This window comes from Candidatus Pristimantibacillus lignocellulolyticus, from assembly GCA_023639215.1.
Lineage (GTDB): Bacteria > Bacillota > Bacilli > Paenibacillales > Paenibacillaceae > Pristimantibacillus > Pristimantibacillus lignocellulolyticus.
Map to the genome: position 1 here is coordinate 3,717,403 of CP097899.1, position 57,671 is coordinate 3,775,073.

Consider the following 57,671-nt stretch of genomic DNA (forward strand, 5'->3'; position numbering starts at 1 on the left):
TTGTTAACGCAAGTTGCAGGTAGAGCAGGTAGACATCATCTAAGTGGAGAGGTTATTATTCAAACATATAACCCTGATCATTATGCGATTACTGCAGCACAATCTCATAATTATGAACAATTTATTGAAGAGGAAATGTCATTGCGTGCTATAATGGCATATCCGCCATATTGTAGATTAATTCTAATTACAATGTCACATGAACAACTTCTATTGCTTTCAGATGTAAGTCAGCGCTTTGTGAAAGAGTTACGAGAATTAGCAGAATACGAAGGTGTACTCGTCCCATTACGTAGTCGTATGATGCGTGCGCTTGAAATATTAGGACCTGTTGCCTCACCTCTTGCTAGAATCAAAGATCGCTACAGATATCAATGTGTGATAAAATATCGTGGTAGTATCGACGCGGGAAGTCTTGTACAACGAGCTATAAGTCCATTTCTAGAAGGAAATTCGAAGAGTAAGGTGACATTCAGCGTAGACGTTGATCCACAAGTAATCCTTTAAAGAGGAAGTTCAAATAGTGGACTTTGATAACGATGTAATGCGCTGAAGGTTATTCGACATCGAATATGAAGCGAACTTGGGAAGTCCGGGCCGCGTGTACCAATAACGTACACTGGCGCTTCCTCCTTCCACAAGTAGCGCCTCATCTTCTCGGTTCTGAAAGCCCACTTTTTGAACCTTTATAAAAGTGTCGTGCATATGACCGCTCGTGTACTCTTACCGTACACATTGCTCAGTTTCGTTCCATTGCTTTATCCCAGCAAAAGTTATTTTATGAATCTTCATTGAAAGTTTTGTAAATATGACCGCTCGTGTACTCATACCGTACACATTGCTCGGTCTTGGAATTGTATTAATGTTTGCCCCTATTGAAAGCAAATATAAGCTTTCGATGTTTGTTTCTTATAGAAACATTTTAAGTCCGTGTGTACGAATAACGTACACTAAAGACAGTTTAAGTTTATGAAAAGTTTTGGAGGTATATATTATGAGTATTCGTCTAATCGTTAAAGAACCAGATCAGGTGTTGCGTGACATCGCAAAACCTGTTACTAAATTCAATTCCAACTTAAAAAAATTATTAAAAGATATGGCTGAAACAATGTATGATGCAGATGGAGTAGGTCTTGCTGCACCACAAATCGGAATATCTAAACGAGTTATAGTTGTAGATGTCGGTGATGAGAATGGTCTTGTAGAAATGGTTAACCCTGTCATTATTGAACGTGATGGTGAACAGCTAGGTCCAGAAGGTTGCTTAAGTATTCCTAATATTAACGGTGAAGTGCTTCGTGCTGATCGTATTGTCGTTCAAGGTCAGAATAGTGATGGTGAAATTTTTACTGTTGAGGCAACTGGTTATTTTTCGCGTGCTTTTCAACATGAAGTTGATCATTTGAATGGAGTATTGTTCACAGATATTGCACTTAATACGTACGATATTTCTGATCAGGTACGAAAAGGTGGCGAAAGATAATATGCGTATCGTATTCATGGGGACACCGACATTCGCTGTCCCTTCTCTACGTGCTTTAATTGAAGAAGGATATAACGTAGTGGCAGTGGTATCACAGCCAGATCGTCCGAAAGGTCGTAAGAAAGTGCTAACACCGCCACCTGTGAAGGAAGTTGCTCTAGAACTTGGGCTACCGGTCCTTCAACCTGAACGTATGCGCAGCGAAGAGGCAGTAGCTGAAGTTGCTAGCTATAGTCCTGATCTAATTATTACAGCTGCCTACGGACAAATTTTACCTAAAGCTGTGCTTGATTTGCCTAAGTTCGGTTGTATTAATGTACATGGTTCTTTGCTTCCTCGTTATCGTGGAGGTGCTCCTATTCAGCGTTCTATTATTAATGGCGAAGCTGAGACCGGAGTTACGATTATGTATATGGCAGTTGGACTTGATACCGGAGATATGCTTAGTCGTGTTGCGCTTCCTATTACCGATGAGGATAATTCAGGCACGATGTTTGATAAACTTAGCATTGCTGGAGCACAATTGCTCAAGGAAACTTTACCGCCGCTTCTTGCGGGTGAGCTTCCTGCAGTTGCTCAGAATGAAGCTGAGGCTACGTATGCATCTAACTTAACTCGTGAAGATGAACGTATCGATTGGTCGAAATCAGCAAGATCGATTTTCAATCAAGTTCGTGGATTGTCACCAATGGCGGGAGCCTTCACATATTTGAATAATGAACCTTTCAAGATTTGGGCATGTAAACCATTGTCTTCTCAGTCTGATGCAGCAGTTGGTACAATCATTGCTGCCAGTCCAGAAGGAATTACTGTGCAGACAGGTGCTGGTCAATTATTACTTACACATGTTCAGCCTGCAGGCAAGCGAATGATGGATGTTGCAGATTGGTTGCAAGGCGCAAGAGCAATTATAGGTGTTGAACTCGTTTCAGCAGTACAGGAGTAGACTATGAATAAGAAACCTTCAACACATAGACAAGCCTCATTTACTAACAAAGCTAAATCTAGTAATGGTGCCGGGGGAAACAGTCAGGGACAAGCTTTGCAACCAAAACCGAAATCTGCACGTCTAATTGCTTTAGAAGTGCTTGTTAAAGTCGAGGAGGCAGGAGCTTATAGTAATCTGCAATTGAATAAGACGTTACAAGAACAACAGTTATCCAGACAAGATGCTGCATTAGCAACTGAAATCGTATACGGTACAATTAGTCGCAAGCTAACAATTGACTATTGGCTGGCAAAGTTTGTTGCTAAAGGCTTGCATAAATTGCAACCGTGGGTACATCAATTGCTTAGACTTAGTATTTATCAATTGGTGTGGTTGGATCGAATTCCTCCACATGCTGTTGTGAATGAAGCGGTAAATATTGCAAAGCGTAAAGGGCATCAAGGTATTTCTAGTATGGTTAATGGTGTACTACGCAGTGCTATACGTGGGCAAGAAGATCTTGTCATTAGTCGGATTCATTTGCCAAGTAAAGTAGAGATGCTATCAGTTCGCTATTCATTTCCTGAATGGCTTGTGAAGCGTTGGTTAGATGAGTATGGCTATGAGACAACAGAGCGAATCTTGAGTAGTAGCAATGATGTACCGCATAGCTCCATACGTGTCAACACGATGAAAGCTACAGTAGCTGATGTATTGCAAGCATTTGAAGCAGAAGGTTTGAATGCATCATTATCACCACTTGCACCAGCTGGTATTAATGTACATCGTGGAGGTCATCTTGCTGGATTACCTGGTTTTACTAGTGGTCAATGGTCTCTGCAAGATGAAAGCTCGATGCTCGTAGCAGAAGTGCTACAACCTAAGCCAGGGATGCTTGTTTTGGATGCTTGTGCTGCACCAGGTGGAAAGAGCATGCATATTGGAGAACTGATGCAAGGCAAAGGGAAGTTAATTTCTAATGATTTGCATGAGCATAAGCGTCAATTAATTGAAGATCAAGCAAAGCGCCTTGGGTTGTCACATATTGAGACTATGAGCGGAGATGCGATCGCACTTGCTGATCGTCTAAAGAAACAGAGTTTTGATGCAATACTGCTTGATGCCCCATGTACTGGTTTCGGAGTTATTCGCAGAAAACCTGAGATTAAGTGGACCAAAGAGAATAGTGATATTGCAGCTATTGCGGCAATTCAAAGTAAGCTATTAGATGCAATGAGTGATCTTGTGAAGCCAGGCGGTACATTAGTATATAGTACATGTACAATTGCTAAGGAAGAGAACGAATTGCAGATTGCACAGTTTCTTGCAAGAAATCCTCAGTATAAGTTAGATGCTGGGTGGCCACAATCAATACTTGATTCTCTCCGTGCACAAGGCATTATCGACGATTCATTTGAAGGTCAACTACAGTTATTACCGCAATATGCGAATAGTGACGGGTTTTTCATAGCACGTTTAGTTCGCCACAATTAACGTAATACTAGCTTGTCATAATGGGCTCAAAGTTGACATAACATTGACAGATAGCTCGAGAGCGGCGTTTATGCTAAAATATATTGAAACATGCTTTATTTTCGTTCTTTGAAAATGAAGCACCTATAAACTATACAGGTGTGATGAGATGAAACCATTTATTTATGACTATAGACACGAAGAATTGCAAGAATGGATGAAAGAGATCGGTGAGCCAGCTTTCCGCGCTGATCAAGTGTTTGATTGGATTTATGTGAAACGTGTAACAAGCTTTGAACAAATGACAAACTTATCAAAAAGTCTTCGTCAGGCATTAGCGGACAAATTCGAATTTTTAACGTTATCAGAAATTACGAAATTCGAATCACGAGACGGTACCGTGAAATTCTTGTTTGGATTACAAGATAATCATGCGATTGAAACGGTTGTTATGCGACATAGCTATGGAAATAGCGTTTGTGTAACGACTCAAGTTGGTTGCCGAATTGGTTGTACCTTCTGTGCGTCAACACTTGGCGGCTTGAAACGTAACTTAACAGCTGGAGAAATTGTTGCACAAGTTGTCACTTCACAAATGATGCTTGATGCTACAGGAGAACGTGTATCTAGCATTGTTATTATGGGTTCTGGTGAACCTTTTGAAAACTATGATGCTACAATGACGTTTTTACGTAATATGATTCACGAAAAGGGCTTGAATATTGGTCAACGCCATATTACTGTTTCTACAAGCGGAATTGTTCCAAGTATTTATAAATTCGCTGACGAGAACACGCAAATTAATTTGGCTCTATCTATTCATGCTCCAAATGATAAGTTACGTTCTAAGCTTATGCCAGTTAACCGTCGCTTCCCGTTTGATGATGTTATTGAATCGATCCGTTACTACCAAGCGAAAACAGGACGTCGTATTTCTTTCGAATATGCGCTTATCGGCGGTGTAAACGATCAGGTGGAACATGCAGAAGAGTTAGCGAGTGTTATCAAAGATATGTTATGTCATGTTAACTTAATTCCAGTTAACCATGTACCAGAGCGAGACTACGTACGTACTCCACGTAATGATATTTTTGAATTTGCAAGAGTGTTAGAAAAGAATAACATCAATGTAACGATACGAAGAGAGCAAGGTCATGATATTGCAGCTGCTTGCGGGCAATTAAGAGCCAAACATATGGAATCTAACGCGAGGTGATTACGTTTGTTAATGGTTAGTCGCAGTGATATTGGAAGAATTCGTCAAGTGAATGAGGATTCTGCTTTAACTGGAAATATTAATGACCAGCTTTCGTTTGCTATTGTAGCAGACGGAATGGGTGGGCATCAGGCTGGAGATGTTGCGAGTCAAATCGCAGTTAAAGCTTTTCAGCGTATTCTGCAGCAACATGAAGAAATTACGAATTGGAGTGCAGAAGACGGTAAGCGTCTGATGCGAATTGCTATTCGTCAAGCAAATGATGAGATATATCAATTAGCCAAACATATGGAACAATATCATAATATGGGCACGACGATTGTTGCTGCCCTATTATGGGATAAATTGATCATTGTTGGACATGTCGGTGATAGCCGAGCATATCGTATTAATGAACAAGGCATCCAGCAGCTAACGGAAGACCATTCTTTAGTGAATGCGTTGGTACAATCGGGACAATTAACAGCAGAAGAGGCTGAACACCATCCTCGTAAAAATGTATTAACCCGTGCGATTGGCACCGATGATGATGTCGAAGTTGATGTTCGTATTATTGAATGGGATAGCACTGATATTTTACTTCTTTGCAGCGATGGCTTATCTAATCGCGTTAGCGAGTCTCAACTTCATGACATTGTAATGAGTCAGCAACCACTAGACACAAGTGCAGATCAATTAATTGCACTAGCCAATGAGGCCGGTGGTGAAGACAACATTACACTTGTGCTTTATGATCAACATGGTCATGTACAAGGAAAGGAGCAGACATAATGATTGGACACGATCTTGCTGGTCGCTATGAGATTATATCTCGTATTGGCGGTGGCGGCATGGCTTTAGTATATAAAGCGCATGATGTACTGCTTAATCGGAAAGTAGCGGTCAAAGTATTGCGACAACAATTTGTTCATGATGAAGAGTTTATTCGTCGGTTTCGTCGTGAAGGTCAATCAGCAGCGGCACTTTCTCATCCTAATGTTGTTAGTATATATGATGTTGGTCAAGAAGAAGATATTCATTATATCGTTATGGAGTATGTAGAAGGCCATAACTTGAATGAAATTATTGTAGAACGAGCTCCACTTCAGATTGAAGAAGCTGTTCATATCGCACAACAAATATGTGAGGCGCTTGATCACGCACATATGAATCATATTATCCATCGTGATATTAAGCCACATAACATCCTTATCGGTAATAATGGTCGAGTGAAAGTGACTGACTTCGGTATTGCTAGAGCAGTAACTTCCTCAACGATTACTCATACCGGATCTGTTGTGGGCTCAGTACATTATTTTTCACCTGAACATGCCAAAGGTGTGAATACAGGTGAGAAATCGGACTTATACTCTTTAGGTATTGTGTTATATCAAATGTTAACAGCTCAACTCCCATTTTTTGGAGAGAGTCCTATTAGCATTGCCTTGAAACATTTACAAGATGATTTTGAAGAGCCTAGAGTGTCAAATTCGCATATTCCTCAATCGGTAGAAAATATCATTCTGAAATCAATGCGAAAAAATCCGAATGAACGCTATCATTCAGCAAAAGCAATGATGGAAGATTTGGAGACATGTCTTCAACCTCATCGTCTGTATGAACCGAAAATTGTATTCAGCCAAGTAGATGAATTGCAGGAAACAAAAATTATGCCTGCGATTCGTTCATCACAAATACAAGATATGAATACTACCCGAACGCAGCAAGTAACGGGACCAGTGAGTAATACAGAAAAGTTAGAAAACACTACGACAATGAATACTACACAAGTGAAAGAATCTGAGTTAACTAAGAAAGAAAACAATTGGAAGAAACCGATGATTGTTGTTCTTGTCACATTAGTTTTCTTGGCAGCGTTAATATGGGGATTTTTTAAGTTATTAGATACATTGCAAACAGATGATGCGGAAGTGCCTTATGTTGTAAGCAAGACAGAGGCAGAAGCGCGTCAAATGATCGAGGATAAAGGTTTGAAAGTTCAAGAACCGGTAACGCGTGAAACAAGTAAGGTTGTTCCGGCAGGTGTAGTTATGGAGCAATCGAAAATGAATATGAAGGTTAAGGTCGGCTCATTTATCGAATTAACGATAAGTAGCGGACCAGAGCTGAAAGAACTGCCCAACTATGTGGGTTCGATGAAAGTTCAAGCAATTAATGCCCTTGTAGAACTTGGTATTAAGGAGTCTCAACTTGAATTTACCGAAGTAAACGATGATTCAGAGGTAGGTACTATTCTTGAGCAAACACCAAATGCAGGTTCAGAAATTAATCCTGATGATGTGAAAATCACATTTACAGTAAGCGCTGGACCAGAGACATTTGAAATGCCAACTTTAGAAGGCAAAAAATTAGCTGATGTTAAAGATATTTTGAAAGCTTATGGTTTAATACTTGAAGAAGGTAATATTAAGTATGAGGCTAGTTATTTGTTTGATAAAGACGAAGTTATTAGTCAAGATGTATTGCCTAATGCAGAAGTTACCAAAGGTAGCAAGATCTCGATTGTTGTAAGTACAGGGCAACCAGCGGATGCTAAAACTTATCAGTTTAATGTCCGTATCTCACCTGCAAACAGTGATTCTGCAAGTGAAGTTGAAATTCACTATTCGGATGCTCGTGGTGAAAATATGGCAATTGATCCTCGTACAATTACGAGTACAGTCGATATCCCAGTGACACTTGTCCTTGATAAGGATACGGTAGCAAGAGTTTCTGTTTACCGAGATGGTATCTTCATGGATATTAAAGAAATTAGATATAAAGATATTTCAAAAGGTTCAACTACTGGATTGGAAATTCCAGGAAATGTGATTGAGCCTACTCCACCACCTATATCGCCAGAAACTAACGGTAATGGAAATGGAAACGGTAATGGTAATGGAAATAAACATGGCAAGCCAGACGAAAATATGGAGGGTTTTGAACATAATGAGCAAAGCGAGCAATCCAAGGAAACATCAGCAGAAGAATAATGAGACAACTAGAGATTCTTCCGCTGTTCTCCAGGGAGTTATCGTTAAAGCACTGAGTGGTTACTATTACGTTCAACCCCAATATGATCGAACTCCCTCTAGCACGGTTCAATGCCGTGCTAGAGGAGTATTTAAGAACAAAGGTCTTACTCCTTTAGTAGGTGACGATGTACACTATGTCCTTACAGAAAATGGAGAAGGAACTGTTGTTGAATTACTTCCTCGACGTTCCGAATTAATTCGTCCGGCAGTAGCAAATGTTGATCTGGCTATTCTCGTCTTTTCTGTGCATGAACCTGCCCTTAATTTACAATTATTAGATAAGTTTTTGCTTCATATTGAGCATGCTGGAATAGAGCCTGTTCTTTGCTTAAGCAAGCAAGACTTATCTCATGATGCAGGGAGTAACGAATCTTTACAAGAAGCGGCGCTCAAAAGTATTGAGGAAGTTACCCGTATTTACGGTGATTTAGGCTATGAAATTTATGGGACGAGTTCTTTGGAACATGAAGGCATATCTCCATTACATGAAAGATTGAAAGGGCATGTATCTGTATTTGCTGGGCAATCTGGTGTGGGGAAATCTTCGCTATTGAATGCGATTGTTCCAGGATTAACACTAGAAACCAATGAAATAAGTAATCGGCTTGGACGAGGTAAGCATACGACTCGTCATGTAGAACTTATTGATATTGGTGGGGGCTATGTTGCAGACACACCTGGTTTCAGCCAACTTGATTTTACTGAACTCGGCATTTCGGATCTAGCATATGGTTTTATAGAAATGCGTGAGCTTGCCCCTGAGTGTAAGTTCAGAGGATGTTCACATGTTCAGGAGCCGGGGTGTGCTGTACTTGAACAACTTGCAGCAGGAAAGATTGCATCAAGCAGACACGATAATTATCTAACTTTCCTAGCAGAACTCAAAGATCAAAAACGGAGGTACTAACACTCATGACTATTATTGCTCCATCTATTCTATCCGCTGATTTTTCTCAATTAGGTCAAGAAATTCAATCGATCGAAGCCGCAGGTGCTGATTGGGTACATGTCGATGTAATGGACGGTCACTTCGTACCTAACCTTACATTTGGCCCACCGGTTATTTCTGCAGTTCGCTCTAAGACGAAACTTCCTTTTGATGTTCATCTTATGATTGAACGTCCAGAGCAATACATTGCTGATTACATTGCTGCTGGTGCTGATCGTATTACGATTCATCTAGAAGCATGTGCTCATCTTCATAGAACAATATATTCTATCAAGGAAAAGAGTCTTCCTGTAGGTGTAGCTCTAAATCCAGCTACGCCTGTTTCTTCGTTGATACCAATACTTAATGATATTGATATGGTGCTTATTATGACGGTTAACCCTGGTTTCGGTGGACAATCATTTATTCCATATTCAGTAACTAAGCTTCGTGAATTACGCTCGCTCTTACAAGAACGTGAGTTGTCTCATATTGATGTGCAAGTAGATGGTGGTGTTAATGCGCAAACAGCCCAGCTTGTTCGCGATGCTGGCGCTAATGTCCTTGTCGCGGGTAATGCTGTGTTTAATGCTCCTAATCGTGCGGAAGCTATTGCCTCGTTACGATAATATGAGGGGGTTGTTCGGTTGAAATTTAACATTAAGACGTTCTTTTGGGTCATTCTATATGCGATGATGGCTGGTGGAACATTAGTAGTATTTACATCACTAAATTCTTTTGTTAAGTATCTTTTTTCTTTGTTAACCGTTTATATTGGTATTCGCTTTTTTAGACGATTTGAAACGATTGGCTTAAGAATTACATTTGTATTATTATCAATCTTTATGTACTTTTTAGGGGTCATTATTTATACGATGATTCTAGTTTATAATAATCCTGAATTATTATCAGGACAGTAATCTAAATTTGGGCTCGAAATTATCTTTCTTTGAAGCATGTGGTGGCATACGTTGCGCTCTTTTTGCATATTATGATTACAAGAGTGGAGCTCACACGGAAAATGTAACCGCGTGTTTCGAGGAGGGGTGTACATGAAGTTCTATACCATTAAATTACCTAAATTTCTGGGTGGATTTGTTAAAGCAGTGCTGAATACATTCCAAAAAAGCTAACAACATAATGCTGGCTGTCACAATCCTAGCTTCATGGAGGCGTACAACCTTACAACAAAAAAAGCACCTGAAGATTCAGGTGCTTTTGTCTATGGCAAATTACACACGAGTAATTTTACCAGACTTCAGCGCGCGAGCGCTGATGTATACACGTTTTGGTTTACCATCCACAAGGATACGAACCTTTTGAACGTTAACTCCCCAAGTACGACGAGTTGTGTTGTTCGCGTGAGATTTGTTGTTACCACTTCCAGGCGCTTTGCCAGTTACGAAACATTTGCGGGACATAAGTACACCTCCTTCACCAAATATCAAGTGTTCTTGCTTTTAACAGCTCATTGCCTCTACAGCTATGTAAAGACTATGCTACTTGAATAATTAATCATGCATATTACTTCTAATATAAACAGACCTAAATATCGTAACATAAAGTTGAGTCCTGTTCAACCTAATTCTAATTGAAAAGTTGCGAAATTTAACTATACTCTTCAATAAAATCAATGTTTATAGTACAATATAAATTAGTCTATAATATATGGCAAGGGAGTGGATCGTAATGCCGATACAATTAGATAATGATTATGGTCAGATTAATGTATCTGATAGTTGTATTGCAACAATTGCTGGTTCTGCCGCTATGGAATGTTATGGACTAGTAGGAATGGCTTCACGAAATGGACTTAAAGATGGACTCGCAGTGCTTCTAGGTCGAGACAATTGGACTAAGGGTGTTGAAATAAGACAAGATCAACATGGTGTATATATTGATTTGTATATTATTGTGAGTTATGGAACGAAAATTTCTGAAGTTGCTAGTAATATTCGTTCTAAAGTAACCTATGTGTTAAATGATGTAATAGGCCTTGCAGTTAACGAAGTAAACATTTTCGTTCAAGATGTAAGGGTATCTACCTAGCAGGAAGGGGAATTTCATTGGGTAAGCGAGCTATTAACGGTTCTGATTTTGCTGGAATGGCATTATTAGGAGCTGACTTACTAAAGCGAAATGCTGAACAAGTCAATGCACTTAACGTGTTTCCAGTGCCGGATGGCGATACTGGAACAAATATGAATCTAACAATGACTTCAGGAATAACTGAATTGAAAAACAAACAATCTGCTCATCTGGGGAAAACAGCTGAAGCATTATCTAAAGGACTATTGATGGGGGCGCGTGGTAATTCTGGCGTTATTCTTTCCCAACTATTTAGAGGATTCTCTAAGTCATTAGCGAATGTCGAAGAAGCGACGGCTGTAGATATTGCTGTTGCCCTACAACATGGTGTGGATATGGCATATAAGGCTGTTGTAAAGCCAGTAGAGGGTACAATACTTACTGTAGCCAAAGAAGCAGCGCGTCATGCTGTACAATTTGCTCGTCGTAATACAGAAGTACTTGAATTAATGCAAGAAGTTCATAATAGAGCTTACGAAGCTTTGCAAAAAACGCCTGATCTATTACCGATATTAAAGCAAGTAGGCGTTGTTGATTCTGGTGGTCAAGGACTAGTCTATATTTATGAAGGATTTGTACAATCATTATCCGGTAATTCAGAAATATTAGACGATCTAACTTCTGAAGCTGCACCTGCAGATGTATATGTTCCACAGCCTATACGTAATACTGCTCCAATCTCCGCTCAAGCAAAACTAGAGACTTTAGATATTGAGTTCTTCTATGACATGGAGTTTTTCATCAAGCGTAATGTATCGGGAACATCCTTACCCGCATTTGATGAATCCGCTTACAAGAAAGCATTATCTAAAGACGGGGACTCAATTCTAGTAATTACAGAAGATGACATTATTAAAGTACATGTTCATTCTCGTAAACCAGGTGATGTGTTCAATTTGTCTGTTCCATACGGTGAACTTACAGATATGCATATTCTTAATATGCGTGAACAACATCGTGAATTGCTTGAAGAAGATATTCATCAATCGCATGTGAATTTATCAGCAGCTGAGCTGTTAGCAGGACAGGCCATTGATAATCGCCCTACTGAGCAAGCTTTCGAGCGTGCGCCTTATGGTATGATTACCGTTGCGCTTGGTGATGGGGTAGCGGAATTGTTCCGTAGTAGTGACGTGGATATCGTATTATCTGGTGGACAGACCATGAATCCAAGTACAGAAGATTTTGTGAAGGCAATTGAAGCACTATCTGCTGATCATATTTTTATATTCCCTAATAATAGCAACATCATATTAGCTGCTGAACAAGCAGTTGAACTAACAGAGCGCTCTGTTACCGTTATACCTACGAAAACAATTCCGCAAGGGATTGCAGCGGTACTTGCTTTTAAAGAAGATGAAACGCCAGAACGTAACAAAGAGTGGATGAATGCTGCTACTAGTTCGGTCGTATCTGGTCAAATTACGAAAGCAGTTCGTGATACAAGCATTGATGGTGTAGAAATTACTGAAGGACATTATATAGGTATTAAGGAAAAATCCATTGTAACTTCTGAGGCGGAACTTCTAGATGCGTGTAAAGCACTACTAACAAGCATGCTTGAAGAAGAAGGAGACATCGTTACCATTCTTACTGGTGAGGGTTCTACCGATGAGATTTCAGCTTCGATTAGCGAGTGGATTGGCGAGCATTATAGCGATCTAGAGATTGAAGTTCAGTATGGTGGTCAACCGCTATATCCATATGTGTTTGCAGTCGAGTAATACAATTAAGCGATAAGGTAATTCAAAACATTCACTTGTGATCACGATGGTTAGCTTCGGAGTGGATTCGGCGTCGAAGATGCCATTCATCGGAAGCCTGCGTGTGCTCATGTACCAAATACGTACATTCCGCTACTCGTTTCCTAGCTTCATGGCATCTTCTTGGTACTGACAAGCAAATGTTTGAACTTTTATTGGATAAGGAAAGGGGAATATCGTAAGATGGGGAATATTCGAATTGTAACGGACAGTACAGCAGACATTCCAGCTGAGGCACTTGAGAAGTACGGTATTACTATGGTTTCACTGAAAGTATTATTCGGTGAGGAAACGTTTCGAGATGCAATCGACATGACAACCGATGATTTCTATGCTCGTCTTAAAACATCATCAGTTGTGCCTACAACATCGCAGCCATCACCTGCTGAATTCAGTGAGGTATATGAGCGTCTTTTAGCTGAAGACCCTACGGGTCCCATTATTTCAATTCATCTTGCATCTGTGCTAAGTGGAACGTATCAATCGGCAACGATTGCCCAGTCTATGATTGAAGCAGAAGATGCTAATATTACAGTTGTTGATTCTAAGTCAGCCTCTTACGGTAATGGCATGCAAGTTATTCTTGCGGCAAAAATGGCTGAAGCTGGCGCTTCTGTTGAAGAAATCTTAGCTGCAATTGAGGAAAGACAGAAAAGTGCAGAGATCTTCTTCTTAGTAGATACGCTTGAATATTTACAAAAAGGCGGACGTATCGGTAGAGCAGCAGCCCTTATCGGATCTTTACTTAATATTAAGCCGATTCTTTCGCTTGATGAAGTAGGTGCAGTATTCTCTGCTGATAAAGCAAGAGGCAGCAAAAAAGCGATGGCTAAAATTGTTGAGTTATTGAAAGAAGCATATGGTGATGCTGAAGTTGGTCTTGTTGTTGCTAAGACAGATGATGTAACGGTTGCACAAGAGCTTGAAGCACGCGTTACTGCTGAACTTAATGTGAAGGAAATCCATTATACAGCTGTCGGTACTGTTATCGGTACTCATACTGGACCTGGTACTTCCGCTGTATTCTTATATAAGGTGTGAGCTAGGAATGATCAAACTTGATCAAATTCCAGTTAAACAGTTGAAAGGCGTGAGTGCTCTTAAGGAACAGGAGCTTCACGCCTTTGGCTTATATACTGCGAATGATATTATATTATACTTTCCGTTTCGATATGAAGATTATCGTGTACGTGATTTGACTGAAATAAAAAGTGGTGAAAAAGCTACCGTCATTGGAACTGTACGTGGTGTTCCTGTGTTACAACGTTATGGCAAGTCAAAATCTCGTCTAACGTGTAAAATACAAGTCGGTATTCAATTAATTACGGCAACGTGGTTTAACCGTCATTTTCTGCGTGAAGGATTAATTCCCGATCGAGAAATTATGTTAACTGGTAAATGGGAACAGTCTCGCATGCAGCTGACAGTGTCAGAATCTGAGTTTCTTGATGCGGTCAAACCATCTGCGAAGATGGATACATTGCAGCCTGTCTATTCGGTAGGTGGAAAGATTACACAGCCATGGATTCGCAAATTAATCGTAGCGACACTGGAACAATATGTCAGTATGATAGAAGAAATTCTTCCTTATGAAATTGTCCAGAAATATAATTTGATGAATCGAGCAGAAGCGATTACACATATCCATCATCCTGGTGATTTTGCTGCTGGTCAAGAAGCACGAAGACGAATGGTGTATGAGGAACTGTTTCTATTCCAGCTTCGTTTGCAGGCATATCGTGCACTATCTCATCGTAGACAAGCAGGTATCGCTATGCCGATTGATAGTCAATGGATTCGTGAATTTGCTGCAACGCTCCCATTTGAACTTACAGATGGTCAGAAGAAGGCAATTAACGAAATTTCTGTTGATATGCGTCGTAATTATGGAATGAATCGACTGTTACAAGGTGACGTTGGTTCAGGTAAAACGGTAGTTGCTGCGATCGCACTCTATAGTGCAGTAAAAGCTGGTTATCAAGGAGCATTAATGGTTCCTACTGAAATATTAGCTGAGCAACATTTGAAGAGCTTTACGCGTTTATTTGATAATACGAACATTCAAGTAGGGCTATTAACAGGAAGTTTAGGAGAACGCAAACGTCGTGATATGCTTGCTTCGTTGCAGATGGGTCTAGTTGATATTGTCGTTGGTACGCATGCGCTTATACAAGAGGATGTGTTCTTTAGCAAGTTAGGTCTTGTCGTAGTCGATGAGCAGCATCGCTTTGGTGTTAATCAGCGTAGTATATTACGTCAGAAGGGGATTCATCCAGATGTATTAACGATGACAGCGACTCCGATTCCGCGGACGCTTGCTATAACTGCGTTTGGTGATATGGATGTATCGACGATTCGCGAGCGTCCACAAGGGCGTAAACCGATCGAGACGTTTTGGGTTAAGCATAGTGCTTTAGATCGTGCGTATGGCTTTATTCGCAAGCAAGTGGCGCTTGGACGCCAAGCTTATGTCATCTGCCCACTGATTGAAGAATCTGAGAAACTTGAAGTGCAAAATGTTATCGATGTTCATATTACAATGCAACAGGCATTTCCAGATTTACAAGTAGGTTTGTTACATGGTCGCATGAGTGCGGCTGAGAAAGAAGCGTCGATGGGTGCCTTTGCCAGTAATGAATCACAAGTATTAGTCGCGACAACGGTCGTTGAGGTAGGCGTCGATGTTCCTAATGCAACGATAATTATGATTATGGATGCTGAGCGATTCGGACTTTCACAATTGCATCAGCTTCGTGGTCGAGTAGGTCGTGGCGAGCATCAATCCTACTGTATTCTACTCGCTGATCCCAAATCAGAAGTAGGTCGTGAACGAATGAAGGTTATGACCGACACGAATGATGGCTTTGAGGTAGCACGCCGCGATCTTGAACTTCGTGGTCCAGGTGACTTCTTCGGAACAAAGCAAAGCGGTCTACCAGAATTCAAGCTAGCTGATATGGTTGCTGATTATGAATTACTTGAGCAAGCTAGAGAAGATGCTTCTGATCTCGTAGCTCGCGACAGTTTTTGGCATGATTCATCGTACGCTAGATTAATAGAATGGCTTCGAAATGATCCTTTATTTCAAGGAGAACAAATAGATTAGGCAATTATTAGCGATCGCCTGCATATAGTTAATTCATTAGAGCTAGTTGCCTATACGGAGGTGTCTGATCAATGAGTTATCAAAAATTCGGTATTAGTCCGCAGTTAGTGGAGCGAGTAAAGTTTAAGTCGAAAAATCCAGCTACAAAAGAACGTCTTCGCAAATTACTTGGTGATGCTACCAAATACGATTTGCAAGATCGAGTAAAGGTTCGTAAGCTTACGAAGTCAGCCGCAACGATCTTGCAAGAAAAACTAACCGATACACAAGAAGAACAAATCGTTTCGTTCGTGTTAGCGCAAAAAATAGATCCAAACAATACGCTTCATTTATTAAAACTATGGAGTATGTTCCGCTAAATTAGTGTAACAGTGCAAGTTCGCTTCATGTTCGATGCCGAATAAGCTACGATAGCATACTCATCGAAAACATAAGCCCGCTTTTTGAACTAACCAATTAAAATGAAGGTTCAAAAAGCGGGCTTTCGCAAGCCAAGAAGATGACGCGCTACATGAGGAAGGCGGAAGCGCAAGTGTACATGTTTAGTACACGCGAACCGTACTTTCCAAGTTCGCTTCATATTCGATGTCGAATAAGCTACGTTAGCACAACATCGAAAACATAAGTCCGCTTTTTGAATTACCCCTTGGAAAAAGCATTCATTGCTTGTTACATGTTCGCATGTAACAGCCGATGAATGCTTTTTTGTTATCTGATGGATGAACTGTCATAAATTTCAGTTGCATAACAAATAGAATAAGAGTATATAATAAATAAGAACATATGTTCTGTTGTTCGCGTAAAATAGAAGAACATATAATTGTGAAATGATTTGTGGGGCGAATGCGATGGGGGATAAGAAACAAGAGCGCATCATTATGTTAGCAGACTGTCAGTCTTTCTATGCAACGGTAGAAAAAGTTGCTCATCCAGAATTAGAGGGTCAACCACTTGTTGTAGCGGGTGATCCAGAAAGGCGTTCAGGTATTATATTAGCTGCTTGCCCAATTGCAAAGCAGTATGGCATTAAAACTGCCGAGAAGTTAGGTGAGGCGATTGCCAAATGCCCTAATGTAGCTATTATTACGCCCCGTATGGAGGAGTACATTAAAGTATCTTTGCAAATTACAGCGATCTATCAAAGCTATACAGATCTTGTGGAACCATACAGTATCGATGAACAGCATCTTGATGTGACAGGTAGTGTGCAAAATTATCATTCTACGGAACAAATGGCATACGCGATTCAGCGCCAAGTGATGCGAGAGACAGGAGTCCGTATTCGAATTGGCATAAGTAGCAATAAAGTGCTTAGTAAAATGGCTTGTGATCACTTTGCCAAACAAAATGCATCAGGACTATTTCATTTACCTATATCACATATTGCACAGGTGCTATGGCCACTTCCAATCGGCAATATGTTTATGGTTGGTAGAAAGATGAAGCATCATCTTCAAGTGATGGGTATTCATACTATAGGGGAGCTAGCTCGCACGCCACTTGCTACATTACGTCGTCGCTGGGGAGTTAACGGTGAGGTGTTATGGCGAATTGCTAATGGCATCGATGATTCACCGGTTTCTCCGATGACGCACATTGCACAGAAAGGCATCGGGCATCATATGACGCTACCTGTTGATTATGAAACGTTGGAAGCAATCAAGGTGCCGCTTTTAGAGTTAACAGAACTTGTATGTCAACGTGCTCGGATGAAAGGTTATATGGGCTCTGTTGTGTCAGTAGGTTGTCGGGGGGCTGACTTTGATCATCCTACAGGATTCCATCGTCAGAAGAAGCTGGATGATCCAACCTATTTAACAGATGAAGTGTATAGTGTCGCACTTGAATTACTCGAGAAACATTGGGATGGCTTACCAGTTCGAAGTATTGGGGTGACGCTTAATCAATTTGTTAGTGATGAACAATATCAGATGACGTTATTTGATAATCGTGAGGAACGACTTGCCCTCGCCCGTACGACAGATTCGATTAAAGCCCGTTATGGCAACACAGCAATTATGCGGGCATCATCGTTAACGGCGGCAGGTCAAGCAATTGATCGTGCAGGTAAGATTGGAGGTCATTATAAATGAGTTTGAAATTAACAGGGAATGGTCTATTCGAGTCATCGCGAATGATGCTCCCAGAACATAAGGAAGCCTATAATGAATTTCGCAAAAATCTGGATCGGAAAGAACGTCCGCACGTTGACGAACAACGATTAGCTGAGCTTTCTTATCAGTTTGCCGAAGCGATGAATGAAGAGGCTACTGTTCGTATTCGCATCTATGATTTGTTCCAAGATCGATGGATAACGGGCAAAGTAGAACGGATTGATCCGTTGCAAGCTCGGATGAAATTGGTCCAGGAAGACGAGTCGCGTTGGATTAAGCTTGCGGAAATTATTGATCTTGTGGTGGAATAATTGTCATTGTATGTAGTTGACTGGGGAGCTATAATACTCGGGTATGGTTTTTACAGTCAACTTGCATAATTTAATGACAATTAATGAGGTGGAACTATTTGTAGTAAATTATTAAAAATTCATCAAGATGACATTCCTAGAGCGGCCAGTGTTCTAGCAGAAGAATTCGCACAGGACGACCCGCTCTATCAACATATCCTACCTGATGAAACAACAAGACTTCGCGTGCTGAAAATATTTTTTCATCGCTATATTGAAATGCTATATCCTTATTCCGATTTGCTAACGACGTCGAATAATTATGAAGCTGTCGCATTGGTGTTCCACTCAGAGCGCCAGACAGGAACGTTGCGCTCTAACATGAATTATATGAAGAGAATCGGACTAGCAATTATTAAGTCTTTACCGATTTGTCGAGTCATTGGTATAAGAGGGTATATTAGAGGATTGTCTATTTTATTGAATATGAGTTCTGCATGGTTATCAATGCTTGGGAATCAGAAGTATATGCATTTGGATATGCTTGTTGTGCAGCAACGTTATCGTGGACAAGGTTTTGTCTCAAAGATTATTAAACCGCTACTGGACGAATGCAAAGCCAACAATTATTTATGTTCGTTAGAAACACAGACTCCGAGTAATATACCTATGTATGAACATTATAAGTTCCGTAAGGTAAAAGTTATTCCGCTACAGAATAGTTCACTTGAGCAGTATTGCATGGTGTATACACCGGATGGTACTGAGTAGGGCAATATGAGGTACACTTAAATTGATAATGTGTAATCAATAATGATGCATAAATGATACACTCCCTAGTCTAAAGACTAGGCACAAACACTTCCTAAGTCGGTTATATCATGCAAATCATGAAGTTATAATTGATTTATAACTTAGAGCGTGAGCTTGTGAAACCGAAGGAAGTGTACGAATATGAAGGCAATTGAAGTGACTGACAAAACGTCTACAGGTAAAGTGAACTGGGTGCTTTTTAATCCGAAAACCTATGCAACAATTCTCTATTTTTTGTTGTCTCTCCCTTTAGGAATTATCTATTTTACAATAGCGATAACAGGAATTGTTTTATCGATCGGACTAGCTCCAATATTTATCGGAATTCCGCTGTTTTTTGGGGTAGCTAAGCTATTGAATGGGATAGTGAATTTTGAACAAAATATGATAAGACAAATTTTAGGTTTACCGACTCCTGCTGTTCCGCATTCTTATAATGGACAGTCCGAGACTAGACAGAATTGGTTTATGCAAATGGTGAGAGGTTTTGATGGTAAGTTATTCATTAGAAATCTGCTGCTTGTGTTGCTTAGATTTGTAACAAGCATCGTATTTTTTGTTATTATGATAACGGTGATATCACTAGCACTTGGATTTATTACTTTGCCAGCCTTGCACATCATTTTAATGAATGAAATCCAACTTGATATATTGGAGCATAGCTTGTTCAGTTATTTTCATATCGATTGGACGTTAAATCAACAATATATGCTGTACGTAGGTTTTGGTCTTGTGCTTTTCTGGATCGCGCTTCGTATTGTGAATGGACTTATGCAGATTCAGCGTAGAATTATGTATGTAGATGAGCCATATGAGCAAACAAACACGCCAGTGCAAGCAGAATCTCAGATGCAGACGTCATATTATGATTTTCCTGAAGATCATTCGACTCAAGTGATGATGCAGCCAGCCTACAAAGAAATTTAGAATCTCGCTCTTTTGAAATATAGATTTGAGCAGAACACTCATTATTTTTTGCGGAGTGTTCTTTTTGTTTCTAGATTTTGAATCCTTTTCTTTAAAAATAATGTAGTATATAAATATATTGGCTTAAGCAATGAGGAGGGCAATCATTATGGGGATTTTGTCTAGATTTAACGATATTATGAAGGCTAATATCCATTCATTAATGGATCGAGCAGAGGATCCGATGAAGGTTATCGAAGAATATATGCGAAAGCTGAATCAGGATTTAGGGGCAGTGAAGGCAGAAACGGCTGCGATAGTTTTGAATGAGCGAAGATCTAAGACGCTACTTGATGAATGCAGTGCAGATATTAAAAAACTGCAACGATATGCAGAAAAATCTGTAGAAGCGGGTAATGATGGTGATGCGTTAAAGTTTTTAGGAAAAAAAGCAAAGCAGACCGAGCGGCTACATGAGCTACAATCGGCATACGAGCAGGCAGCGAAAAACGCGGAATGTATGGAGCAAATGCAGCATAAGCTTGTATCTGATATCGGTCAGCTAGAGGCAAGCTACTATGAGTTGAAGGGAAAGCTAGCCGTTGCTGCTCGATCCAAATATGATTCTTCAATAGAAGCAATGGAGGAAAAGGTGAATTTTGCATTGGATAAAGCGGCGGCCCTTGCTGAGCTGCAAGCAGATCATCATGATAACGATGATTTGGACCGACGATTCGCGCAATTAAAGAATAAGCAATAAAATTTTTTAGTTATTGAGGTGAGCAGATGCAAGTAGTTGATTATAAATGCCCAAGCTGTGGTAGCGGGATGACCTTTGATAGCGCAACTGGATCGTTGTCTTGCAGCAGCTGTGGAAGAAAAGAAGATATTGAACAAATTCCTGAACCGCTTATAAAGCAAGCATATTCTGAGAATGAAGCTAGTGAGTATCATTGTAATAGCTGTGGAGCTGTTATTATGACTCAATTAGAAACTGCTGCTACCGTATGTAGCTTTTGTGGCTCCGCTGTCGTTCTCGGGGATAGGTTGGCAGGAAAGCTGGCCCCTGCAATGGTCATTCCGTTCTCAATTAGTAAAGAGCAAGCAATGAAGGCTTTTCAGAAATGGTGCAAAAGGGGCTTGCTTACGCCTAAAGGATTTGTTACTGCGGATCGTATTAAAGGAATTACCGGATTATATGTTCCTTTCTGGCTCTATGAGCTACATAATATTGTCGAGGCTCAAGGCCATGGAACCAAAGTAAGAACCTATGTAAGTGGTGATTATCGCTATACGGAAACGCAACACTTTGATATTTACCGCAAGCTTCGCTTAAATTATAAAATGGTGCCCGTCGATGCATCAGAGAAAATGAATGATCAGTTGATGGATAAGCTAGAGCCATTTCCTTACCAGCAGCTGAAGGACTTCAAAACGCCATATCTCGCTGGTTATATTGCAGAAAAGTACAGCTATGATGACGGTCAGCTACTTCCTAGGGCCAAAGATAAAATTAAGCAATATATCGAAGCTTCCATTTCATCATCGGTGTCAGGATATGCTTCTTATAATTTTAGTAATAAAAACATTAAAAATATATTTACGAATGCGGACTATTGTTTGCTGCCTGTGTGGGTTGTTCATTACGACTTCAATAAACTAGAATATACATTTGCAATGAATGGTCAGACGGGAAAAGTAGTAGGTAAGCCTCCGATTAGCAAGGCAAAGGTTTTAGCGTGGTTCGCGGGTATTTTTGGCATCTCTTTACTGTCATTAAAATGCATTTCATGGATGATGGGGGGAGGATTTCTATGAAGAAGCAGCAACTAATTTTTATCCTTCCGTTTTTCATAGTTATGCTTCTTGTAGGTCCTGTCATTACAGTGATGGCGGAATCAGCGGACGGTAAAGTTTTAATCTATGATGAGGCCGAGCTACTCAATCAAGAACAATATAATAGGCTAAATAAGCTTGCGAATGAATTAGGAGCTGAGCGAGAAACAGATATCATTATTTTAACGTCTACCAATTCAGACAACATGGATGTCGTAAAAATGACAGAGAATTTTTATGACAATTATGGACCAGGGTACGATAAACCCCATGGTAACGCTGTAATACTGACGATGGATATGAGGAATCGGGATGTATACTTAGCTGGCTTTTATAAAGCAGAGCAATATTTGGATGATGATAGATTGGATAAAATACGTAATAAGATTACTCCTTATTTATCTGATGGAGCTTATGCGGACGGATTTGAAAAGTATATAGCGACAGTACATCGATATATGAGCTTCAAGCCTGGAGTGAACCCAGATAATATTTTATTTAATATTTGGTTCCAGTTAGGGGCAGCTGCAGTAATTGGAGCGATTGTCGTTAGTATTATGGCATACAACTCTGGTGGTCGTGTAACGGTAAATCGGAACACCTATGAGGATGCAAGCACCTCAGGAATGCTAGATCATAAGGATCAATACATTCGGACGACTGTAACTAAAACTAAAATCCAGAAGAATAACAATAGTGGTGGTGGAGGCGGTGGTGGTGGCTTTACGGGTGGCGGCCATTCACATAGTGGAAGCAGAGGGAAATTTTAATTATTAGGTTTATGTTAATGCTTTGGAAATGAATTTTCAAATCTGAGAAGTTAAATTGAAAGTATATGAAAAGTTTAGGGAGGAATATTAGTATGGTATTTTTCAAAAATCAATTTTCAAATGTGGTGGAATGGGAAGAGTTTAGAGATGATATGATTTTTTGGAAGTGGAGCAATCGTGAGATTAAGAAAGGCAGTAAGCTCATTATTCGCTCTGGTCAAGATGCAATATTTATTAATAACGGCAAGATAGAGGGCTTGTTTGAGGATGAGGGAGAGTATAATATTGATTCCGATATTATTCCTTTTTTATCTACTCTGAAAGGCTTTAAGTTTGGCTTTAATAGTGGAATGCGTGTGGAAGTGTTGTTCGTTAATACAAAGGAATTTACCATCAAATGGGGAACTCAAAATCCGGTTCTTATTCCGACACCGCAGCTACCAGGAGGAATGCCGATTCGTGCCAATGGTACGTTTAACTTTAAGGTCAATGACTATGTGACACTTATTGATAAAATTGCAGGCATTAAAAACAGCTATCTTGTAGAGGATGTAAAACTTCGTATTACTTCAGTGCTGGATCAACTACTTATGAAATGGATTAGCAGAGAAGGGAAGGATATGTTCAATCTGCAGGCAAATGCTTCTGAAATTGCTAGAGGTATTCGCGAGGACTTGGACATGGAAGTGATGGATAATGGGATGACAATTACAGGCTTCCAAGTGATGAGCTTCAATTATCCGAAAGAAATTCAAGATATGATTACGAAAACAGCTTCTCATGAAATGATCGGCAATTTGCAGAAATATCAGCAGGTTAGTATGACGGACGGGATCGCTTCTGGCAATATTAAAGGTGGTGGTGCGGCATCGGATATGGCAGGTATGATGATGGGAATGAATATGGCCAATGAAATGATGAAAAATATGAACTCGAATCAAAGCCAAAGTCCCATTCAGAATCAGCAGACTTCAGCTCCGAAATCTTCAGAATCAGCACAAGGGAAACCTGATGCTCCTCAAGGCAGTATGAAACATAACTTCTGTCCGAACTGCGGTACAAAGAACGAGGGCGCTAATTTCTGCCCTAATTGTGGTCAAAAGCTGAACTAGCTGACGGCTTGAGTGGAATGAATAGAGTGAGAGCTAATATACTTGTAAGAGCAGCCGAGCAAACTAGGCTGTTCTTTTTTCTATTTTGAAAAGCTATATAATTGAGTAGTAGCGGTTGTTCTTTTTGAAGATAATATTGGGTTATATCATCGGTATTGCGATTAAATATTATATTATAATATACCTATTAGGTATATTTCATAGTCTGATATGTAGTTATACAATGAGCAGATTTAGTCATATCGATCTAAGAGTGAATTGTTAGCAATAAGTATGAAATGGTGCATAGATTAAATTAATGCAAGAGTAAAGAACAGAAATAACTACTAACAATTAAGCTTACAGTAGTAAAAGTAAGCAGGGGGAACAATGGATAACATTCATTACTTATCACAATTTAATTTGCTTCATGCGCTAGATACGGATGATTTAATTGAGATGGAACAATTGACTGTAATAACAGTTGTCCCGAAAAACACTTTTATCCAAACGCCAGAAACGTTTTCTGAGCGGTTATTTTTTGTGAAAAAGGGAAAGGTTCGCTTATACAAAGTGAACGAGGAAGGGAAGCAATTTACATCGGATATTATTAATGAAGGAAATGTATTTGGTGAACTAGACATGATCTCATTTGGAACAAGGGAACATTATATTGAAACGATAGAAGAGAGTCATATTTGTCAAATTGATTCTAAGAGATTTGAAGATTTCATTTGTAACCGACCGCGATTTATGTTGTCACTAATGAAAGTGTTGAGCGAGCGAATTACAAGTATGAGTCAGTTAGCAGAAAATTTAGTGCTTGGTAATCTGCATAACAAAATTTTATTCGTTCTTATGAAGTTAGCTGATGAATATGGGGAAAAGAGTGATGATTGTTATTACAAAATCAGCGTTCCACTATCTCATCAAGAAATTGCTAATTTAATAGGAGTAAGTAGAGAAGCTGTTACGATGGCGTTGCAGGAACTTGTTAAAGAAGGGTTAGTTAGGACAGGTTTTAGGACAATACATATAGATCGAGAAAAGATTATAGCGAGACATATAACTTCAAGTCATTAAAAAGAACTATTGGTCTGAGTTGTGAAGTGCATTACATCTTATTAATCGAGAGTACAGTAACATATCAGGAAAAGGGACGAAATAATCCCTTCAACTTGTATGTGAAAGGAAGATTTCGATGAATAATGAGCGGATAGTTGTACTGACCGATGAATTGTTAGATAGGAAAGGTGCTCGAAAGATGAGTGAGATTCCGCATGAAGTGATAGAACTGTTACAAAAAGGACAATTACAAACCGTAAATTTGACGGAATGGCTTGCTGTTGATCATGTAACTCTACTGCAACATGTTCTAGATGAATTAGGTTTAGCAGAGGAGTCTTCACCGATTATTCGAAGAGTGAGTAATCTAGCTGACAAGAAAGTTATGAAAATAATACCGGCAATTGCTCTTGAATGGAAGGTACTATTAGATAGTAGATCGGTGGGAGATAGTAGTACAGAGCTATATAAATCCGAGCTTTACGTTACATTAGCGCAGCACCATTCAGATAGTGTTCGCTGTTGGGCTGCGTACATTATTGGTCAGGATCAACGAATGAGTGTACACGACAAATTAGTAAATATTCGTCCGTTTGCTGCCGATTCGCATTTTGGAGTCCGTGAAATTGCTTGGATGGCTTTACGAGAGGATATTATCAACAATTTAATAGAGTTTATACATTATTTAAGTGATTGGGTGCATGATGAAGATGCTAATATACGGAGATATGCTATTGAATTGACACGTCCGCAAGGTGTGTGGGCCAAACATATTATTGCTCTAAAAGAGAATCCACAGTTAGCTCTGCCACTTATCGAATCGGTATTGTCTGATCCAGCTAAATATGTTCAAGATTCAGTAAGTAATTGGTTGAATGATGCTAGTAAAACCAATCCAGAGTGGGTAAAGCAAATCTGTCAGCAATGGTTGAAGATCTCAGATACAAAGGAGACAAAGCGGATCGTTACTCGGGGGCAAAGAAGCTTAGCGAAGTAATACTTTCAGTCTATTTGCGAACAGATGTTGTAAATGATACATTACCAAGTGCTAGTACAAGTGCTCCATAAACTGCATATGAGCGACTTTATGGCATTATGGAGCGTCAAAGGGCAAGTAAGTATGACTAACGATCTAAGGTCGTTAGCCATACTCATTATGTTCATTTAAGTAAATAACGGATTATGATTGGTGATTTTCAGGATCTTCCATATAAAAGACTTCCCATATGTGTCCGTTAATATCTTGAAAGCTCCAACTGTACATAAAACCATAGTCCTTCGGGTCATTTGAATGTGTTCCCCCGGCTGCAAGTGCTTTGTTCACAATCTCATCCACTTGGGCACGGTTATCAACCGATAAGGCTATGAGCATCTCTGTCGATTTCGTTGCATCGACAAGTTCCTTATTGGTGAATGATTGGAAATATGGCTCTACAAGCAGCATTGCAAAGGTATTGTCATTAATAATCATGCTTGTAGCATTCTCGTCTGTGAACTGCATATTGAATTCGAAACCAACTTGCTTGAAGAAATCCATCGTGTTCTTCAAATCTTTAACGGGCATGTTAATAAAGGTTTTACTTGGTTGAAATGCCATTTCAAATCACCTCATCGATTGATTTAACTTAATAAATGTAAAATACAGTTATTGGATTGAGCATATTATTTAACTTACCTTATGTCAAATAGTCTATGAAATCATTTTTAATCTAAAAGACTAAGAGTGGGAAGACTCGGTCTTTTAGCTCTTCAGGAACAAGGCCATCTTCTTTTTTTTCTCTAATAACAAAAAACGCCAATCATTGATTTCTAATGCTGGCGTTTTTTGTTGCTTGTTAACGTGAGCTAAGTATAATCAACTCACTTAACCAAGAAGGGAATAATTTTTAACACAGTAACCCACTTAAAAAGTGCGTAATAACAAACATAATTCACGTAGTGATACATGTTTGTTATACAATTACTGGATTTTATAATGGATCTATGATCGGAATTATACAGCATAGGAATTCGAGTAGTTAGCATCTAGAAGTGCGTAATGCCATAAAAACTATTTCTGGGAGGTTGTCATAGTGAAGCGTGGGCTTATTTACATTGTTACAATTATACTTATCGTGCTAGGTTGCTTGCTGCTAATGAATAATCGAGACAATGAGAGCAATTCTGAAAATCAAGAGAAAGAAGTAGTGGTCGAAGATACAGTTACTACTAATGCAGCAAATATCAATACTACTGTCAGTAACGGACGAGATCGGGTCGATTATTTGACTCCAACCTTTGAAGTTAAATTAAAAAGCGATATTGTGTATGCGAGTAAGAGAAACGAAACAGATGTTGAAGAAGCTCTAAAACTCGATCTGTATGAGCCAGTCGGAGACGATAATGAGCAAAGACCGATATTTATGTTCATTCATGGTGGCGGTTATACGGGAGGGGATAAGTATGACGCAGCCGAGTTTTCGTCGGAATTGGCGAAACGGGGATATGTTGTAGTATCAGTCAATTATAGATTGAAGAAGGATCCATTCCTGAATTTCTCCAGCACGCTTAGTGACGCTTATGAAGATATAAGTGATGTAATAGAGTGGATTAAAGATAACGCAGAGATTTATGGCATGGACGCCAGTCAGATTGTTATTGGCGGCGATTCGGCAGGAGGTCATCTTTCGATAAACTATATCAATGAGTATCTTACAAAGGATTCATCAATCGCTAAGTCTATCATAGCCATAGTAGATATATATGGAGGTGATCTGAGGATAAGTGCAAACAGCAAGCTTCCACCGATACTTATTATTCATGGGACAATAGACCAATTAATACCCTATGTGCAAAGTGTTAGGTTGGCTGGACAATTAAATGGAATAGGTGTGTATAATAATCTTCTCACGATGGAGGATGTCGGGCACGATTACAAAAATGCGAAATATTTCAATGAAATTATTGAGACGACATCTCATTTCTTATGGAACATCAGGAATAGTAGCGATTTTGCAAAGCTGCCAGAAAACTCTGGGATGTCGGTTGCTTCTGGTGATACCTTTGAGATTAAATTACCCGAAGCATACAGAGGTCAATCAAAGGAGCAGCTCAATATCGCTTTGCCGGAAGACTGGTTATTCATTAGCGAAGATGAGGGCATACTTCGGATCCAGATCCCGGTAGGTTTGAAGCGCGGAAGTCATTCACTTTTCGTCTCACGAGATGGGGATAGTGTAACAACAAGAGGATTTACTCTTAATGTGAACGTCATTGACCCACTAGAGGTACGCTATGAGACATTTTATGATGAAACCAACAAGGCGATAAAAACTCACATGGAAATTACGAATCTATCGATGAACAATTTCAGTGGTTTAGTGGAAGCCAATTATGAGACTGCACAATCTACGCAAGGCATTTATACTTCTACAATTGAGGAGCTCGAACCGGGAAATAGCGTCCAACTTGATATTCCTGAGCTTGCAAGAGGAGAGCGCACATTGAAGGCTTACAATGAAGCTGGCACACTATTGCAGACGGCGGTGAATTCCTTTAACGCGCTTCAGTTACCAAAGTTCAGACAGCTTGTTGAAATTGACGGTAACCTGTCGGAGTGGAGTGATCAGTCTAGCTTTGATGTGAAAGATGTCAAAATCATCGGATGGAGAGGCGAGGGGGATGTCAGTGCGACTGGCTATATGTCATGGGATTTAGACAATCTTTACCTTGCGGTAGAAGTTTTAGATGACAAGCATGCGCAGTCTGCATCAGGTGATGCGATCTGGAGTGGGGACAGTATCCAGATCGGGATAGCTATTTCGAATTCTGATGGTACAGTGCCATCAGAGTCTCATGAAATTGGTGTGGCCCTAGGAGATGAGGGGGCATTATACAAGTGGCGCTGGCTGACACCGAGGGGGTTCAATATAGGGGATAAGGTAGAACTTCAGTATGCGGTGGTTCGTACAGATGCCAAAACTAGCTATGAAATCGCAATTCCTTGGGGCGAATTGAGCAACGACATGACGCAGGTGAAGCAAGGAATGAAACTTAAATTTTCGATGCTGGTTAATGATAATGACGGCGAAGGTCGCAGGGGCTGGGTAGAATACAACAGTGGTATAGGTTCTGCCAAAGATGTTAATGCCTTTGGGGATTTGTACTTGGCTGATTGATAGGGAGGACCTTGAAAGGTTATTTGTACAAGAATGTCTATTATAGAATGAAGCTAATCTTTAGAGTATCCAGTACTGGGTACGAGCGAGTAATAATTGAATTTGAACGATTGAGCAAAAGAAGCTTCGAAACTCACTACAATGTGAGCGTCGAAGCTACTTTCAGTCAATAGCTTTCTAACTTCTACGCGCGGGAGCCTAACAGCTCGTATAGACCTGATCTAGCCTAGCCTACTAGCTGCTACAAGTGACTAGCCCACTAATTCATACAGACCTGGAACTACAAAATCAGCTTCTTTCAAATGATGTTGGCTACCGATACCAACAACTTTTGAGCCAGCAGCTTTTCCTGCCTGTACCCCAGCTTCTGCATCTTCAAATACGACACAATCCTTCGGATCAAGACCAAGAGCTACACTTGCTGATATGAAAACTTCTGGATCTGGTTTAGCTTTAGATACTTTTGTACCATCAATAATAACATCAAAAAGGTGAACAATGTCTAGCTTATCTAGTATAAACTTTGCATTTTTACTAGCTGAGCCAAGAGCGATTTTAATTCCTTTGCTCCTCAATTGCTGTAAATATGCTTTTGCTCCAGGTAAAATCTCTTCAGGCTGAAGACTCTTAATATATTCTACGTATTCAATATTTTTACTTTCAGCCATTTCATCAAATTGTTGCTGGTCTACTTCAATACCACCGATTTCGAGTAGAATGCGTAACGACTCAACGCGACTAACTCCTTTCAAGCGCTCATTATCCTGCTCCGTAAATTCAAAGCCTAAGCGACGAGCTAAAGATTGCCAAGCGAGGAAATGGTATTTTGCTGTATCTACAATAACGCCATCGAGATCGAAGATGGCACCTTTCATATGTTCTAACATGTCGATTCACTCCTTCAGATCATACATCATAGTCGTATCGTCTAATTATGAAAGCTCTACTCGAAGTTCTTGACCAGCCTCTATATGATGCAATTGCTCGTTAATTTCAAATGATATACAGTGAGGATGCTCACCTTGCGTTGTAATAACAACGGTTTTACTATCCACTGTTACTTGGAATAATTGACCTTTAAGTAACAATGGAAACTGAATAGAACACCATTGCTCTGGCAGAGAAGGCTTAATCTGTACTCGTTGACCATTAAAGTGTACGCCAGCAAAGCCAAGTACAGCTGCCATCCAAGCACCACCATTTGCCGCAGGATGTGTTCCACCAATGTATAGATCACCAACATATTGCTTAGAATCACCTGTCAAATCAATCGTTGCTGTTCGAAGGAAATAAGGATATGCCCAGTCTGACGAACCAACATCAGCAGCTACCATCGCATAAATGCAAGAGCTTAAGCTTGAGCCATGCTCTGTACGTGGCTCGTAATAGGTCCAGTTTGCTTGCTTGGTCGCATGGTCATATTGATCCTTGAATAGATGAAGCATAAGAACAACATCAGCTTGTTTCAAAACTTGCGTCGTTGTAGCAATACCATTACCACCGCCAAGATATTCATTTTTGTTCAAAATACGTGATTTCAGCTCAGGTAGTTTGACATCTTCTAATGTAAAGTAACGATCGAATTGCTCTATTAATAAACTGTTTTCATCGGGTGAAGGAACATATAAGTTATTATTCATGTGATGTAGCTGCTCAATTGTAGTTTCGCTACCTGCAATTAATGTCTCATATTGCACCCTATTGATGACTTTCAACGTTTCCATAGCTTCAAGGGCAATATTAACCGTTCTTTTTACTAATTTATTAGTAAAAGCATTATTACTTACACGCTCATGATATTCATCTGGCCCCGTTACATCTAGTATCTCGTAACGTTGCTTACGACTGTTGTAATACGCATAGGAGTAGAAGAAGCGGGCACATTCCCAAATTACCTCTGCGCCACCATCGGTTAACATACTGTCATCTCCTGTGAAAGTGTAATATTGCCAAATGCCATGGGCAACATCAGCACTAATATGCACCTGCTTATCACGGAAATACGTACGCATTGGACGACCTGTAAATACATCGTTTACATTAAACAATGTGCAAGCATCGTCGCCGGTTTCTTGACTTTCCCATGCGAAAAATGCTCCTTCATAGCCGTATTCGGCAGCCTTTCTTCTTGCACCTTCCAATGTATGAACTCGATACATCATCAAATTACGGGCAATATCTGGCTGAGTATAGAGGAAGAAGGGAAGCATGAACATTTCAGTATCCCAAAATACAGCCCCTTTATAGACTTGACCTGATAATCCACGCGCAGGAATCGATAATCTCTCGGAATGACCTGGTGCAATGATATGGAGTTGATACATGCTGAATCTTAATGCTTCCTGCGCCTTGTCATCTCCATTAATTTTGACGTCACTGTTTTTCCACTTTTCACGCCAAACTTGCTGATGTTCCTCCAGTAATAATTTAAAGCCCGCTACTAACGCTTTCTTGCTCTCGGAATAAGCTGCTAAGGAACAATTTTGCGCATCATCTAAGCTCGTATATACGGCTACATATTTTTGGAAGGAGTAGCTCTCATTAGCTATTGCATCCAGCTTAATTTCCCGAAAAACGCCATATTCATGTAGAAGCAATTGCTGCTCGCCAAATGTTACACTGATTGCTTCAGCTACAGATACCGTATGTTTTAGCTCATGGGTAACAGCATCTAACTGGAGTATATTTTCAGATGCCGTTGCATTTAGTTGTTCAAGATGCGGGCCGTTAATATCCCATACATCGCCGTCAATACCTGTGTGGATCACAAATGCAGCTGATTTACTTGATTGTAATACGATCTCATTTGCGAGTAGATGAAGGCGAGATGCACTACAGAAGCGTCGCGAAATGAATGTAACGATATGATCCTCTGCAAGCTGAAATGTTGTAGAGCGTTCATGGACACCATGAAAATAATCCAATTGCTGAGTATGTTGAACAACTGTTGCAGTAAGAGTATTAAGCTCCTCACCATCACAGTAAATTTTCGTAGCGAGTCCATTAGGAGCATTAACAGGCTCACGCCACTTGTCTTCAAATCTATCGTAAACACCAGCTAATGTTGTTGCTGTCAATTGCGTTTTATCGAATTCTTCTAACGTACCGCGATAGCCCATATAACCATTACCGATCATATATTTATTACTATTGGTTGTAATCCGATCTTTATCGAAGATATCTTCCTTAATAATCCAGCTCATCGTTTATCCCACCTTTACAAGGCTAATCTCAAGTGCTTTCTCCCCAACATAGTGTTCTTGACCATAAATGGTAACGGCAACAGCTTCGCCAGCAACCGTTTTGATAGTAGCGCTATTCTTACTAACCTCAATTAGTAACTTAGATCCTTTATAGGAGATAGGGAAGCTGTAACGCTCCCAACGTGTAGGAATTGTTGGCTGTAGGACGAGATGATTACCATCCGAACGCATACCGCCGAAGCCATATACGATGTTCATCCATGCTGCTGCAATGGAGGTAGTGTGCAAACCTTCACGAGTATTGCGATTGTAATTATCTAGGTCTAAACGTGTGGCAAATTCAAAGAACTGATAGGCTTCCTCATCCTTTCCGATTTCAGCTGCAATAATAGAGTGAATGGATGGAGATAGAGAGGATTCGTGAATACAACGAGATTCATAATATTCATAGTTTGCAAGTTTCTCAGCTGATGAATAGTCTCCGCTATATAGAAATATAAACATTAGTACATCAGGCTGCTTAATCATGTCGTACCGATATAGGCGGTCGTAGGACCAATTGGAATACAGCGGGAATTCCGTAACTGGGATAGAGTGAATATCCAGATGCGGCATATCAAAGAAACCATCATGTTCTTCATAAATACCTGTTTCGTTATCTTTTGGAATTTTCATAAGTGTCGCTTTTTTGCTCCAGTCAGCTTGCTCATCGTCTGTTAAAGAAAGGCGAGTCGCTAATTCTATCAATGCTTGATCGGCATGCTCGGACATGTTATCAATCGTTTCTAATGTAAATTCAAATAGCTTTTTCGCCATTAGATTAATATAGCAATTGTTGTTAACCATAAGTTGGAACTCATCGGGTCCCATTACGCCGAAGTAGCCGTATAGCCCTGTCTGTTGTCCCCATTGCCCACGAGTAGCATAGAATCGACTAATTTGGATTAGCATCTCTAAACCTTTCTCATAAAGAAATTCAGTATCACCTGTAATGTTGACATAGTGACGAATGCCATAAGCGACAGCCGTTCCAACATGAAGTTGTAAATTGGAATGCTGCCATAGATCACAACTTTCTGTACCGTCAATTGTAGCAATCGGATAAAACGCACCTTGACAGTCCAGATCTTTTGCACGTTCAAGGGCGTGAGGTAATGATTGGTAACGGAACTCTAGCAAGCTTTTCGCTGCTTTTGGATTGTTGAATATATAAAATGGTAGGCAATATGATTCTGTATCCCAAAATGCCAAACCACGATAAGCTTCACCTGTAAGTCCTTTCGCACCAATATTGAATCCAGGATTATCACCATGATAGGTTTGATACAAATTAAAAATGCAGAATCGAATGCCCTGCTGATTGTCGGGATCGCCTTCGATAACGATATCAGATTCCGTCCAAACCTTTTCCCAGTAGTTCACTTGTTGCTGAGCCAAAGACACATAGCTAGCCCCAACATAAGACTGTACTTGCTCAAGTGTCGTACTCCACATGACATCATGTGAGATAGATAAATCCTTTTCTGCATAGTTGTATACGAATTTATCAAAGTTGGATGCTGTTCCTTGAGTTAGCTTGATGGTTACATCCTGTCCAATAAAGAGATTCTCTTCAACAGGCTTAGTGTCGAGAGCATGAGGTACATCGATCGTAAAGCCAGAGAAGAGGCGGTTTTTCGTAGATACGGTTTCACCAAGAATAGCTGAAACTCCATTGATTTGCTCTTGCTTAACACTTTCCCAGAAGCAACGGCCTTGATCCTCGTGGATAATAGAGAAATCAAGACCTGTTCTCACCGTAACTTCACCAGAGAAGTTAAGCGGTTCGAACATAATCCGCTGACAACCCAAGTTAGAAACTTCCATACTTACAAAACGCTCAAATGTTAATTTGAGCTGTTTTCCATCTGCTAAGTGCCAGACGAAACTGCGAACATAGGTACCGCGTTTAAAGTCTAGCTCTCTTCTAAACTCGCTAAAAGTACTCGTTGCCAAATCTAAAGCTTCTCCATTGACATTGATTCTTGTGTATAACCAATCAACAGAGTTCACCATAAAGCGTAAAAATCGAATGATCCCTTTGTAATGAGCAGGCACTTTACTTTCCTCAAATAATCCGTTGAAATAGCTACCTCTTAAACAATCACCGCTATAACCTTCTTCTGGATATGCACGCACACCCATATATTCATTGCCTAATGAGAAGATAGATTCGGATACACGGTTACGAGTAGGATCAAAGCCTTCCTCAATGACTTTCCAAGTATCTACAACGAGATACTTATCTGCTACTTTTGCCATACTTGTTCACTCCCTTAATTGCTCTAATAAGTGGATAAGCAGAAAGCATGAAACGCTATAGTTTCAGATTAGTTCAAACCGAGTTCATATGAAATGTTCAACTCTAATCATTTTATGTGCGTTTATACGGTGTTTAGGGTCCATTCCTAATGCAAATGTCTGTCATACGATATACGGTGCATTAAATTAGGTTAAATAGTAATCATTTGCTGAAAGGGAGATATGATCCGTGAAATCAAAAACAAGGCTTACCGGGCGAGTTATATTTAAAGGAGATTTAGGTTATGAAGCGGCACGGAAAAATTGGGATCCGCATACGGACAAATATCCTAAAGTATTTGTTTTTGCGCAAAGAACTCAAGATGTCGCGAACGCTATAAAATGGGCTCGCGAGAATAACGTCCCCATTCGTCCAAGAAGCGGAAGACATTCTTTGGAGGTTAATCTTTCACAGGTCAATGGTGGAATTGTTATCGATGTAAGTAATATGAAGAAAATTAAACTTAATAAGAAGAATGGAACGGTTATTGTAGAGACGGGCAATAGAGTGGGAAGAATCGCAAAGACGCTTGCAAAGCAAGGCTTTATAGCTCCCTTTGGTGATAGTCCCTCTGTTGGAATCGGCGGAATTACACTCGGTGGGGGAATAGGGCCACTTCAACGTTCGATTGGTCTTATCAGCGATAATCTTCTAGAATTAGAGATGGTTGACGCCAAGGGAAAAGTGATCCGTGCCAACAAAAATTGTAACGCTGATCTACTATGGGCTTCCCGCGGTGGTGGCGGTGGTAACTTTGGGGTATATACAAAGTACAAGTTTAAAGTGCACCGTGCTCCAGCCGAAGCTACAGTATATCGCATCACTTGGCCATGGAATCAATTCGAAAAGGTGCTGAAAGCTTGGCAAAAATGGGCTCCTTCCGTCAATGACAAACTAGGTAGTGAATTATCAATCGGTCCCAAAAAGGGCGGCAATGTTACGATGGAAGGGCTGTTTCTTGGATCGAAATCAGAGGCAATCCGCCTTTTGAAGCCCGTCACGTGCATTGGAAACCCTACCCAAAAAGTAATCAAGTTGTTACCATACACTGAAGTTGTGAACTTTTTATTAGCACCTGATCCAGTGCTTACTCAACGGTACAGTAACCAGTTCTCTTCAGGTTTCGCTAGAAAACCGTTTACCAATAAGGCGATTAACTCCATGCGCCAATTTTTAGAGAACGTAGAAGGTAAAGATGCAGGATTCTTCTTCCTTAACTGGGGAGGGGCTGTCAGTCGTGTATTACCGAGAGCAACAGCATTCTACTGGCGTAAAGCGAAGTTTTACGTAGAGTGGAATAGCTCATGGCTCAATCCATCCAATGCAGCAAAAAATATTGCGATAGTTCGCAATACACGTCGGAAGTTAAAGCGCTATATTGTGGGGTCCTATATCAACGTTCCAGACCAGGGAATTAAAAATTCAGGTCCAGTCTATTATGGAGCAAACTATGCTAGATTACGGAGAGTAAAAGCAAAATACGATCCAGGCAATGTGTTTAATAATCCGCAAAGCATCACTCCAGCTCGCAAATTGTAAAATCTTCAATAAAACAAAAAAACGCATCCACTTGAGGATGCGTTTTTTTCATGTTGTGTGGGTTATGTTGATTGAGGCTAACTGGCAGATTACCTACATAAGGAGCTAGTACGGAGCGAGAATTCTTTTATGACGATCGTCACTTATCATATGACGCTATTTTTTTATATATTTATTTCCAGAATTCACTTTAATTTAGAAGGAGTGAGAAGGTTGGATAGAGAAATGGAAATAAAACAATACAGTGTTGGGAAAATTTTGGGGTTATGGGCGCTAGTCGCGTTACCGATGGTCTTCTTTCGATTCGTCTTGCTGCCGATACTTGTACCCATCGTCAATTTTCATCCGGGTATTCTATATTGGATTTTTATGATTGTCGGTATGATCTGGCAGTGTATACTGTCTGTTATTATCTTAAGAAGAGAACTTGGAAAATGGAGCTGGGAGAAGTTGAAAACAAGACTTTGGCTAAATCATCCAGTACATCCGAAAACGTTCAAAGTTTACAAAATCGCTTATGCGTTCACGTTTCCGATCATTATGTACACTTTTTTGTTTGAAAGTTCTGGTTTGTTCGGGTTTATTGAAGAAGCGATCAATCGGCTTTTTCCATTTTTGGCACCTCATGATTACACTAGAATAGAAAATCTGGCCACTCCTGAATTTATCGGTGCATGGTATTTGCTCGGTATTGCACTTATTAGTTGTTTATTTAATTATCTACTAGGAGAAGAGTTGTTTTTCCGAGGCGTTCTTCTGCCGAAGATGAAGGGAGCTTTTGGCAAGTGGGATTGGGTCATGAACGGTGTTTTGTTTGCGATGTACCACCTTCATAAAATATCGGAGATTCCTTTATTTATCGTCGGATCGATTTTTTACGGTTTCTTAAATGCGAAATACAGAAGCTTTTGGCCTGCTATTATCATTCATGGAGTGGAAGCCATTCCACTGCTGTTAGGTGTTACTGCTGTTATTTTAGGATTTATATAGTGATTCATTTCTAAGAGATGAGTGATCTTTTGAAAATTTCTACGGTTCATACACTAAGTAATACGAAAATATCTTCAATATTTTTCTATGGGTTGGCTTGCGCTTATGTGGTACTGCTATTGCTTTATGTTGTTTTATCTCAATATAAGGGTTTTATCGTAGTTACGATCTTGATCGGACTATATTTCATAAGACACTCAAAGTATGTGTTGAACCATCCCAAGTTACATCCCATTGCAGCTATCTCCCCGCTCGTCGAAATTGTTCTGCTATTTCTAATATTTTTGCGAAATGGAACGGAAATTGAAAGTATCGTATTTGTCCTCTTTGTTGCTGATCTTCTATTACACTATAAGTCGTGGTACGCTATAACATTTGCCTATGCAGGCTTTGTAACTTACCTTTTTTTATGGCCAGCAGATGGAAAAGATATTTGGAGGAATGTTTTCTATATTTTGAGCTATACATGTCTAGTTATTCCAATCTGGAGCACCAAGCTACTGCTCAATCAACGGGATATGAACATTCGCTTAAACGAAGCTTTAATTAAAGAAGCTACAACGAGGGAAGAGTTGGCGGTATTTAAGGAGAGAACCCGTATTGCAGAAGAAGTTCATGATACGGTGGGACATTCGTTAACGACTGCAATCGTTGCTCTTGAGGGAGCTCAACTGTTATTCAATGTAAAACCTGAAGATGCAAAGCAGAAGATTATTGTTGCGCGAGAGCAATTGAAGCAGGGATTAGGTAATATCCGTCAAGTCGTTCGAGTATTGAAAGTACAAGATGGAGCCGTGGAGGGATTGGGACTTGAGGAAGGGATATACAAGATTATGAATGATACGACGATGCAGACAGGCGTTCAATTTATGATGCATTTCAAGGTAATCAATTCTCTCATCTCACTTCAAGAGTACGTCATAATCAACTCCATCAAGGAATCCATTACCAATGCGCTAAAACATGGCAAAGCGAGCATCATTGAGATTAGTATCGTAGAGCAACAAGACACGATTCATATTACGATTAAGGACAATGGAATAGGTAGCAATTCTATCATATATGGATTTGGTCTGAAATCTATGGAAGAAAGAATTGAGGCAATTGGAGGGCAATTAAACGTATTAAGTGAAACAGTCAATGGATTCGCTCTCCAAATCCGAATGCCTGTTGCAAAGGGGCGGGATTCATGAATATAAAACGCAAAGTCAGCATCATGCTTGTAGATGATCAGAAACTTATGTTGGAAGGTTTGGAAACATTGCTTACGATACGATCATCGGATCTAGAAATCGTCGGGAGAGCTCATAGTGGAGAAGAAGCACTTGAACAACTTCATTCGGTAGTTCCAGACATTATTCTGATGGACATCCGCATGCCGGGCATGGGAGGTGTACAGGCGACAGGAGTCATTAAAGAACTTTACCCACAAGTGGTCATCCTTATCTTAACGACTTTTGATGATGATGCTTATATTATAGAAGCATTAAGCCATGGGGCTGCAGGTTATTTGCTTAAAGACATCGACGGAGAAAAGCTTGTTCAATCTATCTATGAAGCACTCTCCGGAAATTTACTACTGACCGGAAAAGTGGCTAATAAGTTAGCACTTAATATCCGCAATAAGAACAGTCACTTTGAAAAAGCTGGCGAGCAACTTGAGTTGACGCAAAGAGAGCTTGAGCTAGCAAGATTGCTTGTGGAAGGTTATAGTTCAAAGGAAATTGCCGAAAGATTATTTTTATCACAAGGTACGGTTAAAAACTATATAAGCGAAATGTACACCAAGATCGGTACGAATGACCGGACTAAAGCGGTTTTGTTATTAAGTAGGTTTTTATTATAAAAAGAACTATTATCAAACAATTTATAAGAGAAATCCGATATATTATATAAAAGATAAGCAATTAAGGAGCCTTCAATTGAAAAGAAAAAGTATAAAGATAGCAAAAATTAGTACAATAATTATTATTTTCATTGTAATAATTGGTTTGTTTTTTCCTACTTGGACACCTCGCATTGCGGGAGATAACAGTATAAGTACTTTAGAACAGGTCGAGATTAATGGTACGAATCATGAAGTCATGATTAGGGGAGTGGACCGCCGTAATCCGGTAGTCATATTTGTGCATGGAGGTCCGGGTTGTTCCGAAATTCCTTATGTACGGAAGTATCAAGATATACTTGAAAAAAATTATACTATCGTACACTATGATCAGCGTGGAAGCGGGAAATCATATCATTTTTTTGAAGACTACTCCGATTTATCCACAGATTTACTTGTCGATGATTTGTTGGCTTTAACAGATTATGTACAAAAAGAGCTTGACCAAGAGAAGGTATTGTTAATAGGCCATTCTTTCGGTACGTACATTGGGATGAAATCTGTTGCCAAAGCACCTGACAAATTTGTTGCATATATTGGTATCGGGCAAGTTGCAGATCATGTAAAAAGTGAATTGGATAGCTTAAATTACTCCGTTGAACAAGCAAAATTATCAGGAAATTTAAAGGATGTAGCACAATTAGAACAACTTCGAAGTTCAATAGAACAAGGGGATAAATTAACTCCAAGAAACATAGTTAGAAAATATGGTGGTGCAGCAAGATTAATTGATGATAATAGGGATTATTATACTGGTTTTATATTTAATCCAGAATATAATTTGCTAGATGTCATTCGATATTTAAGAGGGGTTTCATTGTCGCAAGAAATCTTAATAAAGGAAGAATCCCAAAATAATATTACAACTATAGTTGATAGCGTAGAAATTCCTATTTATTTTGTGATGGGACAATATGATTATATGACTTCTGTAAATGCGGCAAGGGAATATTATGATATGCTGGAGGCTCCGAAAAAGGAATTTATTATTTTTAAAAAATCTGCTCATTATCCGCAGTTTGAAGAAGAAGAGTTATTTGCTGAATGGTTGAATACAACTATAGTTAAAAAGCAGCTTTCAGGACATTAGACATGTCTCTGTAAGCTGCCTTTTTAGGTTGTTCCTTAGATTATTTCCCCAAGTAATTAACTAATTGCTTTTCTTTCCACATCATAGTAATAACAATACCTATAAACATAATGACAGCAGAGAAAAGATACGGATAATTGATGTTTACATCAAATAATATACCACTTAACGCTGGCCCGACGATTGTGCCTAGGCTTGTATATGTTGAGTTCATACCAGCGATAAATCCTTGTTCTTTTTCTGCAGATTTTGATAAATAGGTCGTTAACGCTGGGCGTAGCAAATCAAATGCGAGAAAGATGAAGCATGTAATTACCAAAACGGCTATATAGCTAGAGACCATCGTTGATGCCACCGCTAAAATTACTCCAGCAATTAAGCATATTTGGATGAGTTTCTTTTCACCGAGTATATCGACCATTTTACCAAACATAAACACTTGAACGACAACCCCGAAGATTGCGCTTATAGTAATAATGGTAGCAATATCTTGCGGAGTGAAACCAAATTTATGATCAGAATACAGACTGAAAACCGTCTCATATGCAGATAAGCCAAATGCCAGTACAAATACAATAATAAAAGCAATAATGAAAAGTGGTTGAAGCGAACGCTTCAAATCAGTTACTAAGTTGGTATCTTTTTTTAGTTTACTAATTTCTAAAAGCTGCTGTTTAGTAAGTGGCTCTTTTAGAATAAATAGCGATGAAATACATGTTAATAATGCGAAACCAGCAGCGAAATAGAAGGGCGCACGTACGCCTAGCTCAGCAATAAAGCCTCCGATACCTGGGCCAATAATAAAACCGGTACTAATAGCGGCAGAAACATAGCCCATCGCTTTCGGTCTTTCCTCTACTGAAGTAATATCCGCAATAAAGGCAGTTACGGCAGGCATAATAAATGCACCACTAATACCACCTAAAATTCTCGAAAAATAAAGAACAGATACATGTGTACCGACACCAAAGATTACCTCCGAGATAGCGAAGAGGAATAAGCCGATGATGATCATTTTCTTTCTACCATAAGTGTCAATCCAGCGTCCTGCGAGAGGAGACATAAGTAATTGGGCGAACGCGAAAGCCGCCATAAGATATCCCATCGATTGACCGGATAAATTCATCATATTCATAAAGGATGGCATAACAGGAACGATAAGTCCGACTCCTAGAAAAACAATGAATATATTACTTAATAGGATGAGTAGAACTGTTTTTTGTTGTTTTAATGGTTTGGTCATGATGTGAAACCTCTCTTTTGTAAAATCATAGCTGTGATATACCTCTCCAAAATACGGTCCATGAGGCATTTAGTTTGTCGTGTAAACGTTGTTCATTGTCGCCATATGCAAGCTCTAGCATGATCGAATCAACGATACCTAAGAAGGCAAGTGTAGGTACTAATGCTCTGTCTTCCAAAATGACCTTGGCATCGATCCAATCTTGAAATTTGCTTTCAAGTACGGTTTGAATCTTTTCTTCCGAATCATATACTTCCTCATTAATCTCTTCTGCAAGATGGAGAGGTGGAAAAAAAGACATACGTAGCCAAAACTTTAACTGTTCGCTCTGTTGAAACAAATCAATGACCAATTGCAAATATCCTAATAAATCTGCTTTGGGATTCTGAGTATCCACTTTACTCAAATAATTTATTTTCGATGAGATTTCAGTCTCTTTGGCATCATGTAAAACTTGAAGAAATAGATCATCTTTTCCTTTGAAATGTGCATAGAGAGATTGTTTTTTCATACCGACATGCTCGGCAATTTGAGACAGCGATGCTCCCTCGTACCCATGAATGGTGAATAACTTCAATGCAACGTCTTTAATCTCTTGACTCTTCAATATAATCACCTCAATCTTAACGAACGTTCGTCAGTCATTCTATCAAATTATATTTTTTATTGCAATAGAAATATTAATAACGTTCGGTTTCACACAAGGAAATATGAGGTAGCTAACGAATGTGAGAGAGGATATAATATAAATGTTATATTATGTAAGTTATATTTTCATAAGGTCCATATCTTATCTGAGCGGAGGATTATGATGGATTATGTACGTGATTATACGATGTATGCGGCGATTTTTGGGATGTTCAGCTTTAGTTGGTTCGGCTGGGCGCAGGAGAGGCCAAAGGCAAACTGGCGCATATATATCGGCATTGCCTCAGTACTATCACTTCTGGTCTGTTTACTCGGTGTTTATTTAAGTATTAAAAATTGGAATGAACCGTCGGTCTTATCAGATGATACTTCATTTACGATATATTTGATTACGGTATATATCGAATTTATTGTGGCTGGAGTAGGAGCTTTCTTACTTATTAGGAAAAAGGCAAAAGAGTATATCGCACCTTGGATTGCTTTTATTGTAGGGATTCATTTTATAGGTTTAGTGAGCGTATACAAAGATCCGAGCTTGTATGTGTTGGCTGGGCTTCTCATCGCAGTATCTGTTCTGGCGGTTTTCGTCGCACCCAAATTTCAGGTTGCAAGTAGTGCAATTACAGGAATTGGGTCAGGTACGGTTCTGTTCGCTTTCGCAATTCTAGGCTTGATTAGGTATCTGACCGTTTCGTAAAGAGGGGCTATGTGCCTCTCTTTTTATTGTATAGCATAATTTTATCGTAAATTTTATTTTAGTGATTCACATTGTTAGTAAATCTATTAAAATATCATCGCACAGCTTTACTCTCCAAACTCCAGAATGATATGATTGATAACGGGTGATGTATAGGATGAGTAACGAAACGAAAAATAACGAACTCACAAATGATAGTAATCAGGGAACAATTTCACTAGAGAAATGGAATGAGCTAATTAACGCTGTTCAGCATAATGGGTTCGTTTCGTTGAGAACATACTTCGATGAAGTAACAGGGCGAATTTGGAATCATGAAGCATATGGTCCCATCCTTATTTATTCAGTGAAAGATGATATTAATAACGAGTATGAATGTGGTTTTTTTCTTCGCGAATTAATTGGAAAGTTTCAATCCAGCAAAGATCCAGCAGAATGGATGGCTTCATTTTTTGTTGAATTGATGAAAACGTCAGGTGGGAAGAAACTTCCGCATCCTCCAGCAAGTGAGGACGAGACCAAATCGATAATCAATCATCAAATTCTCGGACCTTGTTTAGAAGCTGTAAAAGAAGAGTTTCCTTCGGAACAGGTTCATGCGGGCTTAGACTGGAATCAGGAGCATGGTGCTGTGTTTAAAGCAGGATTTCCGTCTGTAACAAAAGGAAACAACGTATGTGCATTTAAAATTGATTTGTTGATCATGCATGTCCTGCTTAATCGCGATCCTTCCGAATTGGTACTTCAAGGCTTATACAAAATTCGTGAGGAGCAAGGTGAGAAATAAACAAGAGAATTACAATAGGGATGATTTAACGTTGGATTTTTCCTATTACCACCATAATTTAAATGAGAAACGGCAGAGATGCCGTTTTTTTATTTTGCTGTAATTACGCTGTAGTGAATCAATGATGTGAAGTGCAGAAACATGAAGATTATTTTAGGGGGATGAGTTGGAGACGAAAACAGTCTTCAAGCCTCATGATAAAAGCGATTAGTGGTAGTAATCCTTTCCATCCTACTTGATGTAGACAGTAGAAATGATAATAAGGCATAATAGAAAATACAAAATGACTCTAACAGATATTGTGCTAAAAATGATACATATACTCTCACTCAACTTAAAGTGCGAGAGGAGGCAATTGATGAAGAGAAGAATTGGAATTCGTTTCAAGCTGATGGTAATGATGATTTGTTTAACTACGTTGCCTGTTGTCACCGTCACTTGGCTTGCCGCGAGCAATACACGTCATTCAGTGGAGCAGGAAATTATTAATGCTAATGTCTCGCGAATGGAATGGGCGAATCAATATCTCAATGAGTTGATTCAACAAGTAGATACTCTATTTTATACGGTCCAGATTAATACTGAACTCATGAGCAGCCTCTCTGCTGTCGACAACCCTAATATTAGCGTTCAATATATTACCCAAAAATATATAAGCGATACCCTCAAACAAGTCTTCTATGCTAACTCCAACAAGATTGATGATTTTAATCTTTATATTCACGAAAATAAAAAAGCGATATCTGTAAATTTTATAAGCAGCGGTTCCATATCGTATATGGATATTCAAAATGGTTCCTGGAGTCGGATGCTGGATACCCCAATCAATATGTATTTTAAACAGGAAACAAATGGGATATATGCTTTTCATAGTATGAATCGGTTTGAAGATCGACAGTTTCTCGGAGGTCTCTCAGTACGAATTAATCGCAAAGTATGGGATGAGATAGGTACTATTCTTAAATCAGAGCAAGATAGCTCTGTTTTCCTACTAAATGATGAAGGTGAACTGTTGTCGGGATCAACCAATGGAAAATCATCTGAGGAAACGTTCGCACTCATCAATAGTCTTCATGTACCAGATACGGGAATGAGTTTCCAGAAAACAAATAAATATCATTTTTATATGCAAAAGGTTAGTAAAGGGAAAATTACGATCATTAAGGCTATTCCAATTGAAACGATCAATCAGAGTGCTCGCTCAACGATTCAAGCAGGATTATTAATTGGAAGTATTTTTGTAATAGCATCTATTATTCTCTCTATATTATTTTCATTAAAAATTAGTAAACCTATTGTAAGTCTAGCAAGAACAATGAGGACGGCAAAGATTCAAAACTTTGAGTTAAAGTCTGTAAAAAATACCGATGAACTTGGCCTTCTTGAGCATGGTTATAATTCTATGATGCATCGAATAAAGGAACTCATAGAAGTCGAATACCAGAGAGAGATCGATATGAAAACCTCGCAGCTACGAACGCTGCAAGCGCAAATTAATCCCCATTTTCTGAACAATACGCTCCATCTAATCGGGGGAATGGCTCTGGAGAAGGATGCCCCAGAAATCTATCAAGTGACACGTGTTATCGGTGAATTATTAAGATATTCAATAAGTACGGGAAGTGATTTGGTAACCTTCGGAGATGAACTTAAACATATGAAAAACTATGTGTTTATCCAAGAGCAACGATTTGCAGGTCGGTGTCAGATTTTAGTTCAGAATGATGAATCTATGAAGGACTGCCTTCTTCCAAAGTTCACTTTACAACCGATAGTGGAAAATGCCTTTGAACATGGATTGCAAAGTAAATCTGGCAGTTGGTGTGTTGAGATAAGAATCAAGCAAGTTCGTCAATTTATTCTAATTGCTGTATTAGATCATGGTGTTGGTATTAGCAAGGAGAAGCTTAAGGAGCTTCGTAATCATATTCGTTCGGGGAATGAAAGTAGCAGCATAGATAAAGATCAGCATAAACAGAGAAAAGGAATCGGATTAAAAAATGTAGATTCTCGATTAAAGCTTCATTTTGGAGATGCAAGCAGAATTCGAATCTATAGTGAGATTGGTAATGGAACAATTGTATTATTTAAGCTGCCAATGCCAGAAAGGACTGAGCTGGAACATGTATAAAGTGATGCTTATTGATGACGAGCCTTGGTCACGAAAAGTAATAAAGCAACTAGGTGAGTGGGAAAAACATGGGTTAACCGTCGTAGGAGAGGCTGATGATGGATCGGAAGGACTACGTTTAATTGAGGAGCTGTTGCCGGATATCGTCGTAACAGATATGAGAATGCCTGGTGTAGATGGCGTGGAGCTTCTACTGGCATTGAATAAGAACTACCCTGCGCTCAAGATTATTGTAATGAGTGGGTATGACGACTTTGTTTACTTAAAGCAAGCGATTAAATCACAAGCTAGAGACTATTTACTTAAGCCTGTCGATCCAATAGAACTTAATCATACGCTTGCTAAATGTGTAAGTGAGTTAAATCAGACACCAAGAAGCTCGACTTTGTCTAGTATTAGATCATTTCTATTGTCAGATTCGAAATTCTTAGACCAGTATTTGGAATATCGGAATTTGCTCCATGGGTATTTATTAGATTTGAACGCTTCGGGTGTTAAACAGAGCATTAATAACTTGAAGCAACTCCTTGAGAGAGAACAACTAGAGGATAGTAAAGTGAAAGAAATTGAGCGTGATCTTACACAGCTTCTGGAAAATATTACGGGGAATTATGAAATTGATGTGAGCCAATGGGACTTTCCAGAACCTTCGAAAAAATCAGTTCGAGATCCATTTCATACTTTGAACGAAACAATTGGAGCAGCTGAACAACGGTATATGCGATTGATTAACGAGCTCGAGGAATTGCGAAGTAAAAAACATAAAATAGATATGTCAGAAGTTCAAAACTACATTCATCGGAACTATAAAGAAGGCATTACACTGGAATCGATTGCAGACTATTTTTATATTAGTAAAGAGCATCTAAGCCGGTCCTTCAAAACGTTCAGCGGAGATACGGTTACCGACTATATTAATCGCAAGAGAATGGAAAAGGCCAAGCAATTAATTGTTGAGCACAAGCTATCCATAAAACATGCAGCTGAAATGACAGGGTATACAGATCTGGCTTACTTTTACCGGGTGTTCAAAAAACATAACGGCTTCACACCGGGGGAATTACGGAAACCAAAGGATTAGCTGTACGTTGGTACATCAATATTGTACAAAATAAGATGCTAATATCCTTTAATGATTAAAGTAAACGCTTCCATCATACTGAGAGAGTAACGAAATATGAGGGGGTAATTACATGAGAAAAAAGCTTGAATTAAGTTTCATCGTTGTTTTATTGTTCTTAGTTGTTGTTGGCTGCAGTGCGAATAATAACAATGTAACGCCAGTGCAGAGCGATAATGCAGGAACGGTTACAACGAGTAAACCAGAGGAATCGCCGGCAGAACCTGTGAAGGTAGAGCTAAATGTATTTATGAGCTATCCGCAGTATAAGGAGCAATTTGAAGCTTACTTTGATCAATTCATAGCGAAGGAATTAGCAGAAAAAAATATTTCTGTAACGATAAACACAGAAATGCCGAACTCAGATCAAGCGAAACAAATTTTACAAACTCGACTTGCTTCAAACGATGCACCAGACTTGTTTACCATTCACGCGAATGATATCCCAACTTATTATAACGCAGGCTACCTAAGTGATTTGGCTGATCAACCTTCTATTAACAGTCTCTACGAGCCAATAAAGAAAACAGTTACGTATGATAGTAAAGTTGTCGTACTTCCGTTAGAAAGCTCCACATGGGGATATTTGTACAATAAAAAAATGTTTGAGGAATACGGCTTAACTCCACCTAACACCTTGGATGAAATGAAAGTGGTTATTGAGAAATTAAATGCAGCGAGCATTCCTCCGTTCCAGCTGGCATTTCAAGAGTCGTGGGTTCCTCAGTTGATGACTGCACAATCGCTTGGCGGAGTAGTATCCTCGAAGCATCCAGATTGGATTGCGAAGATGAATGCAGGTGAAGCTTCCTATAAAGATGTAGAAGCGATCTTTGATATTATTGATTTGATAAATGCAAATGGTACTGCAAAACCGTTCGAAGTAGGAAATGAAGCTGGTGCAGCAGATTTTGCAAATGGAAAATCTGCGATGTGGGTGCAAGGGCCTTGGAATGCAGATGCGATTCTAAAGGTAAATTCAGATTTTGAAATCGGTGTTGCAGCTCTTCCAGTAAGCAATGATCCGAATGATACGATGATTAACCTTTCTACATCTACCTCGTTAGCACTATCCTCAGCGAGTAAGAACAAAGAAGTAGCTCTTGATTTGCTCAATTATATTCTCGATGAGAAGGATTCTTCTGCTTTATTCGAGCAGCTAAAATTTAATCCAATCTCAACTGTTCATCAATTCAAAGTAAATCCATGGGTAGAGGAATCCTCTGCGTATGTAGCAAAAGGGCAAGCCTATCAGGATCTAACACTTCCAAATGGTGTTACTGATGAGCAAGCAAAATTACTTCAAAGCTACTATGCTAAGTCTGTTACGAAAGAAGAATTTATATCAACGATGGACAAAACATGGGCATCGGCAGTTAAAGCAGCAGCAAAATAATAGCAGGATGATTGCAACAGATAGGAGTGTTAGGATATGACCTCTAAAACAAAATGGAAACCAACTCTCATCCTACTAGCCTTCGTTTTTCCTGCCTTATTATTCTATTCCATATTTGTACTCGCCCCCTCTTTCGGGGGGGTGTGGTACAGCTTAACGGATTGGAATGGTCTAAATCCCAACTATGATATGGTAGGTCTAGGTAACTATGTCGAAGCGCTTACGGAAGATCGTTTTTTTCTTGATTCCATCTGGTTTACGCTTAAATATGTAGTTTTTATGGTCGTTTTATCTAACTTTTTCGCAATACTATTGGCGGTATTCATAGAATCTCAAAAACAAAGCAAAGTTTGGTTTCGAACGATATTTTTTATGCCTAATATGCTTAGTCTAATTATAGGCGGCTTTATGTGGATGTTCATATTTACGAAGGTGTTACCTTTTATTGCGGAGCACACAATCTTTAAATTTTTGGACCAGTCGTGGATTGGAGATCCGAAGCTTTCCTTCTATGCTTTGCTTATTCTGTCACTTTGGAGTGGGGTAGGCTACTTAATGGTCATCTACATTGCAGCCTTACAAGGTGTACCTCAGCAATTGAAAGAAGCAGCGGCGATTGATGGAGCAAACAGCTTGCAGACATTTCGGAATATTACGATGCCGATGATCTATCCTGCTTTAACAATTGGACTATTTGTAACTTTAAACAGTTCCTTCAAAGTATTCGAAGCTGTATTCGCCCTTACAGGTGGTGGACCCGGCAGAGCCACACAGGTTATAGCACTTAATATTTATGAGGAAGCGTTTAGTCAGAGCAGCCGTTACGGCTATGCGAGTGCCAAAGCAATGATCTTGTTTTTGATTGTATTTATGATCACCATTGTCCAACTATGGATCATGAAGAAAAGAGAGGTGGAGGCATGATGAACAAACTCGAAAATGCTGGCAATATGCAGCTAGGTCGTCGTGTCGGTTCCGCTCTCATCTTTCTATTTCTGCTACTAGGGGCTGTCGTGATGCTATTTCCTATCTATATGGGTTTATTAAACTCGGTGAAGACACAAAGCGAGATGCTGACGAATATTCTGTCATTTCCGAAGGAACTTCAGTGGGGTAATTATCCAAATGCTTTTAAGAAAATTCATTTTTTTCGCAGTTTAGGTAACACGATTCAAATTGCTGGAGTAGGGTTAATCGGCATTATTGTCTGTGCATCATTAGCAGGATATAAGCTTTCTCGAACGAAAGGGAAGCTGAGCGCGTCAATATTTGCTCTCTTTATTTTATCGATGCTAATTCCATTCCACTCGATTATGATAACACTTGTGAAAATTACGAAACAATTGTCCATCCAAGGTTCAATCTATGGATTAGGAATGATTTATATCGGACTTGGAGTCTCGATGGCTATCTTCTTATATCATGGGTTTGTAAAATCGATACCTCGGGACCTAGATGAAGCAGCTATAATTGATGGTTGCAGTGAATTCAAGTTGTTCTATGCAGTCATATTTCCTTTGCTACTCCCAGTTACGGCAACTATAGCAATCTTAAACTTATTGTGGATATGGAATGATTTCTTGCTACCGTTATTAATGATAACAAATTCTGATCACTATACATTGCTCTTATCAACAAATATGCTTTTTGGCGAGTATAGCAATGACTGGTCTAATATATTAGCTTCATTAATACTAGCTATGCTGCCAGTTGTTCTGTTTTATTTATTTTTGCAAAAGTATATTTTAAATGGGATTGCGGAAGGTGCGATCAAAGGTTAAACAGCGTACTTAATAGAAACGAAAGGAAGTGTATTGTGTCAAACACACAAGAGCATGAGGTTACTGGGTTTCTTAGAGCCGTTGGTCAAAAACTGATAAATGGTGATGGACGAGAAATTTTACTCCGCGGAGTAGGATTTGGTAGTTGGATGCTTCCAGAGGGGTATATGTGGCAGTTCCCAGAACAGGGAGATCGTCCGCGTCGAATCGAACGAATGATTACGGAACTCGTGGGAGAGAAGCAGGCTGAACAATTTTGGGATATCTACTATGATCGTTATACATCTGAAGCTGATATTCAGCAAATCGCAGCAGACGGATTTAACTCTGTACGTGTCCCTATTAATGCTAGATTCCTTATTATAGATTGTGAAGCAGATACCATTGTCTATAAAGAGAATCACTTACGATTACTTGATCGGCTTATTGACTGGTGTCGTGAGCATCGACTTTATGTCATTCTTGATCTGCATGGCGCTCCTGGTGGGCAAACGGGTACTAATATTGACGACTCGGAGCATGATCAACCCGAATTGTTTATGAATGAGCGAAATAAACAGAACACCATTCAGTTGTGGAGGATGCTCGCGGAGCGCTACAAAGAGGAATGGATCGTTGCGGGTTACGATCTATTGAACGAGCCGCTGCCTAATTGGTTTTCGTCGTATAACGACCAAATTATGCCTTTATATCGCGATATTATACAGACGATTCGTGAAGTGGATGATAATCACTTGATTATACTCGAAGGTGCTCATTGGGCTACAGATTGGTCTATTTTTAATGAGAAAATAGATGATCATATTATGCTGCAATTTCATAAGTATTGGAACAACCCTGATACGGAGAGCATTCAGAATTACTTGGACAAAAGAGAACAATGGAACGTCCCGATATTTATGGGCGAAGGTGGGGAGAACAACAAGGAATGGTACGCAGGTGCATTTCGTTTGTTCGAGGATCATAACATCTCTTGGAATTTCTGGACTTGGAAGAAGATGGGCAAGAACAATTCTCCTTGCGAAGTCATTACACCCTCAGGTTGGCATAAGCTAGTTTCTTATTTAGAAGGCGGCGAGAAGCCAGATGCAAAAGAAGCGGAGCAAATCCTATGGGACTATTTGCACAACATATCGTTCGAACATTGTATCTATCATTCAGCGGTTACATCGTCTCTATTCCGTAGGCCTAATACTCGAATACCAGCAATCTTTTACGGTTATTACGGAGAAGGAGTCAGTTATGGACTTAAGGGGCGGAGTAACAATCCAATAGGATTCCGGATCAATGATGGTACGGACATTCGGTTCGTAGAAAGTGACAGGCTAATCGCAAACTTTGAGCATAGCAAGGGGGATAGCTGGCATCAGGACGAGCTTATGTATGTACAATTAGCTGATGGGGACTGGGTTGCTTTCGAATTCACCATTGCAGATACGACTGAGGATATACTTTATCGCGTAGATTTGTATGCAGCGGCAGCTAATGAAAACGCGATAATAGAAATTTCAATAGATGATAAATGGGTCGAACGAAGTGGGATTATTAGCGATTTATGGGAGATGCAGAGGTTAGGCAATGGCTGGACGTTGTCCCCAGGATTGCATCGAATCGTCTGTAAAGCTGTTGACAGCTCAGTTCGAATGCAGTGGCTTGAGGTAATTCCTTACGAATAAGTAGTGTTTTGAAGTTAAATTGCATGTAAAAATGAAATACGAGAAACCCCATGTCCTGTGAGAGACATGGGGTTTCTTTACGTTCAGAGTGTCACTATAACGATCACCTATTATTAAAATAATTTCCATTATTTAATAATAAGGTGTTTACAATAGTGTGTGTCGTACAGTATAATAATATTAGGAGTTGATGGCATGGCTAATATTCAAGAAACAATAAATGGTTTAACACATGAACTAAGACGGGGTACGCTTATTATTGGTGTACTAAGTCAATTATCCGAGCCACAGTATGGTTACTCGCTCGTTTCTGTATTGGAAGAAAAGGGCATTAGCATTGATCCCGGAACATTGTATCCGCTCCTGCGCAGATTAGAAAAGCAAGAACTACTTGAAAGTCAGTGGGATACGAACGAATCTCGTCCCCGGAAGTATTATCTTCTTAGTCAGACTGGTAAGGAAGTTTACGAGCAGCTATGTGTGGAGTGGAAGAACTTGGCGCAAAGTATGAATAGTTTAATTGAGCCGTAAGGGAGAGATGGAAGTTGGAAATCATTGATCGATATGTTTACGCGGTAATTCAGCGGGTGCCGCAACAACAAAGGGATGAAATTGAGAAAGAACTACGGGGATTAATAGAGGATATGCGAGAGGACCATTCGTCTGAGGGTCGAACGGAAGAAGAGATTATAGAGGTTGTTCTTAATGAGCTTGGTTCGCCATATGAACTCGCATCAGGGTATCGAGGCTACAAGAGATATTTAATTGGCCCGGAATGGATTGAATCATATCTTATTGTTCTTAAAGTAGTATTGATCTCAATAACGATAGGTTTGTCGGTAGTGCTCGCAATAGATCTTTTTGTAGATCCATTCGAAGGTTTGGATGCATTTATTGGCTATTTTGCTTCTTTGATCTCGGCATATGCTCAAGGTTTTGCTTGGGTAACATTAATCTTTCTATTTATTGAACATAAAGGTAACAAATCTGGTCGTAAGGAACTTGCTGGAATTAAGAAGGAGTGGAAGCTAGCTGATTTACCACCACTTCCTACGGAGAAAACCCGTATTAAACGCAGTCAGCCGATAGCGTCAATTATTTTTACGATACTATTTGTGATGTTGTTTACTTTTTCGGCTCAATATATTGGTATTATCCGGTTGAACGACGAGACGACGAAAGTAATTTCTTTCTTCAATGTGGAGAATCTTCAAAGTTACTTATCTTTTATCTGGATTCTTACAGTGATTAGTATATTGAAAGAAGGTATCAAACTCGTGACGGGCAGATGGACAAAGACTATTATATTAATGCAGATTCTATTCAATCTGTTGTGGTTCGTTTTAGCTTTGATTATGTTGATGGACCAATCGTTATGGAATATGGCATTCCTTGATGAATTGATACAAGCTGGGCTTACGTTCGCGGGAAGTGAGATGTTCCAGACGAGTAGTGAACTTTGGCAGTATTGGACAGAGATTCTTATTTATATTGTTGCGATCATCGTTATCATTGAAACAGTAGTCCTTGGTGTGAAGGCGTACGGAATGAGAAATAAAAAGTCATAACAAATATGCTAGGTAAGCGTGGCCTCAGGTTATCCATAAGCAAATATAGTTATAAATATATCCCCTTTAAGAAGTCACTTGCACGAATTCGCATGTTCAGTTGCGAAAATGAGTGGACTTAAAGGGGATTTTTGTAGTTGAGAGTGAACCGAGAAGATAAGGCGCTACTTGTGGAAGGAGGAAACGCAAATGTATGTAGTTGTTACATGCGTACCGGACTTCTCAAGTTCGCTTCATATTCGATGTCGAATACACTTCGAAGTCAATCATCGATATCGAAGCCTGCTTTTTGAACTACCTCATCAAATGAAAGTTCAAAAAGCAGGCTTTCAGATCCGAGAAGATGAAGCGCTACTTGAGGAAGGAGGACGCTCCAGTGTACGTAATTGGTACACGAGTCCCGGACTTCCCAAGTTCGTTTCATATTCGATGTCGAATACACATCGAAGTCAATCATCGATATCGAAGCCTGCTTTTTGAACTACCTCATCAAATGAAAGTTCAAAAAGCAGGCTTTCAGATCCGAGAAGATGAAGCGCTACTTGAGGAAGGAGGACGCTCCAGTGTACGTAATTGGTACACGAGTCCCGGACTTCCCAAGTTCGCTTCATATTCGATGTCGAATATACTCCGAAGCCAATCATCGATATCAAAGTCTGCTTTTTGAACTACCTTAAAAGAGTGAAAGATAAAAGATTGATCGATCCATTAAAGCATTAATATAGTTATTATCTCGTCTGAAAGTTGCACGATGTGGTGATGTTTCGTTAGGAATGCTGTGTATATGTTGAACAGCACTAAGAAATAATTGATGAATTGGAGATTGTTTGGCGATAGAGTTTGTCTCATCCTGCATAGTTTCAGACAGCCCCCCAACACCTATATAGTGTGGTAAAGAAGTGCTCCAACTGTTCCAGCTAGCTGGTTTTTGATCTTCACTGATAAACAGTTCACTCCATCCATATCCTTGATTTGTCGTTAGACACATACAAACACGAAATCCATATTCATCGATTTCAATCAATGGAATAACAAAAAGTTCAATTCTTTTCACTTTTAATAATAAAAGTTGCTGTAGATCGGGTAAAGATTCAATCGTTTGACAAGTTAACATATCTTTCTCTCCTCATGTTCGCTTACGGAGTTAGCTGACGGATTCGGGACAGAGAGCTTCCCTACAGTCGCTTATTTAGCGACCGATTCACCCCATGCTCTTGATGAATGTAGATCATACTCTCATCAATTGCTTTGGTTCCCCCGCTTCTAGTACATAGAACTCAGCGATTATATTTGGCTGTATACAGCTTCGCGTCTATATTAACGGTATGTTGGTCTTTTGTAAAATCTAATGTAGTCATTGTTAGACGACATAAAGCCATAAATGATAAATTACAGTTGTTTTGGCGACTTAATCATGATAATTCTCTCGAATACTCGTGAATACTCTGTAGATTATGCCACGTTAATAAGTCAGATAATTCAACTTTTCAGTACATAACAAAACTAAACCCTAATTTTTGAGATATAGAGAGAAACAGAGATAATCGTAGTATACTAAAGTTAAATATATATGTAAGCGATGCCATTTGTTTCAAAATGTCTATTTTTAAGCTTAAATGGCTTCTGCGTTAGCTTTACACGGACATTGGCAAGGAGTAAGATTCGTTTCATGGTATAACAGTTTTTACCATAAATTGAATCGCTGAGTTTTCGTCAAAAGACGGAAGCGGGGGAACCAAGCAAACAAAAAACTCTAGATAGAGAAAATGTTTTGCTGAGCGTGTCATAATCCGATGTGAGAGTCGGAGAGTGATAACGCAGGGGTGAATCTTAAACCGGGTACCATGGAACCGGTAATAGTAGGGCGACTCTCACCGTCCGAATCCGTCAGCTAACCTCGTAAGCGTTGAATGAGAGAGGATTGATAAAGTTAGTGCTTTAATAAACGGAACAGTACCATAAAGGTGTATGTTTCTGAGCGGATATTCAAACCGTGTGACTGTGATCACGATGTAACGCGTTGTAGCATAATCGGCGGCGAATATGCCCTCCATCGAAAGCCAGCGTATGCTCACGTACCCGAAACGTACGCTGTGCTACTCGTTTCCGCTGGAGTGCATCTTCTTGGTGCTGACAGCCGAACATTGTGAATTCTTATTGGAAATTGATATAACTGGCAGAAAAGATGTCATATTGTAAAATGTTTTAACGCTGAGTCCTGTGAATAACGGGAGCGGGGGAACCAACAGAGTAGATAGATGTTAATTACGTCTATGAAGCTCCTGGGGTGAATCGCTTGGCTTGTAGCCAAGTGTAGGGCGACTCTCAAGCCCGAATCCGACAGCTAACCTCGTAAGCGTACTTGAGAGAGGCGACAATCATCGTGTGCTGACTTGTCATGGTTTGTTTTTCCATGATTAAAGAAGCCTCGGGAGAATTTCCTCTGCTCCCGAGGCTTCTTTTTTGTTGCCTTTTTTCTTAAATTAAGCATCACCAGGAGGAAAATATTATGGAACGAGAATATATCGTAGTGGCTGGAATGAATGAAGCAGCGCTATCTTTTATTAGATTACTACAACATAAAGAACTTCCTTTCGCTGTTATTACAAATAACAAACAAGAAGAGAAGGAACTAAGAAATATTGGGATTTCAAAAGTTATACGGATTAATACAAATAATCGGTTTAGTTGGGAAGTACCGAATATGGCAATAGGGAAGGTATTCGTATTTGAAAGTAGTTTGGCATTAAGTTGTCGCTATCTGCAATGCTGTAGTCTTTGGACAACAAAACCTATCTATGTCATTACACCATATTTGAATCCTAGAGCAATTTATAAAGGGCTCGGTGCCAAATACGTTATATATTCGCAATCAGGGGAACACGGATTTCTATTGAGTACACAAGATACTGGCATTTGAAAGATTTCATAAGGAGGTTAAACGATGGTGGACGTATATATGATTATAACTTTAATCGTTTGTTTCGGATTATTTTATGGTTTTCTTACGTGGTGCAGCACTAATATCGACCAATCAGGAGGAGATGCGGAGTGATCATAGTATTAGCTGCAACAGTCTGTCTGTTCATATATCTAGTTTATGCCTTAATCCATCCAGATAAATTCTAGCTAGTATATGGAATTTACATTGTAAATCCGAGAGAATGCTAACGAAGATAGATTATACTAGCAAAATTCGAGCAAATGCTTACGAAGTAGATTTTGCTTCGCATAATCTTTTAGGAGGTTAAGAAATGGAAATTTTGCAAATGGTGGTTGTTATAGCCGTTCTTGTTATGTTGGTTAAGCCACTTGGCAATTATGTGTATCATGTATTCTCGAATGAAGAGAATCGATTAAATAAAATATTTGGACTATTCGAACGGTTAATCTACAAGCTGATTGGCTTGAAACAGCGTGCTGGTATGAGTTGGAAGAAATATGCGCTCAGTTTTATCATAACCAATATCGTATTGGTAGCTGTTAGTTACTTCATATTACGAATACAAAAGGTATTACCATTTAATCCGAGTGGCATTGATAATATGGAGTCTACACTCAGTTTTAACACGGTCATCAGTTTTATGACCAATACGAACTTACAGCATTATTCAGGGGAAACAGGTTTAACCTACTTCACTCAGATGGCTGTTATTACGATGATGATGTTTACTTCTGCGGCAACGGGCTTCTCGGTTGCCATCGCATTTATCCGAGGCATTACGAGCAAGGGAACTACGATTGGGAACTTCTTTGAAGATTTCGTCAAAGCACATACTCGTATCTTCTTACCGATTTCCTTTATCATTACGTTGGTATTGGTCGCACTTCAAGTACCACAAACGCTTGATCCGACGCTGACACTGAAAACGTTAGAAGGTGCAATGCAACAGGTAGCGATCGGACCAGTAGCTTCGCTAGAGTCGATCAAACATTTGGGGACTAACGGTGGAGGATTCTTCGGAGTCAATTCAGCCCATCCGTTTGAAAATCCGAATCCAATGACGAATGTGATTGAAATATTATCAATGTGGGCACTTCCAGCTGCATTAACATATACGTTCGGATTGTTTGCAAAGAACAAGAAACAAGGCTGGGTTATTTTCACGGCAATGCTATGTTTGTTTCTAGTTTTCCTTACTACTGTATATGTGTCTGAGAAAGCTGGTAACCCAGTAATGAATAACCTTGGTATTGATGCTTCACAAGGAAGTATGGAGGGCAAGGAAGTAAGATTCGGTATCGCTCAATCCGTATTGTTCACTGCAGTGACAACCGCAGCGACAACTGGAACGGTTAACAATATGCATGATACGCTCACACCGATTGGCGGCTTAGTACCGCTAGCAGAAATGATGCTTAACGTCGTATTCGGAGGTAAAGGTGTCGGCTTAATTAATATGCTGATGTATGCGATATTGGCGGTGTTTATATGTGGGTTAATGGTTGGTCGAACACCAGAGTTTCTAGGTAGAAAAATTGAACCAAGGGAAATGAAGTTAATTGCGATTGCTATTTTAGCGCATCCACTTATT

At 39.5% G+C, this 57,671-nt stretch carries 52 protein-coding genes and 3 riboswitches (2 of these 55 only partly in view); of the genes, 44 read left to right on the plus strand and 8 right to left on the minus strand.

Annotation, left to right across the window (positions count from 1 at the left end):
- From priA to spoVM, 11 genes are all read left to right on the plus strand, one after another.
- Positions 1–507 carry the end of a primosomal protein N' gene (priA, locus tag NAG76_15745; protein ID URN93276.1) on the plus strand. It extends 1,977 nt beyond the left edge of the window, so the window shows 507 of its 2,484 coding nt (coding positions 1,978–2,484); its start codon lies off the left edge, out of view; it ends in the stop codon at positions 505–507.
- Positions 508–994: 487 nt separating this feature from the next.
- Positions 995–1,483, plus strand: a complete 489-nt coding sequence (gene def / locus NAG76_15750; GenBank protein URN93277.1) for a peptide deformylase — start codon at positions 995–997, stop codon at positions 1,481–1,483.
- 1 nt (position 1,484) lies between these two features.
- Positions 1,485–2,429: a methionyl-tRNA formyltransferase gene (gene fmt, locus NAG76_15755; protein ID URN93278.1), complete on the plus strand. Its 945-nt coding sequence runs from the start codon at positions 1,485–1,487 to the stop codon at positions 2,427–2,429.
- A 3-nt stretch (positions 2,430–2,432) separates the two neighbouring features.
- A complete protein-coding gene (rsmB, locus tag NAG76_15760; protein URN93279.1) occupies positions 2,433–3,905 on the plus strand; it encodes a 16S rRNA (cytosine(967)-C(5))-methyltransferase RsmB in 1,473 nt (490 codons plus the stop codon).
- Positions 3,906–4,053: 148 nt separating this feature from the next.
- Positions 4,054–5,100: a 23S rRNA (adenine(2503)-C(2))-methyltransferase RlmN gene (rlmN, locus tag NAG76_15765; GenBank protein ID URN93280.1), complete on the plus strand. Its 1,047-nt coding sequence runs from the start codon at positions 4,054–4,056 to the stop codon at positions 5,098–5,100.
- Between the two features lie 12 nt (positions 5,101–5,112).
- Positions 5,113–5,871: a Stp1/IreP family PP2C-type Ser/Thr phosphatase gene (locus NAG76_15770; protein ID URN96858.1), complete on the plus strand. Its 759-nt coding sequence runs from the start codon at positions 5,113–5,115 to the stop codon at positions 5,869–5,871.
- The gene (gene pknB / locus NAG76_15775; GenBank protein URN93281.1) at positions 5,871–8,072 is read left to right on the plus strand and encodes a Stk1 family PASTA domain-containing Ser/Thr kinase; all 2,202 of its coding nucleotides are present in this window, start codon (positions 5,871–5,873) and stop codon (positions 8,070–8,072) included. Before NAG76_15770 ends, pknB begins: the two co-directional genes overlap by 1 nt.
- Positions 8,029–9,021 carry a ribosome small subunit-dependent GTPase A gene (gene rsgA, locus NAG76_15780; GenBank protein URN93282.1) on the plus strand — a complete coding sequence of 331 codons (993 nt, stop codon included), beginning with the start codon at positions 8,029–8,031 and terminating at the stop codon, positions 9,019–9,021. Before pknB ends, rsgA begins: the two co-directional genes overlap by 44 nt.
- Positions 9,022–9,026: 5 nt before the next feature.
- Entirely contained in the window at positions 9,027–9,671 is a 645-nt protein-coding gene (gene rpe, locus NAG76_15785; protein ID URN93283.1) for a ribulose-phosphate 3-epimerase, read from the plus strand.
- A gap of 18 nt (positions 9,672–9,689) precedes the next feature.
- Complete coding sequence (locus NAG76_15790) at positions 9,690–9,962, plus strand: hypothetical protein (GenBank protein ID URN93284.1); 273 nt, start codon at positions 9,690–9,692, stop codon at positions 9,960–9,962.
- Positions 9,963–10,094: 132 nt separating this feature from the next.
- Positions 10,095–10,175: a stage V sporulation protein SpoVM gene (gene spoVM, locus NAG76_15795; protein URN96859.1), complete on the plus strand. Its 81-nt coding sequence runs from the start codon at positions 10,095–10,097 to the stop codon at positions 10,173–10,175.
- A gap of 99 nt (positions 10,176–10,274) precedes the next feature.
- Here the strand turns inward: spoVM and rpmB are convergent, their stop codons facing one another.
- Positions 10,275–10,463 (minus strand): 50S ribosomal protein L28, encoded by a 189-nt coding sequence (gene rpmB, locus NAG76_15800; protein URN93285.1) that lies wholly within the window; start codon positions 10,461–10,463, stop codon positions 10,275–10,277.
- A 268-nt stretch (positions 10,464–10,731) separates the two neighbouring features.
- Here rpmB and NAG76_15805 point away from each other — a divergent pair, with 268 nt between their 5' ends.
- From NAG76_15805 to NAG76_15875, 15 genes are all read left to right on the plus strand, one after another.
- Positions 10,732–11,091, plus strand: coding sequence for an Asp23/Gls24 family envelope stress response protein (locus tag NAG76_15805; protein ID URN93286.1), 360 nt, complete (start codon positions 10,732–10,734; stop codon positions 11,089–11,091).
- Positions 11,092–11,108: 17 nt separating this feature from the next.
- Positions 11,109–12,854, plus strand: coding sequence for a DAK2 domain-containing protein (locus NAG76_15810; GenBank protein ID URN93287.1), 1,746 nt, complete (start codon positions 11,109–11,111; stop codon positions 12,852–12,854).
- A gap of 222 nt (positions 12,855–13,076) precedes the next feature.
- Positions 13,077–13,934, plus strand: coding sequence for a DegV family protein (locus NAG76_15815; GenBank protein URN93288.1), 858 nt, complete (start codon positions 13,077–13,079; stop codon positions 13,932–13,934).
- A gap of 7 nt (positions 13,935–13,941) precedes the next feature.
- On the plus strand, positions 13,942–15,999 hold the full coding sequence (gene recG / locus NAG76_15820; GenBank protein ID URN93289.1) for an ATP-dependent DNA helicase RecG: 2,058 nt from the start codon (positions 13,942–13,944) through the stop codon (positions 15,997–15,999).
- A 71-nt stretch (positions 16,000–16,070) separates the two neighbouring features.
- A complete protein-coding gene (locus NAG76_15825) occupies positions 16,071–16,358 on the plus strand; it encodes a stage VI sporulation protein F (GenBank protein ID URN93290.1) in 288 nt (95 codons plus the stop codon).
- A 489-nt stretch (positions 16,359–16,847) separates the two neighbouring features.
- Positions 16,848–18,092, plus strand: coding sequence for a DNA polymerase IV (locus NAG76_15830; protein ID URN93291.1), 1,245 nt, complete (start codon positions 16,848–16,850; stop codon positions 18,090–18,092).
- A complete protein-coding gene (locus tag NAG76_15835) occupies positions 18,089–18,424 on the plus strand; it encodes a YolD-like family protein (GenBank protein URN93292.1) in 336 nt (111 codons plus the stop codon). The genes NAG76_15830 and NAG76_15835 overlap by 4 nt, the downstream gene beginning before the upstream one ends.
- 225 nt (positions 18,425–18,649) lie before the next feature.
- Entirely contained in the window at positions 18,650–19,174 is a 525-nt protein-coding gene (locus NAG76_15840; protein URN93293.1) for a GNAT family N-acetyltransferase, read from the plus strand.
- Between the two features lie 183 nt (positions 19,175–19,357).
- Entirely contained in the window at positions 19,358–20,143 is a 786-nt protein-coding gene (locus NAG76_15845; protein URN93294.1) for a sensor domain-containing protein, read from the plus strand.
- Positions 20,144–20,291: 148 nt separating this feature from the next.
- Positions 20,292–20,882, plus strand: coding sequence for a PspA/IM30 family protein (locus NAG76_15850; protein ID URN93295.1), 591 nt, complete (start codon positions 20,292–20,294; stop codon positions 20,880–20,882).
- Between the two features lie 26 nt (positions 20,883–20,908).
- Entirely contained in the window at positions 20,909–21,940 is a 1,032-nt protein-coding gene (locus NAG76_15855) for a TFIIB-type zinc ribbon-containing protein (GenBank protein ID URN93296.1), read from the plus strand.
- Positions 21,937–22,728 carry a TPM domain-containing protein gene (locus NAG76_15860; GenBank protein URN93297.1) on the plus strand — a complete coding sequence of 264 codons (792 nt, stop codon included), beginning with the start codon at positions 21,937–21,939 and terminating at the stop codon, positions 22,726–22,728. The genes NAG76_15855 and NAG76_15860 overlap by 4 nt, the downstream gene beginning before the upstream one ends.
- A 92-nt stretch (positions 22,729–22,820) precedes the next feature.
- A complete protein-coding gene (locus NAG76_15865) occupies positions 22,821–23,840 on the plus strand; it encodes an SPFH domain-containing protein (protein ID URN93298.1) in 1,020 nt (339 codons plus the stop codon).
- A 369-nt stretch (positions 23,841–24,209) separates the two neighbouring features.
- Positions 24,210–24,902: a Crp/Fnr family transcriptional regulator gene (locus NAG76_15870; GenBank protein URN93299.1), complete on the plus strand. Its 693-nt coding sequence runs from the start codon at positions 24,210–24,212 to the stop codon at positions 24,900–24,902.
- A gap of 118 nt (positions 24,903–25,020) precedes the next feature.
- Positions 25,021–25,881 (plus strand): DNA alkylation repair protein, encoded by an 861-nt coding sequence (locus NAG76_15875; GenBank protein URN93300.1) that lies wholly within the window; start codon positions 25,021–25,023, stop codon positions 25,879–25,881.
- Between the two features lie 183 nt (positions 25,882–26,064).
- On the opposite strand, the gene NAG76_15880 is transcribed toward NAG76_15875, so the two are convergent.
- Positions 26,065–26,481: a VOC family protein gene (locus NAG76_15880; protein ID URN93301.1), complete on the minus strand. Its 417-nt coding sequence runs from the start codon at positions 26,479–26,481 to the stop codon at positions 26,065–26,067.
- A gap of 475 nt (positions 26,482–26,956) precedes the next feature.
- Between NAG76_15880 and NAG76_15885 the strand changes: the two genes are divergently transcribed.
- Positions 26,957–29,041 (plus strand): alpha/beta hydrolase fold domain-containing protein, encoded by a 2,085-nt coding sequence (locus tag NAG76_15885; GenBank protein URN93302.1) that lies wholly within the window; start codon positions 26,957–26,959, stop codon positions 29,039–29,041.
- A gap of 251 nt (positions 29,042–29,292) precedes the next feature.
- Here NAG76_15885 and pgmB read toward each other — a convergent pair whose 3' ends face one another.
- Genes pgmB through NAG76_15900 form a run of 3 tightly spaced genes read right to left on the minus strand, consistent with a single transcriptional unit; the run spans position 29,293 to position 34,545 of the window.
- On the minus strand, positions 29,293–29,928 hold the full coding sequence (gene pgmB, locus NAG76_15890; protein URN93303.1) for a beta-phosphoglucomutase: 636 nt from the start codon (positions 29,926–29,928) through the stop codon (positions 29,293–29,295).
- Between the two features lie 45 nt (positions 29,929–29,973).
- Positions 29,974–32,244, minus strand: a complete 2,271-nt coding sequence (locus NAG76_15895) for a glycoside hydrolase family 65 protein (GenBank protein ID URN93304.1) — start codon at positions 32,242–32,244, stop codon at positions 29,974–29,976.
- 3 nt (positions 32,245–32,247) lie between these two features.
- Entirely contained in the window at positions 32,248–34,545 is a 2,298-nt protein-coding gene (locus NAG76_15900) for a family 65 glycosyl hydrolase (GenBank protein ID URN93305.1), read from the minus strand.
- A 229-nt stretch (positions 34,546–34,774) separates the two neighbouring features.
- On the opposite strand from NAG76_15900, the gene NAG76_15905 reads away from it, so the two are divergent.
- From NAG76_15905 to NAG76_15925, 5 genes are all read left to right on the plus strand, one after another.
- The gene (locus NAG76_15905) at positions 34,775–36,124 is read left to right on the plus strand and encodes an FAD-binding oxidoreductase (protein URN93306.1); all 1,350 of its coding nucleotides are present in this window, start codon (positions 34,775–34,777) and stop codon (positions 36,122–36,124) included.
- Between the two features lie 213 nt (positions 36,125–36,337).
- Positions 36,338–37,114, plus strand: coding sequence for a CPBP family intramembrane metalloprotease (locus NAG76_15910; GenBank protein ID URN93307.1), 777 nt, complete (start codon positions 36,338–36,340; stop codon positions 37,112–37,114).
- 29 nt (positions 37,115–37,143) lie between these two features.
- On the plus strand, positions 37,144–38,307 hold the full coding sequence (locus NAG76_15915) for a sensor histidine kinase (GenBank protein URN93308.1): 1,164 nt from the start codon (positions 37,144–37,146) through the stop codon (positions 38,305–38,307).
- Positions 38,304–38,960 (plus strand): response regulator transcription factor, encoded by a 657-nt coding sequence (locus NAG76_15920; protein ID URN93309.1) that lies wholly within the window; start codon positions 38,304–38,306, stop codon positions 38,958–38,960. The genes NAG76_15915 and NAG76_15920 overlap by 4 nt, the downstream gene beginning before the upstream one ends.
- 76 nt (positions 38,961–39,036) lie before the next feature.
- On the plus strand, positions 39,037–40,089 hold the full coding sequence (locus tag NAG76_15925) for an alpha/beta hydrolase (protein URN93310.1): 1,053 nt from the start codon (positions 39,037–39,039) through the stop codon (positions 40,087–40,089).
- Positions 40,090–40,129: 40 nt separating this feature from the next.
- Here NAG76_15925 and NAG76_15930 read toward each other — a convergent pair whose 3' ends face one another.
- Entirely contained in the window at positions 40,130–41,332 is a 1,203-nt protein-coding gene (locus tag NAG76_15930; protein URN93311.1) for an MFS transporter, read from the minus strand.
- 25 nt (positions 41,333–41,357) lie between these two features.
- The gene (locus NAG76_15935; GenBank protein URN93312.1) at positions 41,358–41,939 is read right to left on the minus strand and encodes a TetR/AcrR family transcriptional regulator; all 582 of its coding nucleotides are present in this window, start codon (positions 41,937–41,939) and stop codon (positions 41,358–41,360) included.
- A gap of 204 nt (positions 41,940–42,143) precedes the next feature.
- On the opposite strand from NAG76_15935, the gene NAG76_15940 reads away from it, so the two are divergent.
- From NAG76_15940 to NAG76_15985, 10 genes are all read left to right on the plus strand, one after another.
- On the plus strand, positions 42,144–42,677 hold the full coding sequence (locus tag NAG76_15940; GenBank protein URN93313.1) for a hypothetical protein: 534 nt from the start codon (positions 42,144–42,146) through the stop codon (positions 42,675–42,677).
- Positions 42,678–42,834: 157 nt separating this feature from the next.
- Entirely contained in the window at positions 42,835–43,464 is a 630-nt protein-coding gene (locus NAG76_15945; protein URN93314.1) for a hypothetical protein, read from the plus strand.
- A gap of 358 nt (positions 43,465–43,822) precedes the next feature.
- Positions 43,823–45,595, plus strand: a complete 1,773-nt coding sequence (locus NAG76_15950; GenBank protein URN93315.1) for a sensor histidine kinase — start codon at positions 43,823–43,825, stop codon at positions 45,593–45,595.
- Positions 45,588–46,676: a response regulator gene (locus NAG76_15955; protein ID URN93316.1), complete on the plus strand. Its 1,089-nt coding sequence runs from the start codon at positions 45,588–45,590 to the stop codon at positions 46,674–46,676. Before NAG76_15950 ends, NAG76_15955 begins: the two co-directional genes overlap by 8 nt.
- A gap of 112 nt (positions 46,677–46,788) precedes the next feature.
- Complete coding sequence (locus tag NAG76_15960) at positions 46,789–48,111, plus strand: extracellular solute-binding protein (protein URN93317.1); 1,323 nt, start codon at positions 46,789–46,791, stop codon at positions 48,109–48,111.
- A gap of 36 nt (positions 48,112–48,147) precedes the next feature.
- Positions 48,148–49,035 (plus strand): sugar ABC transporter permease, encoded by an 888-nt coding sequence (locus tag NAG76_15965; protein URN93318.1) that lies wholly within the window; start codon positions 48,148–48,150, stop codon positions 49,033–49,035.
- A gap of 26 nt (positions 49,036–49,061) precedes the next feature.
- Positions 49,062–49,892: a carbohydrate ABC transporter permease gene (locus NAG76_15970; GenBank protein URN96860.1), complete on the plus strand. Its 831-nt coding sequence runs from the start codon at positions 49,062–49,064 to the stop codon at positions 49,890–49,892.
- Between the two features lie 35 nt (positions 49,893–49,927).
- Positions 49,928–51,568, plus strand: a complete 1,641-nt coding sequence (locus tag NAG76_15975) for a glycoside hydrolase family 5 protein (GenBank protein URN93319.1) — start codon at positions 49,928–49,930, stop codon at positions 51,566–51,568.
- 195 nt (positions 51,569–51,763) lie between these two features.
- A complete protein-coding gene (locus tag NAG76_15980; GenBank protein ID URN93320.1) occupies positions 51,764–52,099 on the plus strand; it encodes a PadR family transcriptional regulator in 336 nt (111 codons plus the stop codon).
- Positions 52,100–52,113: 14 nt separating this feature from the next.
- Positions 52,114–53,136 carry a hypothetical protein gene (locus tag NAG76_15985; protein URN93321.1) on the plus strand — a complete coding sequence of 341 codons (1,023 nt, stop codon included), beginning with the start codon at positions 52,114–52,116 and terminating at the stop codon, positions 53,134–53,136.
- Between the two features lie 673 nt (positions 53,137–53,809).
- On the opposite strand, the gene NAG76_15990 is transcribed toward NAG76_15985, so the two are convergent.
- Positions 53,810–54,250 (minus strand): hypothetical protein, encoded by a 441-nt coding sequence (locus tag NAG76_15990; protein URN93322.1) that lies wholly within the window; start codon positions 54,248–54,250, stop codon positions 53,810–53,812.
- A gap of 4 nt (positions 54,251–54,254) precedes the next feature.
- Positions 54,255–54,429, minus strand: a riboswitch (cyclic di-AMP (ydaO/yuaA leader).
- Between the two features lie 397 nt (positions 54,430–54,826).
- A riboswitch (cyclic di-AMP (ydaO/yuaA leader) is annotated at positions 54,827–55,058 on the plus strand.
- Between the two features lie 277 nt (positions 55,059–55,335).
- Positions 55,336–55,510: riboswitch (cyclic di-AMP (ydaO/yuaA leader) on the plus strand.
- A gap of 135 nt (positions 55,511–55,645) precedes the next feature.
- Between NAG76_15990 and NAG76_15995 the strand changes: the two genes are divergently transcribed.
- Together NAG76_15995 and kdpA are read left to right on the plus strand one after the other, a co-directional pair.
- Positions 55,646–56,056 (plus strand): hypothetical protein, encoded by a 411-nt coding sequence (locus NAG76_15995; protein URN93323.1) that lies wholly within the window; start codon positions 55,646–55,648, stop codon positions 56,054–56,056.
- Between the two features lie 334 nt (positions 56,057–56,390).
- Positions 56,391–57,671, plus strand: the 5' portion of a protein-coding gene (gene kdpA, locus NAG76_16000) for a potassium-transporting ATPase subunit KdpA (protein URN93324.1). The gene runs 399 nt beyond the window's last position; only the first 1,281 of its 1,680 coding nucleotides appear in the window; its start codon is at positions 56,391–56,393; the stop codon falls past the right edge of the window.

Coding starts and splice junctions, on each gene's coding strand:
- def (URN93277.1), top strand. CDS start 995: ATGAGTATTCGTCTAATCGTTAAAGAACCAGATCAGGTGTTGCGTGAC.
- fmt (URN93278.1), top strand. CDS start 1,485: ATGCGTATCGTATTCATGGGGACACCGACATTCGCTGTCCCTTCTCTA.
- rsmB (URN93279.1), top strand. CDS start 2,433: ATGAATAAGAAACCTTCAACACATAGACAAGCCTCATTTACTAACAAA.
- rlmN (URN93280.1), top strand. CDS start 4,054: ATGAAACCATTTATTTATGACTATAGACACGAAGAATTGCAAGAATGG.
- NAG76_15770 (URN96858.1), top strand. CDS start 5,113: ATGGTTAGTCGCAGTGATATTGGAAGAATTCGTCAAGTGAATGAGGAT.
- pknB (URN93281.1), top strand. CDS start 5,871: ATGATTGGACACGATCTTGCTGGTCGCTATGAGATTATATCTCGTATT.
- rsgA (URN93282.1), top strand. CDS start 8,029: ATGAGCAAAGCGAGCAATCCAAGGAAACATCAGCAGAAGAATAATGAG.
- rpe (URN93283.1), top strand. CDS start 9,027: ATGACTATTATTGCTCCATCTATTCTATCCGCTGATTTTTCTCAATTA.
- spoVM (URN96859.1), top strand. CDS start 10,095: ATGAAGTTCTATACCATTAAATTACCTAAATTTCTGGGTGGATTTGTT.
- rpmB (URN93285.1), bottom strand. CDS start 10,463: ATGTCCCGCAAATGTTTCGTAACTGGCAAAGCGCCTGGAAGTGGTAAC.
- NAG76_15805 (URN93286.1), top strand. CDS start 10,732: ATGCCGATACAATTAGATAATGATTATGGTCAGATTAATGTATCTGAT.
- NAG76_15815 (URN93288.1), top strand. CDS start 13,077: ATGGGGAATATTCGAATTGTAACGGACAGTACAGCAGACATTCCAGCT.
- recG (URN93289.1), top strand. CDS start 13,942: ATGATCAAACTTGATCAAATTCCAGTTAAACAGTTGAAAGGCGTGAGT.
- NAG76_15825 (URN93290.1), top strand. CDS start 16,071: ATGAGTTATCAAAAATTCGGTATTAGTCCGCAGTTAGTGGAGCGAGTA.
- NAG76_15830 (URN93291.1), top strand. CDS start 16,848: ATGGGGGATAAGAAACAAGAGCGCATCATTATGTTAGCAGACTGTCAG.
- NAG76_15835 (URN93292.1), top strand. CDS start 18,089: ATGAGTTTGAAATTAACAGGGAATGGTCTATTCGAGTCATCGCGAATG.
- NAG76_15845 (URN93294.1), top strand. CDS start 19,358: ATGAAGGCAATTGAAGTGACTGACAAAACGTCTACAGGTAAAGTGAAC.
- NAG76_15850 (URN93295.1), top strand. CDS start 20,292: ATGGGGATTTTGTCTAGATTTAACGATATTATGAAGGCTAATATCCAT.
- NAG76_15855 (URN93296.1), top strand. CDS start 20,909: ATGCAAGTAGTTGATTATAAATGCCCAAGCTGTGGTAGCGGGATGACC.
- NAG76_15860 (URN93297.1), top strand. CDS start 21,937: ATGAAGAAGCAGCAACTAATTTTTATCCTTCCGTTTTTCATAGTTATG.
- NAG76_15865 (URN93298.1), top strand. CDS start 22,821: ATGGTATTTTTCAAAAATCAATTTTCAAATGTGGTGGAATGGGAAGAG.
- NAG76_15870 (URN93299.1), top strand. CDS start 24,210: ATGGATAACATTCATTACTTATCACAATTTAATTTGCTTCATGCGCTA.
- NAG76_15875 (URN93300.1), top strand. CDS start 25,021: ATGAATAATGAGCGGATAGTTGTACTGACCGATGAATTGTTAGATAGG.
- NAG76_15880 (URN93301.1), bottom strand. CDS start 26,481: ATGGCATTTCAACCAAGTAAAACCTTTATTAACATGCCCGTTAAAGAT.
- pgmB (URN93303.1), bottom strand. CDS start 29,928: ATGTTAGAACATATGAAAGGTGCCATCTTCGATCTCGATGGCGTTATT.
- NAG76_15895 (URN93304.1), bottom strand. CDS start 32,244: ATGAGCTGGATTATTAAGGAAGATATCTTCGATAAAGATCGGATTACA.
- NAG76_15900 (URN93305.1), bottom strand. CDS start 34,545: ATGGCAAAAGTAGCAGATAAGTATCTCGTTGTAGATACTTGGAAAGTC.
- NAG76_15920 (URN93309.1), top strand. CDS start 38,304: ATGAATATAAAACGCAAAGTCAGCATCATGCTTGTAGATGATCAGAAA.
- NAG76_15930 (URN93311.1), bottom strand. CDS start 41,332: ATGACCAAACCATTAAAACAACAAAAAACAGTTCTACTCATCCTATTA.
- NAG76_15940 (URN93313.1), top strand. CDS start 42,144: ATGGATTATGTACGTGATTATACGATGTATGCGGCGATTTTTGGGATG.
- NAG76_15945 (URN93314.1), top strand. CDS start 42,835: ATGAGTAACGAAACGAAAAATAACGAACTCACAAATGATAGTAATCAG.
- NAG76_15950 (URN93315.1), top strand. CDS start 43,823: ATGAAGAGAAGAATTGGAATTCGTTTCAAGCTGATGGTAATGATGATT.
- NAG76_15955 (URN93316.1), top strand. CDS start 45,588: ATGTATAAAGTGATGCTTATTGATGACGAGCCTTGGTCACGAAAAGTA.
- NAG76_15960 (URN93317.1), top strand. CDS start 46,789: ATGAGAAAAAAGCTTGAATTAAGTTTCATCGTTGTTTTATTGTTCTTA.
- NAG76_15965 (URN93318.1), top strand. CDS start 48,148: ATGACCTCTAAAACAAAATGGAAACCAACTCTCATCCTACTAGCCTTC.
- NAG76_15970 (URN96860.1), top strand. CDS start 49,062: ATGCAGCTAGGTCGTCGTGTCGGTTCCGCTCTCATCTTTCTATTTCTG.
- NAG76_15980 (URN93320.1), top strand. CDS start 51,764: ATGGCTAATATTCAAGAAACAATAAATGGTTTAACACATGAACTAAGA.
- NAG76_15990 (URN93322.1), bottom strand. CDS start 54,250: ATGTTAACTTGTCAAACGATTGAATCTTTACCCGATCTACAGCAACTT.
- NAG76_15995 (URN93323.1), top strand. CDS start 55,646: ATGGAACGAGAATATATCGTAGTGGCTGGAATGAATGAAGCAGCGCTA.